Annotated in this window: 34 protein-coding genes, 1 tRNA gene and 1 riboswitch (1 of these 36 running past the window's edge); of the genes, 22 read left to right on the top strand and 13 right to left on the bottom strand. The window is 73.6% G+C overall.

Going from position 1 to position 41,133, the window contains the following annotated elements; all coding sequences use genetic code 11:
- Positions 1-160 precede the first annotated feature (160 nt).
- The 3 genes from DQ237_RS17630 to cobG form a co-directional block, all read right to left on the bottom strand.
- Positions 161-787 (bottom strand): precorrin-8X methylmutase, encoded by a 627-nt coding sequence (locus DQ237_RS17630; RefSeq protein ID WP_113801444.1) that lies wholly within the window; start codon positions 785-787, stop codon positions 161-163.
- Positions 788-845: 58 nt separating this feature from the next.
- Entirely contained in the window at positions 846-2,096 is a 1,251-nt protein-coding gene (locus DQ237_RS17625) for a DUF222 domain-containing protein (RefSeq protein WP_369832233.1), read from the bottom strand.
- Positions 2,097-2,331: 235 nt separating this feature from the next.
- A complete protein-coding gene (cobG, locus tag DQ237_RS17620) occupies positions 2,332-3,492 on the bottom strand; it encodes a precorrin-3B synthase (RefSeq protein WP_113801443.1) in 1,161 nt (386 codons plus the stop codon).
- A 64-nt stretch (positions 3,493-3,556) separates the two neighbouring features.
- Positions 3,557-3,626: riboswitch (cobalamin riboswitch) on the top strand.
- Between the two features lie 52 nt (positions 3,627-3,678).
- Here cobG and cobN point away from each other — a divergent pair.
- Positions 3,679-7,308 carry a cobaltochelatase subunit CobN gene (cobN, locus tag DQ237_RS17615; RefSeq protein ID WP_113801442.1) on the top strand — a complete coding sequence of 1,210 codons (3,630 nt, stop codon included), beginning with the start codon at positions 3,679-3,681 and terminating at the stop codon, positions 7,306-7,308.
- Between the two features lie 227 nt (positions 7,309-7,535).
- Positions 7,536-8,966, top strand: a complete 1,431-nt coding sequence (locus tag DQ237_RS17610) for an MFS transporter (protein ID WP_113801441.1) — start codon at positions 7,536-7,538, stop codon at positions 8,964-8,966.
- Between the two features lie 243 nt (positions 8,967-9,209).
- Here DQ237_RS17610 and DQ237_RS17605 read toward each other — a convergent pair whose 3' ends face one another.
- On the bottom strand, positions 9,210-10,307 hold the full coding sequence (locus DQ237_RS17605) for an NAD(P)/FAD-dependent oxidoreductase (RefSeq protein ID WP_113801440.1): 1,098 nt from the start codon (positions 10,305-10,307) through the stop codon (positions 9,210-9,212).
- Positions 10,308-10,432: 125 nt separating this feature from the next.
- Here DQ237_RS17605 and DQ237_RS17600 point away from each other — a divergent pair, with 125 nt between their 5' ends.
- The 5 genes from DQ237_RS17600 to DQ237_RS17580 all read left to right on the top strand — a co-directional run bounded on the left by DQ237_RS17600 (position 10,433) and on the right by DQ237_RS17580 (position 14,960).
- The gene (locus tag DQ237_RS17600; RefSeq protein WP_304557976.1) at positions 10,433-10,639 is read left to right on the top strand and encodes a heavy-metal-associated domain-containing protein; all 207 of its coding nucleotides are present in this window, start codon (positions 10,433-10,435) and stop codon (positions 10,637-10,639) included.
- Positions 10,640-10,722: 83 nt separating this feature from the next.
- Positions 10,723-11,004 (top strand): metal-sensitive transcriptional regulator, encoded by a 282-nt coding sequence (locus tag DQ237_RS17595; protein WP_113801439.1) that lies wholly within the window; start codon positions 10,723-10,725, stop codon positions 11,002-11,004.
- Between the two features lie 54 nt (positions 11,005-11,058).
- A complete protein-coding gene (locus tag DQ237_RS17590; protein ID WP_113801438.1) occupies positions 11,059-12,045 on the top strand; it encodes a hypothetical protein in 987 nt (328 codons plus the stop codon).
- Positions 12,046-12,086: 41 nt separating this feature from the next.
- Entirely contained in the window at positions 12,087-14,450 is a 2,364-nt protein-coding gene (locus DQ237_RS17585; RefSeq protein ID WP_113801437.1) for a cation-translocating P-type ATPase, read from the top strand.
- Between the two features lie 102 nt (positions 14,451-14,552).
- Positions 14,553-14,960: a co-chaperone YbbN gene (locus DQ237_RS17580; RefSeq protein ID WP_166509667.1), complete on the top strand. Its 408-nt coding sequence runs from the start codon at positions 14,553-14,555 to the stop codon at positions 14,958-14,960.
- 99 nt (positions 14,961-15,059) lie between these two features.
- Here the strand turns inward: DQ237_RS17580 and DQ237_RS17570 are convergent, their stop codons facing one another.
- On the bottom strand, positions 15,060-15,467 hold the full coding sequence (locus tag DQ237_RS17570; RefSeq protein WP_113801435.1) for a four-helix bundle copper-binding protein: 408 nt from the start codon (positions 15,465-15,467) through the stop codon (positions 15,060-15,062).
- A gap of 197 nt (positions 15,468-15,664) precedes the next feature.
- On the opposite strand from DQ237_RS17570, the gene DQ237_RS20310 reads away from it, so the two are divergent.
- Positions 15,665-18,121, top strand: coding sequence for a molybdopterin oxidoreductase family protein (locus DQ237_RS20310; RefSeq protein ID WP_113801434.1), 2,457 nt, complete (start codon positions 15,665-15,667; stop codon positions 18,119-18,121).
- The gene (locus DQ237_RS17560; protein ID WP_113801433.1) at positions 18,118-18,600 is read left to right on the top strand and encodes a hypothetical protein; all 483 of its coding nucleotides are present in this window, start codon (positions 18,118-18,120) and stop codon (positions 18,598-18,600) included. The genes DQ237_RS20310 and DQ237_RS17560 overlap by 4 nt, the downstream gene beginning before the upstream one ends.
- Here the strand turns inward: DQ237_RS17560 and DQ237_RS17555 are convergent.
- The 4 genes from DQ237_RS17555 to DQ237_RS17540 are packed head-to-tail and all read right to left on the bottom strand — an operon-like array spanning position 18,503 to position 22,462.
- Entirely contained in the window at positions 18,503-19,810 is a 1,308-nt protein-coding gene (locus tag DQ237_RS17555; RefSeq protein ID WP_166509666.1) for a DUF2254 domain-containing protein, read from the bottom strand. The genes DQ237_RS17560 and DQ237_RS17555 overlap by 98 nt on opposite strands.
- Positions 19,811-19,857: 47 nt before the next feature.
- Positions 19,858-20,403, bottom strand: coding sequence for a GerMN domain-containing protein (locus DQ237_RS17550; protein WP_113801432.1), 546 nt, complete (start codon positions 20,401-20,403; stop codon positions 19,858-19,860).
- Positions 20,391-21,788, bottom strand: coding sequence for a HAMP domain-containing sensor histidine kinase (locus DQ237_RS17545; protein ID WP_113801431.1), 1,398 nt, complete (start codon positions 21,786-21,788; stop codon positions 20,391-20,393). The genes DQ237_RS17550 and DQ237_RS17545 overlap by 13 nt, the downstream gene beginning before the upstream one ends.
- A complete protein-coding gene (locus DQ237_RS17540) occupies positions 21,785-22,462 on the bottom strand; it encodes a response regulator transcription factor (RefSeq protein WP_255411556.1) in 678 nt (225 codons plus the stop codon). Before DQ237_RS17540 ends, DQ237_RS17545 begins: the two co-directional genes overlap by 4 nt.
- Before the next feature lie 180 nt (positions 22,463-22,642).
- Here DQ237_RS17540 and DQ237_RS17535 point away from each other — a divergent pair, with 180 nt between their 5' ends.
- From DQ237_RS17535 to DQ237_RS17505, 7 genes are all read left to right on the top strand, one after another.
- Positions 22,643-23,416 (top strand): hypothetical protein, encoded by a 774-nt coding sequence (locus DQ237_RS17535; protein ID WP_113801429.1) that lies wholly within the window; start codon positions 22,643-22,645, stop codon positions 23,414-23,416.
- Between the two features lies 1 nt (position 23,417).
- Positions 23,418-24,416: a potassium channel family protein gene (locus DQ237_RS17530; RefSeq protein WP_113801428.1), complete on the top strand. Its 999-nt coding sequence runs from the start codon at positions 23,418-23,420 to the stop codon at positions 24,414-24,416.
- 333 nt (positions 24,417-24,749) lie between these two features.
- On the top strand, positions 24,750-25,280 hold the full coding sequence (locus DQ237_RS17525) for a copper chaperone PCu(A)C (RefSeq protein ID WP_113801427.1): 531 nt from the start codon (positions 24,750-24,752) through the stop codon (positions 25,278-25,280).
- Between the two features lie 98 nt (positions 25,281-25,378).
- Positions 25,379-25,759 carry a CBS domain-containing protein gene (locus DQ237_RS17520; RefSeq protein ID WP_255411557.1) on the top strand — a complete coding sequence of 127 codons (381 nt, stop codon included), beginning with the start codon at positions 25,379-25,381 and terminating at the stop codon, positions 25,757-25,759.
- A 148-nt stretch (positions 25,760-25,907) separates the two neighbouring features.
- Positions 25,908-26,960 carry a glucose 1-dehydrogenase gene (locus tag DQ237_RS17515; RefSeq protein WP_113801425.1) on the top strand — a complete coding sequence of 351 codons (1,053 nt, stop codon included), beginning with the start codon at positions 25,908-25,910 and terminating at the stop codon, positions 26,958-26,960.
- An 18-nt stretch (positions 26,961-26,978) separates the two neighbouring features.
- Positions 26,979-28,844 carry a glycoside hydrolase family 15 protein gene (locus DQ237_RS17510; RefSeq protein WP_113801424.1) on the top strand — a complete coding sequence of 622 codons (1,866 nt, stop codon included), beginning with the start codon at positions 26,979-26,981 and terminating at the stop codon, positions 28,842-28,844.
- 76 nt (positions 28,845-28,920) lie between these two features.
- On the top strand, positions 28,921-29,922 hold the full coding sequence (locus tag DQ237_RS17505; RefSeq protein WP_113801423.1) for an SDR family oxidoreductase: 1,002 nt from the start codon (positions 28,921-28,923) through the stop codon (positions 29,920-29,922).
- A gap of 64 nt (positions 29,923-29,986) precedes the next feature.
- Here DQ237_RS17505 and DQ237_RS17500 read toward each other — a convergent pair whose 3' ends face one another.
- A complete protein-coding gene (locus DQ237_RS17500) occupies positions 29,987-30,676 on the bottom strand; it encodes a ZIP family metal transporter (protein WP_113801422.1) in 690 nt (229 codons plus the stop codon).
- Between the two features lie 447 nt (positions 30,677-31,123).
- On the opposite strand from DQ237_RS17500, the gene DQ237_RS17490 reads away from it, so the two are divergent.
- A complete protein-coding gene (locus tag DQ237_RS17490) occupies positions 31,124-31,579 on the top strand; it encodes a MarR family winged helix-turn-helix transcriptional regulator (protein ID WP_113801420.1) in 456 nt (151 codons plus the stop codon).
- A 54-nt stretch (positions 31,580-31,633) separates the two neighbouring features.
- Here the strand turns inward: DQ237_RS17490 and DQ237_RS17485 are convergent.
- Together DQ237_RS17485 and orn are read right to left on the bottom strand one after the other, a co-directional pair.
- Positions 31,634-31,709 (bottom strand) — tRNA-His (locus DQ237_RS17485).
- Positions 31,710-31,798: 89 nt separating this feature from the next.
- Positions 31,799-32,446 (bottom strand): oligoribonuclease, encoded by a 648-nt coding sequence (gene orn, locus DQ237_RS17480; RefSeq protein ID WP_113801419.1) that lies wholly within the window; start codon positions 32,444-32,446, stop codon positions 31,799-31,801.
- A 157-nt stretch (positions 32,447-32,603) separates the two neighbouring features.
- Here orn and DQ237_RS17475 point away from each other — a divergent pair, with 157 nt between their 5' ends.
- The gene (locus tag DQ237_RS17475) at positions 32,604-33,788 is read left to right on the top strand and encodes a hypothetical protein (protein ID WP_113801418.1); all 1,185 of its coding nucleotides are present in this window, start codon (positions 32,604-32,606) and stop codon (positions 33,786-33,788) included.
- A gap of 154 nt (positions 33,789-33,942) precedes the next feature.
- On the top strand, positions 33,943-35,667 hold the full coding sequence (locus tag DQ237_RS17470; RefSeq protein ID WP_113801417.1) for a hypothetical protein: 1,725 nt from the start codon (positions 33,943-33,945) through the stop codon (positions 35,665-35,667).
- Positions 35,668-35,676: 9 nt separating this feature from the next.
- On the opposite strand, the gene DQ237_RS17465 is transcribed toward DQ237_RS17470, so the two are convergent.
- Complete coding sequence (locus DQ237_RS17465) at positions 35,677-36,273, bottom strand: TetR/AcrR family transcriptional regulator (protein ID WP_113801416.1); 597 nt, start codon at positions 36,271-36,273, stop codon at positions 35,677-35,679.
- An 88-nt stretch (positions 36,274-36,361) separates the two neighbouring features.
- Between DQ237_RS17465 and DQ237_RS17460 the strand changes: the two genes are divergently transcribed.
- The 3 genes in view from DQ237_RS17460 to DQ237_RS17450 are tightly spaced (at most 5 nt apart) and all read left to right on the top strand, a layout consistent with a single transcriptional unit that may run on beyond the window.
- Entirely contained in the window at positions 36,362-37,972 is a 1,611-nt protein-coding gene (locus tag DQ237_RS17460) for a carboxyl transferase domain-containing protein (protein WP_113801415.1), read from the top strand.
- A gap of 5 nt (positions 37,973-37,977) precedes the next feature.
- Positions 37,978-40,059 carry a biotin carboxylase N-terminal domain-containing protein gene (locus DQ237_RS17455; RefSeq protein WP_113801457.1) on the top strand — a complete coding sequence of 694 codons (2,082 nt, stop codon included), beginning with the start codon at positions 37,978-37,980 and terminating at the stop codon, positions 40,057-40,059.
- Positions 40,059-41,133 carry the 5' portion of an acyl-CoA dehydrogenase family protein gene (locus DQ237_RS17450; protein WP_113801414.1) on the top strand. The gene runs 77 nt beyond the window's last position, so the window shows 1,075 of its 1,152 coding nt (coding positions 1-1,075); its start codon is at positions 40,059-40,061; its stop codon lies off the right edge, out of view. Before DQ237_RS17455 ends, DQ237_RS17450 begins: the two co-directional genes overlap by 1 nt.

Below are 41,133 nucleotides of genomic sequence, written 5' to 3'. Positions count from 1 at the left end.
CCGCTCATTCCCCTTGATTCGCTCCCGCGGGGCGCTCCGCTCCTCGCTCGTTCCTCGCTGCGATGCTCACGCCCCTGTCCGCTCATTCCCCTTGATTCGCTCCCGCGGGGCGCTCCGCTCCTCGCTCGTTCCTCGCTGCGATGCTCACGCCCCTGTCCGCTCATTCGACGTCGCTCGCGATCGCGTTCACGGCGGCCGCGGTCATCGCGCTCCCGCCCCGCCGGCCGCGGACGACCAGGAAGTCCAGGTCCGAGGCAGCCAGCGCGTCCTTGGACTCGGCCGCGCCGATGAAGCCGACCGGGATGCCCAGCACGGCCGCCGGGCGGGGTCCGCCGGCCGCCACCATCTCCAGCAGGTGGAACAGGGCGGTGGGTGCGTTGCCGATGGCGACGACGGCGCCCTCGAGCCGGTCCCGCCACAGCTCCAGCGCGGCCGCGGTGCGGGTCGTGCCGAGCTCGGCGGCGAGCCCGGGGACGCGCGGGTCGTTGAGCGTGCAGACGACGTCGTTGTCCTTGGGCAGGCGGCGGCGGGTGACCCCGGAGGCGACCATCTGGACGTCGCACAGCACCGGTGCGCCCGCGTCCAGGGCCGCTCGGGCCCGCTGCACCACGGCTGCCGAGTACGCGATGTCCCCGACCAGGTCGACCTGCCCGCAGGCGTGGATCATCCGCACCGCGACCCTCGCGACGTCGTCGGGCAGCGCGTCCAGCGCTGCCTCGGCACGGATCGTCGCGAACGACTGCCGGTAGATCTCGGCGCCGTCCTTCTCGTACTCGTAGACCACCATCGGGCGCAGACGGTACGTCCCGGTGACCGGGACTGGCCGTGTGGCCCGGCGCGGACCGTCAGCCGGCGCGCGCCTCGGCGGGCCGACCTGCTGGGTCGTCGGTGAGGCGGGGGAGGAGCAGGATCTCGGTGCCGTCGGGGCGGTAGGTGCGCCATCGGCCCGCGGGATCTCGTTCGATGCGGAACCCGTGGTGGACCTTGGTGTGGTGCCGTTCGCAGAGCAGCCCGGAGTTCTCCAGCGAGGTGTCCCCGCCGTCGGCCCAGTGGATGATGTGGTGGACGTCGCACCAGTGGGTGGGGGCGTCGCAGCCGGCGAAGACGCAGTGCCCGTCGCGGGCCTCGACTGCGCGGCGCAGGTGGTGCGGGACGACGCGGTGGCTACGACCCAGGTCCAGGGGCTGGCCTTCGGGGCCGATGACGATGCGGGTCACGTTGCCGTCGCAGGCCAGCCAGCGGGCGCGGGCGGCTGAGATGGTGGCGCCGAACCCGAGCTTCGCCGCCCCCGGGCCGGTGTCGGGGTCGATCAGGTCCTCGATCGGAACCGTGACCACGACATGAGGCTTCTGGCTGCGCAGGACCGGCAGGGTGCCGGCGGCGAGCTGGTTGTCGCACAGCTGGACGAAGGCGTCGGCCTGCTGCTGCGCGCGGGTCCTCAGATCACCGGCGGGCCGGTCGGCCTGGACGACCGACTCGAGTGCCGCCTGCGCCCTCTCACCACCGACCGCGTCCAGCTCGAAGCGGCCGCTGACCGAGCCGTCGGGGTGCTTGACGAGGGTGAAGGAGCGCTGCTCGGTGGGGTCCGGTTCGGTTCCGTCGGGGTCCAGGCGGTCCAGGTAGTGGGCGACGGCCTGCCGGAGCACCGGGTGGAACTGGTTCCGCGCGACCTCGGTGAGCGCCTGGTCGATGCCGGCCAGGTCCACACCCAGGTCGGCGGCCGCGGCCACGTTCTTCGGCGCGGTGACCGGCGCGATCGCACCGACCGCCTCGGCCGACACCTCACCGGCGGCGAACGCTGCGGCGAGCGTCGGCAGCTGCTCCAGCGCCCGCCCGTTGCGCACCAGGCCCGCCGCCGCACCGTGCGACATCCGTCGGTGCCCCCGGAGCCACGCGGTCATCGACGCCTTGCCGTCGAACTCCGCGGCGTCGGCCAGCTCGCACTGACGCACGGTGCGGGCGACCTCGGCGGCGATCCGGTTCTGCAGCGTCAGCAACGGGGTCAGCCGCTCCAGCAGCTGCGGGCCGAACATGCCCTCCAACCGCTCGGACGACAGCTCGTCGAGCAGCGACCCCAGTGATTCCAGCTGCTGCACGACACCTCCCGGGCGACTCGAACGTATGTACGAATCCTATCCGCGATGGCCGACATCCGCACCGCGAATCTGCAGGCCAGCGGCCTGTCCACCGATGACGGAGGGGGCTTGACAATGCCGGCGGTCGGCGGCGCCGGCGATGGGGATCGCCGCCGCGATAGCCAGGAGGGGGGCGGTGGCTGCTGCGGGACACCGGCCAGTCAGGCGCCCGTGCCGGGCATGTCCCTGCGCGGGGTCAGCCCGGAGCGCCGACGCGGTAGCCCGAGCCGGTGGCGACCACGTCGACGACCGACCCGCGGGGCCGGCCGCAGCGTCGCTCGCAGCCGACCCAGTGCTGCCGCGCACCGCCCGCCGGGAGCGCCCCCGTGGTCACCGCCGCCACGACGTCGCCCCGCACGTCGGCCAGCGACTTCGCACAACCCGGCCGTCCGGCGCACGCGGTGACCGACAGCCACGCGCTGCTGGGGTCCAGCACGAGCCCGGCGGCCGCGAGCGCTCCTGACGCCGACGCATCGGGCAGGTCCGGGACGACCACGCTGCGCCACGGCGTCAGCTGCAGGTCAGCCGGACCGGTGGCGGCGAGCAGCTCCGCCTGCCCCGCGGTCAGCCGCCCCAGCGGCACGACGGCGACCAGCGCAGTGCGGCCGTCGTCCTGGAGCAGCGCACCGGCAGGGCCGACGGCCGGTGCCGGGGGGACGGGCCGGCGTTCGGCGCGCGGAGCGCCGAGTGCGGCCGCGATGCGCTCGGGGCCGTCGGCCAGCTCGCCCACCCGCCAGGCGGTGCCGCCGTCCGCGGCGCGCACGTCGAGGAACGCACGGGTCGCGGCCAGCGCGAGCGCGACCGCCTCGCCCGGAGCCACCCGCAGCCCGCTGTCGGCGCCGGCCAGCAGCAGCGCCACCGTGCCGTCGTCGAGAGCGAGGAGCCCGACGTCGGCACCCGACCCGGCGACGTCGCCGCGGCCGTCGTCGAAGGCGGCGAGGAAGCGCCCGGGCAGCTCCGCCAGCCGCGGGTCAGCGCACAGCCCCGCGTCGAAGGCCGGCACCCAGGCGCGGACGTCGAGCAGCCCGCCCGCCCGGCCGCTCAGCACGCTGGCCAGGAGGTTGCGGGCCGTCTCGTGGGTGGCGCTGGGCAGCAGCCCGGCCGCGGCCAGGCGGTCGCCGAGCTCCACCTCCGCGCCCGCCGGCAGGCCGCGGAGCTGCACGTTTCCCCGGCTGGTCAGCTCCAGCGCGCCGTCGCCGAGCTCGCGGGCGGCGGTGGCGAGCACGCGCAGCTGCGCGCCGGTCAGCGCACCGCCGGGTACCCGGACCCGGGCCAGCCGGCCGTCGGCGGCGGCGTGCGTCTGCAACGCGCCGGGGCAGGCGTCCGCGCGGTCGCGGGGTGTCGAGGCAGCGGTCATGGCGGTGGCGAGGCTACGTCGCACCCGCGCGCCGGGTACGGTCCCCGTCATCACGGCAGTCAGCGAGGAAGTCGGTGCAACTCCGACGCGGTCCCGCCACTGTGAGCCCGGGAGACCGGGTGAGCCAGACACTCCGGCTGCCGTGCCCGACGACCCGGGGCGCGGACCCCGAGTGAGGAACGCGCCGTGGGCGACCCCGCCTTCACCCTGCTGTCCACCAGCGACACCGATCTGCTGTCGGCCCGCGCCTCGGGTGCCGGCTGGCGCCTGGGCAACCCCGCGCGGCTCGACGAGGCCGGCATCTCCGCGCTGGCCGAGGGCAGCGCGCTGGTCGTCGTCCGCATCCTGGGCGTGCGGCGGCAGTACGAGGAGCTGCTCGGCCCGCTGCTGGCCGGGCCGGCGCCGGTCGTCGTCCTCGGCGGGGAGCAGGTGCCCGACGCCGAGCTGATGGAGCTCTCGACCGTGCCCATGGGCGTGGCCACCGAGGCGCACGGCTACCTCGCGCAGGGCGGCCCGGACAACCTCACCCAGCTGCACCGGTTCCTGTCCGACACCGTGCTGCTGACCGGCGAGGGGTTCGAGCCGCCGACCGTGGCGCCGGACTGGGGCGTCCTCGAACGCGAGAGCCGGGGCGCCGGCCCGACGGTCGCCGTCCTCTACTACCGCGCGCACCACCTGGCCGGGAACACCGCCTTCGTCGAGGCCCTCTGCACCGCCGTGGAGGTCGCCGGTGGCCGCGCGCTGCCGGTCTTCGTGAGCTCGCTGCGCTCGGTGCCGCCCGAGCTCCTCGACGTCCTCCGTACCGCCGACGCCCTGGTGGTCACCGTGCTGGCGGCCGGCGGCTCCCGGCCGGCCACGGCCCAGGCCGGTGGGGACGACGGCGCCTGGGACGTCGGCGCGCTCGCCGAGCTGGACGTGCCGGTGATCCAGGGCCTGTGCCTCACCCGCTCCCGCGCCGACTGGCTCGCCGACGACGACGGCCTCTCGCCGCTCGACGTCGGCAACCAGGTGGCGATCCCGGAGTTCGACGGCCGGTTGATCAGCGTGCCGTTCTCGTTCAAGGAGACCGACGCCGACGGCCTGACGCACTACGTCGCGGACCCCGAGCGGGCCGCCCGCGTGGCCGGCACCGCCGTCGCGCACGCCCGGCTGCGGCACACCCCGCCGGCCGAGCGGCGCATCGTCGTGATGCTGAGCGCCTACCCGACCAAGCACGCCCGCATCGGCAACGCCGTCGGCCTGGACACCCCGGCGTCCGTGGTCCGCCTGCTGGCAGCGATGCAGGGCCAGGGGTACGACATCGGACCGTTCGACGGGCCCGCCGCGCTGCCCGGCGTCGCCGACCTCGACGGCGACGCCCTGTTCCACGCGCTCATCGCCGCGGGCGGGCAGGACGCCGACTGGCTCACCGAGGAGCAGCTGTCGGGCAACCCCGTCCGCATCTCGGCGGCCACGTACCGCGCCTTCTTCGACACCCTCCCGGACGACCTCCGCGAGCAGGTGGTCGAGCACTGGGGCGAGGCGCCGGGCTCGCTGTTCGTGGACGGGTCAGGGGACGACCAGGCCATCGTCTTCGCGGCCCTGCGCGCCGGCAACGTCGTCGTCATGGTGCAGCCGCCGCGCGGCTTCGGCGAGAACCCGATCGCGATCTACCACGATCCCGACCTGCCGCCGTCCCACCACTACCTGGCCGCCTACTGGTGGCTGCGGTCGGAGTTCGGGGCGCACGCGCTCGTGCACGTCGGCAAGCACGGGAACCTGGAGTGGCTGCCCGGCAAGACCGTCGGGCTGTCGGCCTCGTGCGGCCCGGACGCCGCGATCGGCGACCTGCCGCTGGTCTACCCGTTCCTGGTCAACGACCCGGGGGAGGGCTCGCAGGCCAAGCGCCGGGCGCACGCGACGCTGGTCGACCACATGGTGCCGCCGATGGCGCGCGCCGACTCCTACGGCGACATCGCCCGGCTCGAGCAGCTGCTCGACGAGCACGCCAACATCGCGGCGATGGACCCGGCGAAGCTGCCGGCGGTGCGGGCGCAGATCTGGACGCTGCTGCAGGCTGCCAAGCTCGATGCCGACCTGGGGCTCGACGAGCGCCCGGCCGACGAGCACTTCGACGAGATGATCCTGCACGTCGACGGGTGGCTCTGCGAGATCAAGGACAGCCAGATCCGCGACGGGCTGCACGTGCTCGGCTCACCGCCGAGCGGGCAGAACCGCGTCGACCTGGTGCTGGCGATGCTGCGCGCCCGGCAGATCTGGGCCGGCGCGGTGGCGCTGCCCGGGCTGCGCGAGGCGCTGGGCCTGACCGAGGACGGCTCCGCCGGTCTGCGCGAGACCGACCGGGTCGAGGCGCTCGCCGAGGCCCTGGTCTCCGGGATGGAGGCGCGCGGCTGGACGGCGGACGCGGTCGGCGAGGTCGTGCGCGAGGTGCTCGACCGGGACGACGACGCGGTGGCCGCCGTCCTCCGGTTCGCCGTCGCCGAGGTCGTGCCCCGGCTGGAGCGGACCACCGACGAGCTGGACGCGACCCTGCACGCCCTCGACGGCGGCTACGTCCCCGCCGGGCCGTCGGGCTCGCCGCTGCGCGGACTGGTCAACGTGCTGCCGACCGGTCGCAACTTCTACTCCGTGGACCCCCGCGCGGTGCCCTCGCGGCTCGCCTGGGAGACCGGGCAGGCGATGGCCGAGTCGCTGGTCGACCGCTACCGCGCGGACACCGGCGAGTATCCGCGGTCGGTCGGGCTCTCGGTGTGGGGGACCTCGGCCATGCGGACGTCGGGGGACGATGTCGCCGAGGTGCTGGCCCTCCTGGGTGTGCAGCCCGTGTGGGACGAGGCGTCCCGGCGGGTGACGGGGCTCGAACCGGTCCCGCTGGAGGAGCTCGGCCGCCCGCGGATCGACGTCACCGTACGGATCAGCGGCTTCTTCCGGGACGCCTTCCCGCACGTGGTGACCATGCTGGACGACGCGGTCACCCTGGTCGCGGGCCTCGACGAGCCGGCGGAGGAGAACTACGTCCGGGCCCACGTCGACGCCGACCTCGCCGAGCACGGCGACCGCCGCCGTGCGACCACCCGCGTGTTCGGCTCCAAGCCGGGGGCCTACGGCGCGGGGCTGCTCTCGCTGATCGACAGCCGGGACTGGCGCGGGGACGCCGACCTCGCCGAGGTGTACGCCGTGTGGGGTGGCTACGCCTACGGCCGCGACCTCGACGGCGTGCAGGCCCGGCCGGACATGGAGTCGGCCTACCGGCGGATCGCGGTGGCCGCCAAGAACGTGGACACCCGCGAGCACGACATCGCCGACTCCGACGACTACTTCCAGTACCACGGCGGGATGGTGGCCACGGTCCGTGCGCTGACCGGCCGGGCACCGGCGGCCTACATCGGCGACTCGACCCGCCCGGAGTCCGTGCGCACCCGCTCGCTCACCGAGGAGACAGCGCGGGTCTTCCGGGCGCGGGTGGTGAACCCCAAGTGGCTGGCCGCGATGCGCCGGCACGGCTACAAGGGCGCCTTCGAGCTGGCCGCCACGGTCGACTACCTGTTCGGCTACGACGCCACGACCGGCGTCGTCGCCGACTGGATGTACGAGAAGCTCGCCCAGACCTACGTGCTGGACCCCGAGAACCGCGAGTTCATGGAGAAGAGCAACCCGTGGGCGCTGCACGGCATCGCCGAGCGGCTGCTCGAGGCCGTCGACCGGAAGATGTGGGCCGAGCCGGACCCGGCACTGCTGGCCGAGCTCCAGCAGGCCTACCTCGACACCGAGGGCGACCTCGAGGGCGGGGAGTCCCCGGCTCGGATCGGTCACTGAACCCACCCGCACGAGCCGAGAGGCCCCGGTCGGATGCCTGACCGGGGCCTCTCCGCGTCGGGTGGGTAGCGCGCCGGACCCGCGGAGAGAAGTCGGTCCGCAGCGCTGTGGGCGCACGCCCGGATGCATACCCCACGGGGGTACTTGACCATGGCACGCCGAGCAGCGTACACATACCCCCCGCCGGTATCGACGACGATGCCGGGACGTGGAGAGGACTGAGTGCGATGCACACGGAACGACGACGGTGGGCTGCGCTGGGTGTGATCGCCCTGGCGCAGTTCGTCGTGATCATGGACACCTCGATCATCGGGGTGGCCCTGCCGCAGATGGCGGCCGACCTGGGCTTCAGCGCGTCCGGCCTGCAGTGGGTGTTCAACGCCTACGTGGTCGCCTTCGCCGGCCTGCTCCTGCTCGGCGGGCGGCTGTCGGACCTCTTCGGCGCGCGACGGGTGTTCGCCGCCGGGTGGGGCCTGCTGCTGGCCGGTTCCGTCGTGTCGGCGGTCGCGACCGGCGCAGGCGTGGAGCTGGCCGGCCGTGCGGTGCAGGGCGCGGGGTCGGCGCTGATCGCGCCGGCGGCGCTGACGCTGCTGATGACGCTCTTCGGCGGCACGCCGGCACTGCCGCGGGCACTGGCGCTCTACGGCGCGGCGGCGCCGGCCGGCGGTACCGCCGGGGTGTTCCTCGGGGGCGTGATCACCGAGTGGCTGTCGCGGCCGTGGATCTTCTGGCTGTACGTGCCGATCGCCCTGGCTGCGCTGGCGGTCACGCCGGCGCTGATGCCGGACGTGCCCGGCCGTCGCGGTGGGGTGGACGTCCTCGGCGCGGCCACCGTGACCGGTGGTCTGGCGCTGGCGGTCCTGGGTGTCGTGCGGGCGCCGGAGGTCGGCTGGAGCTCGGGGACGACGCTGGGCACCCTGGCCGGCGCGGTGCTGCTCTTGATCGCGTTCGTCGGGATCCAGGCGCGGCTGCGTACGCCGCTGGTCCGCCTGGGCATCTTCCGCACCCCGCTGCTGGGCACTGCCAACCTCGCGCAGCTGCTGCTGGGCGCGGCGTGGGTGCCGATGTGGTTCTTCCTGAACCTGTACCTGCAGCAGGTGCTCGGCTACGGGGCCTTCGCCTCCGGTGCGGCGCTGCTGCCGATGACGATCCTGATCATGGTTCTGATGGTCGGGGTCGCTCCGCGGCTGATCGCCCGCTTCGGCACCAAGCCGCTCATCGTCGGAGGTCTGCTGGCGCTGGCCGCAGGGCTGGTCTGGATGGCGCAGGCCCGCGCCACCGGCACCTTCGTCGTTGACGTCCTGCCGGCATCACTGGTCGCCGCGCTCGGGCAGGCGCTGGCGTTCATCCCCTCGCTCGGCACCGCCTTGTCGGCGGCCCGGCCGGAGGAGGGTGGGTTGGCGGCCGGCATCGTCAACACCTCCTACCAGGTCGGATCGGCGTTGGGTCTGGCCGCGATGACCGCGGTCGCCGCCTCCTACGGCGCCACCGCGGTCGGGGACCCCGTGCAGCTGACCGCCGGGTATGCCGCAGCGTTCTACGGCGCGGCCGGCATCGCCGTCGCCGGCGCGGGGTTGCTGGCGGCCACGTTCCGGCCGAAGGCCGCACTGCCCCCGGGCGTGGACACGGCGCCCAGCGAGCCGGCGCCGGTGCGCTGACCGGGGCGCCGGTCGGCGCCGCCGGTGAGGGGAGGAGCCGTTCGCTCTGCCCCTCACCGGCGTCCGGGCTGATGTGCGACCAGGCAGGGACTCAGCGCCCGGCGTGGCTACCGGCACCGCCGAGGCGCCGGCTGCGACAGGCGCGGGCGCAGGTGCGCACTGCCTCGACCGCGACGGTCACCACCACGCTCCAGGGCCCCACCCGGCGGGTCAGCCGCGCGTCGGCCCGGGCTGTCGCCCGGGTCACCGGGTCGCCGCCCGGAGCGCCGCCAGCTCGTCCACCGACGCCCGACGCTGGAGGAGGTCCTTGATCCGGTTGACCGCCCGGGCGCCACCGACGCCCACTGCTCCCACCAGGCGCTCGTGCCGGTCGTGCAGTGCGATGGCGAACCGGTCGTCCCCCGGCGTGCCGAGCAGCGCCACGTCCTGGGTGGCCGACTGCGGCCAGCCCAGGATCGTCAGCTTCGTGTCGTGCACGTAGGTGCTGTAGCTGGGGAGCTCGACCGCCGGCAGAGGTCCCTCCGGCCCGCCCGTGCCCAGGTCGGCCAGCACCGCGCGGGCTGCGGCCCTGCCCTGCGCGAGCGCTGCTCCCCAGTGCTCGACGCGTACCGGTCGCCCGTCCGGGCCGGGGACGGCTGCCGCGTCACCGGCGGCGTAGAGGCCCGGCCGGCCGAGGACCCGCTGCTGGCCGTCCACGGCGACGGCTCCGGTGGGGGCGTCGCCCAGCACGCCGCTGTCGGCGAGCCAGTCGGTGTCCGGGGAGACGCCGAGGGCGGGCAGGACCACCGCGGCGGTCAGCTGTGCTGCGTCGGAGAGGGTGACGGACAGGCTGGTGTCGCTCCGCCGGTCCAGGCTCTGCACCGTCGTCCCGGTGCGGACGTCGACGCCGGCCGCGCGGTGCCGGCGCAGGATCCACTCCGCCACCGTGGGCCCGACCAGCGGCGCCATCGGGGTCGCGGCGGAATCGACGAGCACGACCGGGTGGCCGGCCCGGCGGAGCACGCCGCTGGTCTCGGTGCCGATGAGGCCGGCGCCGACGACGAGCACGGGCGCGTCCGGGGTCAGTCGCCGCCGCAGTCGGGCTGTGTCGTCCGCCGTCCGCAGGGCCGGCATCCGGTCGCCGCCCGGCGCCTCGACCGGCAGTCGGCGCGGCCGAGCGCCCACGGCGAGCACGACCGCCTCGGCCGAGACCTGGTCACCTCCGGCCAGGCGTACCGAACGGTTCGAGGGGTCCAGGTGCACGGCTCGTTCCCCCAGCCGCCACGTCACCCCGGGCAGGTCCATGCCGGGCAGGGCGATGTCCGCGTCATCGACCGCGCCGGACAGCAGTCCCTCCCGCACCCACCACCAGCACTCGTGTCTTCCCCATCACCGGTCCTCTTCTTGCGTCGGATGCAGTACCCCCGTACGGTACTGAGACAGACATACCACCCGGGGGTACCTGGGGTAGCGAGAGGAGAGCTTCCGTGAGCAGCAACTACACCGTCCGGGGCATGACCTGTGACCACTGCGCCGGATCGGTGACCGCCGAGATCACCAAGATCCCCGGCGTCACCGGGGTCACGGTCGACGTGGCCGCCGGTCGGGTGACCGTCGACTCGGCGCAGCCGGTGTCCGCCGACGCGATCTCCGAGGCGGTCGAAGAGGCCGGCTACGAGGTCGTCGCGGTCTGACCCCTGGACCGGGGTGGGCGTCGTCCCCGGCCGGCGCCCACCCCGCCATCCCTGCACCCGACCCGGTCCACGAGGAGGACGAGATGGCCGGCTACACCCACGACAAGGACGAGCACGTCACGCGGCTCCGCAAGATCGAGGGCCAGATCCGCGGACTGTCACGCATGGTCGAGGACGACGAGTACTGCATCGACATCTTGACCCAGGTGTCGGCGGCGACCCGCGCTCTGCAGTCGTTCTCGCTGGGACTGCTCGACGAGCACCTGGGCCACTGCGTGGTCCAGGCGGCGCAGGAGGGCGGCCCCGAGGCCGGGCAGAAGGTCCGCGAGGCCTCCGACGCGGTCGCGCGCCTCGTCCGCTCCTGACCCACTCACCCTGCCGGCGCCGGAAGCGGCGCCGACTCCCGGAAGGCAGTTCGGATGAACACCCCCACGAAGCTCGGGACGTACGCGCTCGGCCTGGTCGTCGTCTTCGGCGCGGCAGCCGGTATCGGCAACGCCGTCGGCCCGGTGGGCCCGGCCTCGACCGCGCACGACACCGACACCCACCACAGCCCGGATCCGGAGTCCCCGATGGACATGACCCAGCAGTCCTCCGCCGTCGGCGGTGCACACGTGCCCGGCGGCCTGCAGATCTCCGAGAACGGCTACACCCTGGACCTGGCCGACTCCCTCCCCGCCGGCGCGGCCACTCCCGTGTCGTTCCGGATCATCGGCCCCGACAACCGGCCGCTGGCCTCCTACGACACCGCCCACGACGAGGACCTGCACCTGATCGCCGTGCGCCGGGACCTGTCCGGCTACCAGCACGTCCACCCGCAGCTGGCGCCCGGCGGCACCTGGTCGATCCCGCTGGACCTGACCCCGGGGACGTGGCGGCTGTTCGCCGACTTCGATCCCGCCGGCGACGACGCCGCGCTCGTCCTGGGAGCCGACGTCGCCGTCGCGGGCGACTACATCCCGGTGCCGTTGCCCGAGGCGTCGACGAGGGCCGAGGTCGACGGGTACACGGTCACCCTCGACGGGAACCTGGTGCCCGGACAGCAGTCGGAGCTGACCCTGTCGGTCACCCGGGACGGGGAGCCGGTCACCGACCTGCAGCCCTACCTGGCCGCCTTCGGGCACCTGGTCGCGCTGCGCGACGGCGACCTGGCCTACCTGCACGTGCACCCGGCCGGCGAGCCCGGCGACGGCTCCACGCGGCCCGGCCCGGACATCACGTTCTACGCGACCGCGCCCTCGGCCGGGGACTACCGGCTGTTCCTGGACTTCAAGCACGGCGACGTCGTGCGCACCGCCGAGTTCACCGTCGCCGCCGGTGCCCCCGCCCCCGCCGGGTCCGACGGCGACGAACCGGCCACCGACGGCGCCGGCGGGCACGACGACGGCGGCCACGCCCACGGCTGACCCGCCGCTCCACCCATCGCGAGCACGTTCGAAGGAAGACGATGATGAGCTCCACACCCGACACCGCAGGACCGGCGGCGGCCGGCAACCAGATCGAACTGGCGATCGGTGGGATGACCTGCGCCTCGTGCGCGGCGCGCATCGAGAAGAAACTGAACAAGCTCGATGGCGTGACCGCCACGGTCAACTACTCGACCGAGAAGGCGAAGGTCACCTTCACCGGTGACATCACCCCCGCGGATCTGGTCGCGACGGTGGAGCAGACGGGCTACAGCGCCCGACTGCCCCAGACCCCGCGGACCGGTCCCGTGGATCCCCCCGAGCCTGGGACGGGTGAGGAGGACCGGGTTCTCTCGCTGCGCCGGCGGCTGGTCGTCTCCGCGATCCTGACCGCCCCGGTCATCGCGATGGCCATGATCCCGGCGCTGCAGTTCCAGTACTGGCAGTGGCTGTCGCTCACCCTGGCCGCGCCCGTGGTCGTCTGGGGCGCCGCGCCGTTCCACAAGGCGGCGTGGACCAACCTGCGTCACGGTGCCTCCACGATGGACACCCTCATCTCGATGGGCACCGTCGCCGCCCTCGCCTGGTCGCTGTACGCGCTCTTCTGGGGCACCGCCGGAGTCCCGGGCATGAGGCACCCGTTCGAGCTGACCATCGCCCGGAGCGACGGGTCGGGCAACATCTACCTCGAGGCAGCCGCCGGGGTGACCACGTTCATCCTCGCCGGCCGGTACTTCGAGGCCCGCTCGAAGCGTCGTGCCGGGGCCGCGCTGCGCGCCCTGCTCGAGCTCGGCGCGAAGGAGGTGTCGGTGCTGCGCGGCGGTGCCGAGCAGCGGATCCCGGCCGACCAGCTCGCCGTCGACGACCTGTTCGTCGTCCGGCCGGGCGAGAAGATCGCCACCGACGGCACCATCGTCGAGGGCTCCTCGGCCGTGGACGCCTCGATGCTCACCGGGGAGTCCGTGCCGGTCGAGGTGGGCCCCGGCGACCCCGTCGTCGGCGCCACCGTCAACGCCGGTGGTCGACTGGTCGTCCGCGCCACCCGGGTCGGCGGCGACACTCAGCTGGCGCAGATGGCGCGGCTGGTCGAGGACGCCCAGAACGGCAAGGCCCAGGTGCAGCGCCTGGCCGACCAGATCTCGGGCATCTTCGTGCCGATCGTCATCGCCCTGGCCCTCGGCACGCTCGGCTTCTGGGTGGGCACGGGGAGCGGCCTGGCTGCCGCGTTCACCGCCGCGGTCGCCGTGCTGATCATCGCCTGCCCCTGCGCCCTGGGACTGGCCACGCCGACCGCGCTCATGGTCGGCACGGGGCGCGGCGCCCAGCTGGGCATCCTCATCAAGGGGCCGGAGGTCCTGGAGAGCACCCGCGAGGTCGACACCGTCGTCCTCGACAAGACCGGCACCGTCACCACCGGGCGGATGACTCTGCTCGACGTCGTCGTCGCTCCCGGCGAGGACCGCGCGCAGCTGCTCAGGCTGGCGGGCGCCTTGGAGGACGCCTCCGAGCACCCCATCGCGCAGGCCATCGCCAAGGGCGCCACCGAGGCCGTCGGCACCCTGCCGCCGGTGGAGGGCTTCACCAACGTCGAGGGCCTCGGCGTGCAGGGCGTCGTGGACGGGCACGCGGTGCTCGTCGGGCGCGCCCGGCTGCTGGCCGAGTGGTCGCTCCACCTGGACCCCCGGCTGGAGCAGGCCATGGCCGCCGCCGAGGCCGAGGGCAGGACCGCGGTCGCGGTCGGCTGGGACGGCGCCGCGCGCGGTGTCCTGGTCGTCGCCGACGCCATCAAGGAGACCTCCGCCGAGGCGATCCGTCAGCTGCGCGGCCTGGGGCTGACGCCGGTGCTGCTGACCGGTGACAACGAGACCGTCGCCCGCTCGGTGGCCGCCGCCGTCGGCATCGACGAGGTCATCGCGGAGGTGCTGCCCGCCGACAAGGTCGCCGTGGTCGAGCGGCTGCAGGGCCAGGGCAAGGTTGTGGCCATGGTCGGCGACGGCGTCAACGACGCTGCCGCTCTCGCCCAGGCCGACCTCGGCCTGGCCATGGGAACCGGCACCGACGTGGCCATCGAGGCCGGCGATCTGACCCTGGTGCGCGGGGACCTGAGGGCCGCCGCCGACGCCATCCAGCTGTCGCGGAAGACGCTGGCCACGATCAAGGGCAATCTGTTCTGGGCGTTCGCCTACAACGTCGCCGCCCTCCCGCTGGCCGCCGCCGGGCTGCTCAACCCGATGCTCGCCGGCGCGGCGATGGCGTTCAGCTCGGTGTTCGTGGTGTCCAACAGCCTGCGGCTGCGCCGCTTCCAGCCGTTGGCCTCCTCGGGGGCCGACGGTGGCGCCGGGTCCGGCCGGCTGCCGGGCGAGCGGCCGGCCGAGGGTGCGCTGAGCGGCAGCGCCACGCGGTGACACCGATCCACCTCTGCCCCTGCGGCGGGACGGGGCAGCCGGCGGCGGCCGAGGAGAGCCGCGTTCCCCTTCCCGGTGGCCACGACGGAGAGAGGGGACGACGTGATCGAGTGGTCCGAGATCCTCGACCAGGACGCCTTCGACCGGCGGGTCCTGCAGGCGCCGGTCCCCGTGATCGTCGCTTTCGAGACCGATGACTGCGAGCACTGCCGTCAGCAACGCAGCCTCCTGGCCCTCGCGTGGCGGCAGCTGGGCTGGACCGCGACCACCCTGCGGGTGAACGCCGTACGGCTGCCGCAGCCCGCCGAGGCGTACCGCATCGCCGGCTACCCGACCATCGCCGTCTTCGACGCGGGTCGGCTGGTCGAGCGCTTCCCCGGCCGTCGCGACCCGGCCGCTCTCACCCGCCGGCTCACCGACCTGCTGGGTTCGGGGCCGGCTCGCCCCTCCGGTCACGCGCCCGGTGCCGCGGGGGCCGACCCTGTCGGGCTCGCTCGCCCTGGCGGCTGACGCCGCCCATGCCGGCACCGACGTCGCCGGCCTCGCCATCGCCCTGCTCGCGGGGTCGAGGGGTGGCGGAGCGGGAGTGGCGACGCACGCAGACGTTGGTCAGCCCAGTGAGGCGAGGAGTTCCCGGCAGGCCCGCTCGCAGCGGCGGCACGCCTCCGCGCAGACGCGGCAGTGCTCGTGCATCGACGCGTGCTGCCCGCACTCGTCGCCGCAGGCCTTGCACGCGACCGCGCATGCTTCGAGTACCGCGCGGGTCAGGTTCGCGTCGTACCCGGTGTGGCGGGAGAGCACCCGACCGGTGGCGTCGCAGACGTCGGCGCAGTCGAGGTCGGTGCGGATGCAGGTCCTCAGGTCGGCGACCGCGTCCTCCGACAGGCAGGCGTCGGCGCAGGCGGTGCAGGCCTGTGCGCACTCGACGCACGCCTCGATGCACTCCCGCAGCTTCTCGCGATCCACTCCTCCCAGGTCCTTCGGATAGGTCTCGAGCATCTTGCTGGCAACGGTCATGTCGTCCCCTCCGGGCACCGGCGGTAGGCATCCTCTCGACGCCAGCGGCTTCCGCCGACCACCGCCCGCCTACCCCGGCTGCCGGGCGCACTGCACCGATGTCACACATCTGTCATCTGCCGGGACTAGCGGAGAGGCAGGCAGGGGTAGGGGTCGGGCGGCTCTACCGGGCCGTCCGTGGAGCGGAGGAGGACTTGATGGGGCGCATCGACCGGATCGCCGCACCGTGGGGGACGCGCACGCCGTACGGGCCGGGGGAGACCTGGCCGACGCGGGTGGACTCCTACCTGGCCGACGGGCTGAGCGAGGACGACGTCGACCGCTGGGTGCAGTCGGCGACCATCCTGCACTCCAACGGCGATGGCCTGGACATCGCGGTGAAGGACAACCGCATCGTCGGTGTTCGCGGCCGCGCCGTCGACCGGGTCAACCACGGCCGGCTCGGCCCCAAGGACCTCTACGGCTGGCAGGCCAACAACTCCCCGGAGCGGTTGACCAGGCCGCTCATCCGGCGCAACGGCGAGCTGGTGGAGACCGACTGGGACACCGCCATGGACGCCGTCGCCGGGCGCTGCCGCGAGCTGCTCGACGAGCAGGGCCCGAGCGCCGTCGCCTTCTACACGACCGGGCAGCTGTTCCTGGAGGAGTACTACACCCTCGGGTTGATCGCGCACGGCGGCATCGGCACCAACCACGTCGACGGCAACACCCGGCTGTGCACCGCCACCGCGGCGGCGGCGCTCAAGGAGACGTTCGCCTCCGACGGCCAGCCGGGCAGCTACACCGACATCGACTCCGCCGACGTCATCTGCCTCTACGGGCACAACATGGCCGAGACCCAGACCGTGCTGTGGACCCGCATCCTCGACCGGCTCGCCGGGCCGAACCCGCCGCAGATCGTCTGCGTCGACCCCCGCCAGACGCCGGTCGCGCGCGCCGCCACCGTGCACCTGGCCCCGCGGCCGGGCACGAACGTGATGCTGATGAACGCGCTGCTGCACGAGATCATCGGCAACGGCTGGATCGACCGCGACTACGTCGAGGCGCACACCGTGGGCTTCGACGAGCTCGAGAAGCGGGTGCAGGACTACCCGCCCGAGCTCGCCGCCGAGGTGTGCGACGTCCCGGTCGAGGACATCCGGGAGGCCGCCCGGATCATCGGGCACGCCGAACGGCTGTTCTCCACGGTGCTGCAGGGCTTCTACCAGTCCCACCAGGCCACGGCGGCCGCAGTGCAGGTCAACAACGTCAACGTCGTGCGCGGCATGCTCGGCAAGCCGGGCTGCGGGATCCTCCAGATGAACGGTCAGCCGACCGCGCAGAACACCCGCGAGGCCGGCGCCGACGGCGACCTGCCCGCGTTCCGCAACTGGTCCAACGACAGCCACATCGCCGACCTCGCGCGGGTCTGGAACGTCGATCCGCTCGACATCCCGCACTACTCGCCGCCCACGCACGCCATGCAGATGTTCCGCTACGCGGAGGAGGGGTCGATCCGCTTCCTCTACGTCACCGCGACCAACCCGGCGGTCTCCCTGCCCGAGCTGGCGCGCATCCGGAGCATCCTCGCCCAGGAACGGCTCTTCCTCGTGGTGCAGGACATCTTCCTGTCCGAGACCGCGCAGCTCGCCGACGTCGTCCTGCCCGCGGCCACGTGGGGCGAGAAGACCGGGACCTTCACCAACGTCGACCGCACCGTGCACCTGTCGGAGAAGGCCGTCGACCCGCCGGGGGAGGCGCGGGCGGACCTCGACATCCTCATCGACTTCGCCCGCCGCCTGGACCTGCGGGACAAGGACGGCGCCCCGCTGGTGAAGTGGACCGACCCCGAGGGCGCCTTCGAGGGGTGGAAGGAGTGCTCCAAGGGCCGCCCGTGCGACTACAGCGGGCTGTCCTACGACAAGCTCCGCGGCGGCAGCGGCATCCAGTGGCCGGTCACCGAGGACGCCCCCGACGGGACCGAGCACATCTACGTGGACGGGCAGTTCTGGGCGCAGCCCGACTACTGCGAGAGCTACGGCCGCGACCTGGTCACCGGCGCCGCGCTGGACGAGACCGAGTACCGGGCCCTGAACCCGTCCGGCCGGGCGGTGCTCAAGGCCGCCGAGTACCTGCCGCCGCACGAACTGCCCGGCCAGGACTTCCCGTTCCAGCTCATCACCGGCCGCACGCTGTACCACTTCCACACCCGCACCAAGACCGCCCGCGCCCCGCAGCTGCAGGCCGCCGCCCCCGAGGTGTGGGTGGAGATGTCGGCCTCCGACGCCGCCGACCGCGGCTGGACCGAGGGCGACCTGCTGGAGGTGCGGACGCCACGCGGGCGCGTGGAGGCGAAGGTGCGGATCAGCGGCATCCGGCCGGGTGTGTTGTTCCTGCCGTTCCACTACGGCTACTGGGACGAGCCCGGCGGGCACGAGCCGGACGGCTCCGGCCGGGCGGCCAACGAGCTCACCCTCACCGACTGGGACCCCTGCTCCAAGCAGCCGATCTTCAAGACGGCCGCGGCCGCCGTCACCCGGCTGGCCACCGGCGACGGCCCGTCGTCGGCGCCCACCACCACCGGCTCCCGGCCGGTCACCGGCGACGTGCCGCCGACGCGGGGCGGCCCTGCGGCCGAGGCCCTCGAGGAGCTCGCCACGGGAGGCGCACGGTGAAGCTCGGCCTGGCCATCGAGGAGCTGCACCGATCGGAGAACCACCTGGCGCGCGTGCTGCTGGCCGTCTCCGACCGGCACAAGGCCGACCACGAGGTGTTCTACGTCGCGCGGGACATCGCCGGCTGGTCGCAGCGGCACGTGCAGGAGCTGGCCCGCATCGGGGCCGACTTCGGCGTCGACCTCGACCCCGAACCGGAGGGCGAGCCGGGGATCCTGGAGAAGGTCCAGCAGGCGACCTCGGACCTCCTCGGCCGCCGGCCCGAGCCCGGCCTCCTGCTGCTCGCCGACCTGCGGCACGTGCACCGGGAGGCGGCCGGGGTGTCGCTGGACTGGGAGCTGCTGGCCCAGGCCGCGCAGGGCGCGCGGAAGAGAGAGCTGCTCAACCTGGCCGAGCGGTGCCACCCGGACACGCTGCGGCAGATGCGGTGGGCCAACGCCAAGCTGAAGGAGTCCGCGACCCAGGCGCTGGTGAGCTGATGACCGAGCCCGTGGGCACCCGCGTCGTCCTCCGCCCGCTCGCCACCCCACTTCCCCTGGGGTTCCTCGCGCTGGCCGTGTCGACCGTGATGTTTAGCGCGGGGCGACGCAGGACGGCGGGCTGTCCCTCCGCGAAATGCACCGGCTCCTCGAGGCCCAGCTGGACGAGAGCCGACAGGTCCCACTGGGGCAGCAGGAGGCGCAGGACGCCATCGTCGTCGTACAAGGGCGTCGTCCGAGGCGGGCGGGTGAGGACCTCGCCGAGCAGGGCGGAGACGTGCGAGAGGGCGTGCACGGCTGTCGTCGGGTCGTTGGTACCCGGGGAGAGCGCCCGGACGGCGATGTCGACCGTCTTGCGGAGGCTGTAGGCGATGTCGTGGTCGGGGACGCGCTCGAAGCGCAGGTGGACGTTCTCGTCCAGCGACCGCTTCACCGCATCGGTGTCGGCTTCCGCTCCCGGGTGTGAGGGCCAGACGTGTGCAAGAGGGGTACCGGCGACGACCGAGTCCCCGATGCGGTGGGCGAGGAGCACCGTGGCCCCGGCGGACTCGGCTACGTCCGCGATGCGGAGCCCGTCCACATCGGTGATGAACCCGCTGGCCGACGCCGTGACGATTGCCGGGGTGCCGGGCGGAAGGACATAGCCCGCCGCATCGTCGTCGTCGCTCGGAAGTTCGCGGGCGAAGGTGGCCTGGGCCTCGTCGGAGACGTCCCGCAGCATGGTCTCGACGCGGAGCGAGCGCGCCAGGTGGCCGAGGAATAGGACCAGGGCCACGACGCTGATGACCGTCAGCGCGAACGCGGCGGTGACGGACAGCCGGGGAACGAACCCCGGGCTGGCCGACTCCTCGGTCCGCACCGTCCGCAGCACCGTGAGGGCGTAGACGAAGGTGCCGACGAGGACGGCGAGTGTGGCCTGGACGACGCGGTCCGTCACGAATGTCTGCAGCAGACGCGGTGAGTGCTGGCTGCTGCTCAGCTGGAGGGCGACGACGGTGAAGGAGAACGTCAGGCCGGTCACCGAGATCAGGGATCCGGCGATGGCGGCGAGGACGTCACGCGCCGCGGAGGGTCCGCCTCCGAACACGAAGGTGAGCGGATGCCCCCCGCTGGGTTCCTCGAGAACCTGGTCCACCGCCGGCAGGCCGATGCCGAGCCCGATGGCCAGTGCGATGGCGAGGACCGGGAGCGGCCACAGGGAGCTGCGCAACCGGCTCCACACCCAGCTCCCGGCGCCCGGGCGTGCGCGATCCGCCCTCACCGGGGAGCCACCGACCCGTAGTCGTCCCGATCGACCGGCTGATCGGTGAGCCCGTCGTCGGTGGGCACTTCCAGCGGACGGCCGTCGACGCTGAACCGGACCTCCTCCACTCCGGGGAACTCGGTGACCGTCCAGACGATCTGGGCGACGGCGAGCTGCTGGTTCGCACCGACGAGGCCGGTGAACTCGCGGGTGACCGCCAGCGTCACCACGGGGTCGTCCGGCGTCGGACCAGTGTGCCGCAGGGTCTGGGGAGCGAGGGCCGTCCGCAACCCGGCCGCGACCTCGTCCGGGGTCAGCCCGGCGGCGAGGAGGTCCAGGGTGGCGTGCACGTCGGCCGGGCCCACCGGCCTGGACACCGCTTCCAGCTGACGCCCGCGGACGAACCACAGCCGCACGGCGCCGTCGTCCACGGTGGGCTCGGTGGCGGGCGCGGGCTCCGGGGCCTCGACGGCGAGCGGTTCCGGCGCCGTCTGCTCCGGTACGCCGCATCCGGCGAGAGCCGTCAGCGCGACGAGGCACCACACCGTCAGTCGTCGCACGGTTCCTCCTGGCGGGGCAGGGTGACGGTCAGACGCGCCCCGCCCTCGGGACTGTCCGTGAGCGAGACGCTGCCCCCCATCGCTGCCACGTGCCGGGCCACCAGGGACAGTCCCAGCCCGGCACCGTCGGACCGGGCGCGGTAGGTGTCGCGGCCGCGCGCGAACCGCTCGAAGACCTGGGACCGCTCGTCCTCGGGCACGCCGGGGCCCGCGTCGTCCACCAGCACGCGGGCATCGGTGACGTCTGCCTCGATCCGGACCGCTGTGACACCGCCGGCGTGCTTCTCCGCGTTCTCCACCAGGTTGCCCAGGACTCGTTCCAGGCGGCGCTTGTCGGCGCGCACCACGGCCGTGCGCGCGTCGGGTGCGACGACCAGGGGGACGGCGTGCCCGCCGCTGGCCTGCCGTCGGGACAGGGACTCGGTGACCAGGTCGGCCAGGCGGACGTCCTCCAGCACCGCGTCCTCGGCGCCGGCGTCGGCGCGGGAGATCTCCAGGAGATCCGCGACCAGCCGCTCGAACCGGGAGACCTCCGCGCGGAGCAGCGCGAGGCCTTCCCGTCCGTCCGCGGGCAGGTGGTCCTCGTAGGCCTCCAGCAGCGCCAGCGACCCGAGGATCGTGGTGAGGGGGCTGCGGAGCTCGTGACTCACGTCGGCGGCGAACCTGGCGTCGCTGAGCACCCGTTGCTCCAGCGCTTCCACGGTGGCGTTGAACGACCGCGCGATCGGCGCGAGGGCTGGATCGTCCTGGGGATCGATGCGCGCGGTGAGGTCGCCGGCCGCGATCGCGGCCGCTGCGCCGGCCACGCGGTCCAGCGGGCGGAGCGTCGGGCGGGTGGCCCAGCTCCCGATCAGCAGTGACGTGGGGACCACCGCGACGACGGCGCCGGCGAGCACGCCGGAGAGCACCCGGTAGGTGTGGTCCAGCTCGTCGAGCGGGAACACCTCGAAGTACCCGCCGCCGGGCGCGCCGAGCGGGAGGCCGATGCCCAGGACCGGCTGACCGTCGACGTCGAACCGCTGGCGGGCGGGGGTGCCGTCGAGGACCAGTTCCCGCAGCCCCTGGGGCAGGTCCTCGCGGCCGATGCCCAAGGACGTGGTGATCCACCGGTCGCCGTCGGCCAGCAGCGATGTCGATCCGGTCTCCCGGGGGAGCTGGGACAGCAACTGCTCGGGGGAGAGGCCGGCGGCACCGGACGCACGCTCGACCTGTCCGGCGTTCGCCGTCGTCTGCGCCAGCGTGGCCCGTTCCCGGCCGAGGAGCAGGTAGCGCGAGACGCCGAGCCAGACCCCGACGGCGAGGACGACGCTCAGCACGACGGCCACGGTCGTGAACGCCAGGGTGGCCCGGCCGCGCAGGGTGCCGGGCCACCGGCCGGCTCTCATGCCGGCACTCGGTAGCCCAGGCCCCGCACCGTCGTGACCACCTGCGGTCGGGCCGGGTCGGACTCGACCTTCTTGCGCAGCCGGCGGACGTGGACGTCGACGAGCCGGGAGTCGCCGAAGTAGTCGTAGCCCCACACCCGCTGGAGGAGCTCCTCACGGCTCAGGACCCGGCCACGGTCGGCGACGAGTTCCACGAAGAGGCGGAGCTCGGTCTTGGTCAGCTCGATGGGGACACCGTCGCGGGTGACGGTGCCGGCGAGCGGCGACACCTCGATGCCCTGGACGACGATCGTCGGTGGCTCACCTGCACCTCGGGTGCGCCGGGCGACGGCGCGGACCCGCGCGACGATCTCCTTCGGGACGAACGGCTTGGTGACGTAGTCGTCCGCGCCCGCCTCGAGCCCGGCCACGACGTCGTCGCTGTCCGACCGGGCGGTCAGCATGATGACCGGTGTCGTGCTGGTCTTCCGGATCTCGCGGCACACCTGGAAGCCGTCGATGCCGGGCAGCCTCAGGTCCAGCAGCACGACGTCGAAGGGCCGTCCGCCCAGTCGTGCCAGACCCTCCTCCCCGGAGGCCGCCTCGCTCACCTCGAACCCCTCGCGCTGCAGGGTCATCTCGACCACGCGGCGGATGCGGGCGTCGTCCTCGATCACCAGAACCGACTGCGGCACATCGGGAAGTGTGCCCGCGAGCGCAGAGCCTGAACGGTCCACGTCCGAACTGTGCACCCGCCTCCCCGCGGGGCCGCGGCGCCTCCGCCGATCGTCATGCATCTGTCATGACCCGCCGGTCTACGTCGCGGTGACGTGGGAACGCCAGCTGGTCGGCGGTCGACGGCAGGAGGGCACGGGGTGGACGGGGATCTCACGACGACGAGCTCGGTGGTGGGTGCGCTGGTCATCAGCGTGCTGCTGGTCGCGTTGCACCTGGCAGCCCCGCGCATCCGGCGGCTGCCGTTCGTCCCCGAACGGGTGACCGGCTCCTTCGCCGGCGGGCTGGCGGTCGCCTACGTCTTCCTGCACCTGCTGCCCGAGCTGGCGGAGGGCAACGAGGCGTTCGGCGAGGCGCTCCGGGACGTGTTCCGACCGACGCCGCTGCTGGACCTGGGGATCTTCCTCGTCGCGCTCGTCGGGTTCGCGGCGTTCTACGGGCTGGAGCGCCTGGCCAGGGCCCGGTCGGCCACCGGGGGAGCGGCCCGCGAGCCGGCAGGGGTCTACTGGCTGCACCTGGGGTCCTTCATGGTCTACAACGCGCTGATCACCTACACGATGGCCCTGCGACTGCGCACCGGTGTGGCGTTCGCGGTCCTGTTCGCCATCGCGATGGGCCTGCACTTCGTGCTCACCGACCGCTCGCTGGAGGAGCACTACCCGCACCGCTTCCCCCGTAGCGGGCGGGCTCTGCTCGCGACCGGACTGCTGCTCGGCTGGGCGCTGGACGCCCTGTTCGCGCCCACGAGCACGGTGGTCGTCGCGCTGCTCACCGCGTTGCTCGGCGGGTCGATCCTGCTCAACGTGTTCAAGGAGGAGCTGCCCTCGACAGGACGGTCCAGCTTCGGCTGGTTCCTCACCGGGCTCGTCGTGTACGCGTCGCTGCTCACCGCGGTGACGGCGCTGGGGGAGTGAGGTGGTCCGGGCAGCCGAGATCGGTCTGGGCGTCCTGCTGGTCCTCGCGGTGCTCGTCGACGTCCTGGCGACGACGCTGACCCTCGGCGAGGGGGCGGGGCCGATCACCCGCCGCGTCCTGCGCGTCCTGTGGCGGCGGTCGTTGCGGCTCCGCCCGCGCGGGAGCCGCTCGGTGCTGCTCGCCGACGTCGGGCCGGCCCTGCTGGTGCTGACCGTGCTGCTCTGGGTGGCCGCCACGTGGATCGGATGGTGGCTGGTCTTCCTGGGGAGCGGTGCGGTGGAGAACGCCGGGACCGGCGCGGCAGCGGGTGCCGGCGACGTCTTCTACTACGCGGGATACGCCGTCTTCACCCTCGGAGTCGGCGACTTCGTCGCCGACTCCCCGGGCTGGCGCATCCTGACGGCGGCGGCGAGCTTCGGCGGGCTGGTGCTGGTGACCCTGGCCATCACCTATCTGCTCTCGGTGGTCTCGGCGGTCGTCTCGCGGCGGGCGCTGGCCGCCCAGATCCATGCGCTGGGGGCCACCGCAGGGGAGGTGGTGGCCGGTGCGTGGACCGGCGGCCGGTTCGGTCCGGCCTTCGTCCAGCAGCTGCTCGGTCTGAGCGGTCCGCTCGCCACCGTCGCGCAGCAGCACTTCGCCTACCCCGTCCTGCACTACTTCCGCAGCCGGGCACCGGAGGAATCCGCCCCCGTGGCGATCGCCGTGCTCGACGACGCCCTGCTCCTGCTCGAGGCCGCGGTGGAGCCGTCGGTGGCGCCCGACCCGCTGGCCGTCCGGCAGGTGCGCCGGCTCGTCGCCCGTTACGTGCAGACCGTGAGCGGCACCTCGGCCCCGGGGCAGGGGGAACGACCTCCGCCGTCGCCGTCGGTGGCGCCGCTTCGGGCGGTGGGCATCCCACTGGGCCCGCCCGCCCGACTGGACGATCGACTGGTCGCCGAGGCCGGACGCCGGAGCGACCTCCAGTGGCTCGTCCACGGAGCGGGCTGGTCCTGGCCGTGACCGCGCTCGGCCACGGCGGTGCATCCCATGTCGTTCCCGATGCCACCCCCGCGGATGGCCGTCGTACCCGCATGTCAGTTCCGTGACAGAAGGCGGCGGCGCCGTTATCGACCGCGGGGCCGGGGCAGGTTCTCACCACGCCGGCAGTCGGGAAGGAGCCAGCGACGTGGCCGCGAACCCCTGCCCGGACCCGCGGGGCACGCCCGCCCGACGGTGCGTCACCGCCGCGTCCGACACGCGCCGGGCGAGGACCCGCCGGCCGCGGTGGCGCTGCACGACGACGGCCCGACACGCCCCTCCGGCCGACGGTCCACCGAGTGAAGGGAACCCGACATGAGAACCCAGCGACGGTCGCTGGTCGTCCTCGCTGCTGCTCTTCTGGTCACCGCCTGCGGCGCGGAGACCCCGGAGGTCGACGACAGCGGCGCGGTCGGTCCGGACGAGGCCGTCACCGCCGACCTGAAGCTGTTGCAGGTGCAGCTGGCCTACCCGGCCGACGGCGTCTACGAGCAGGGTGAGGACGTTCCCCTGTACGCGGGCATCTCGAACACCGGCACGACCGACGACGACCTGGTGGCCGTCCGCGGGCCAGACTTCGCCGACGGCGCCCTCCTGGTCGACGGCGAACCGGGGAGCATCCCCGTCCCGGCGAACGACAACGTCTACGTGGGCGCGGAGGGAGCGCCGTCCGTCGTGCTGGAGGACCTGAGCACCACGCTCCGGTCCTCGGCGTCGATACCGGTGACGTTCGTCTTCGAGAAGGCGGGGGAGGTCACCATCGATGCGATGGTCGCGGCCGAGGGGCAGGACTCCGGGCAGCCGTACGACTTCCCGGACCCCGCTGACGATCCCACCGACGCGTGAGCGGGAGTCCTGGCCGCCCGGCGTTCCGGGGTCCGAGGGGGCCGGGTGCGGCCCGGAACCGTGCGGGGCGCGCGTCCGCGCGGTCGGTGGCGGACGTGATGGTCACCGGGCCGAAGGTCCTGGGGGTCGACGTCGTGGTCGGCGAGGTCCGTCGTCAGTTCCAGGACGACCACGTCGTGATGGTGCTGCTGGCCGACGAGGGCTCGTTGCGCGGCGCGCTGCTGCGGGAGGACGTGCCCGACGCCGCGCCGGCGTCGTCACCGGCGCTGCCGTGGTCCACCGTGGTCGGCCGGACCGTGCGTCCCACCGACTCGGCCGCGGCTGTGCACCGCCGTCTGGTGGAGCGCGGGGAGCGGCGGCTGGCCGTGGTCGACGACGCCGGCCGGCTCGTGGGCCTGGTGTGCCTGAAACGCAGTCGTACCGGCTTCTGCAGCGATGCCGGCGTGCGCGCGAGAGCAGCCGCGAGGCTTCCGGGGTGAGCGGATCGATCTGCGGGAGCCGCCCTTCCGGACCCCCCCGCGCGACGGCTCCGAGATGCCTTCCGGCGAGTACTGTTGTCATATAGCAAGTGAGCGGGCGAGTCCTCCTCGGGGCTGCCCGTCCGGACATGCGACGGAAGGGGGCACGGTGCGTGCGCTCACGGTCCGACCCGGTACGGCGGCCTCTGCATCCATCGACGACCTGCCAGACCCTGGCCGCGGTGACGACGAGTTGCTCGTCGACGGCCTCGCGATCGGGATCTGCGGCACGGACAGGGAGATCGTCGCCGGCGGGTACGGATGGGCTCCGGCGGGGGCGCAACGGCTGGTGCTCGGTCACGAATCGCTGGGCCGGGTGCGTGAAGCCCCACCCGGCTCGCCGTTCACCACCGGAGACCTCGTCGTCGGCGTCGTCCGGCGACCCGACCCGGTTCCCTGCGGCGCCTGCGCCCACGGACAGTTCGACATGTGCCGCAACGGCCGGTACACCGAACGGGGGATCAAGTCCCTCGACGGCTACGGCAGCGACGTGTGGACCGTCGAGCAGGACTACGCCGTACGCCTGGATCCGAGCCTCCACGAGGTGGGGGTGCTGCTCGAACCGGCGAGCGTCGTGGCGAAGGCCTGGGACCAGATCGAACGGGTCGGTGCGCGGTCCTGGTTCTCGCCGGAGCGGGTGCTCGTCACCGGCGCCGGGCCGATCGGACTGCTCGCTGCGCTCCTCGGTGTGCAGCGAGGGCTGGACGTGCACGTCCTGGACAGAGTCCGTAGCGGACCCAAGCCCGAGCTCGTCGAGGACCTCGGCGCGACGTACCACTGCGACGGCTTCGCGAGCGCGGTCGCGGGTGCGCTGCCGGACATCGTGGTCGAGGCGACCGGGGCCGCGCCGCTGGTCATCGACGCGATGGCGTCGACCGGTGGGTACGGCATCACGTGTCTCACGGGGGTCTCCGCAGCCGGCCGGCGCACCGAGCTGGATGCCGGCCGGCTGAACCGCGACATGGTGCTGCAGAACGACGTCGTCCTCGGGTCGGTGAACGCCAACCTGGACCACTACCGGCTGGCAGCGGACGCGCTCGGCGCCGCCGATGCCGAGTGGCTGGGCCGGCTGATCACCCGACGCCTGCCGCTGGAGGACTTCGCCAGCGCCCTGGAGCCGCACGACGACGACATCAAGGTCGTCCTCCGGCTCGACGCCTGATCGCCGAGGAGGGCAACCATGGTCGGCCGGATCGAGGACTACGGACTGATCGGTGACCTGCAGACGGCCGCCCTCGTCGGCCGCGACGGGTCCATCGACTGGCTGTGCCTGCCCCGATTCGACTCGCCCGCATGTTTCGCGGCGTTGCTGGACGACGAGCGGGCCGGCCGCTGGCTGCTGGCACCGGTGTCGGGTGGTACCTGCACGCGCCGGTCCTACCGGGGCGACACCCTCGTGCTCGACACGGAGTGGGAGACGGACTCGGGAACCGTGCGCGTCACCGACTTCATGCCGCCCCGCGGTGAGGCGGCCGACGTCGTCCGGGTGGTCGAGGGGGTCAGCGGCCACGTGCCGATGCGCACGGAGCTGCTGCTCCGGTTCGACTACGGGCACGTCGTGCCCTGGGTGCGCACGATCGATGGTCAGGTCGCCGCTGTGGCCGGGCCGGACGCGGTGTGGGTGAACGCGCCGGTCGCACTGGGGCACGTCGCTCCCGGGCCGGGCCGGAGACCCCACATCGCCGCCGAGTTCGTGGTCGCGGCTGGTGACCGCATTCCCTTCGTGCTCACCTACGCCCCCTCCCACCTGCCCGTTCCTCGGCAGGCCGAGGCCGGCACGGCCCTGGAGGAGACGCTGGAGTTCTGGTCGGGGTGGATGGACCACTGCGACTACGCGGGGCGGTGGCCGGAGGCGGTCCGGCGTGCCCTCCTCACGCTGAAGGCGCTGACCTATGCGCCGACCGGCGGGATCCTGGCCGCGGCGACGACGTCCCTCCCCGAGCAGCTCGGCGGTCCGCGGAACTGGGACTACCGGTTCTGCTGGCTCCGGGATGCGACCTTCACGCTCCAGGCCCTGCTGGGCACCGGGTACCTCGCGGAGGCGCGGGCGTGGCGGGACTGGCTGCTGCGCGCGGTCGCGGGCGATCCGGCGGACCTGCGGATCATGTACGCCCTCGACGGATCGCGCCGGATGCCGGAGGTCGAGATCGGGTGGCTGGCCGGGTACGAGGGGTCGGCCCCCGTGCGCGTGGGGAACGCTGCGGCGGCGCAGTTCCAGCTGGACGTGTGGGGCGAGGTCCTCGACGGTCTGCACCTGGCGAGGACGTCCGGACTGCAGGGGTCGGACGACGCGTGGGACCTGCAGCGTGCGTTGCTCGACTTCCTCGAAGGTTCCTGGGACCAACCGGACAACAGCCTGTGGGAGGTGCGCGGTCCTCGCCGCCAGTTCGTCCACTCGAAGGTGATGGCGTGGGCGGGGGTGGATCGCGCGGTGCAGGCCGTCGAGCGATTCGGTGTGGAGGGCCCGGTCGACCGGTGGCGCCGGCTGCGCGCGGACATCCACGAGGACGTCTGCGCCCACGGCTTCGACGCCGAGCGGGGAACGTTCACCCAGTTCTACGGCTCTCGTGGCGTGGATGCGGCGTTGCTGCTGATCCCTCGTGTCGGGTTCCTCGACTGGGCGGACCCGCGGGTCGTGGGCACCGTCGAGGTGGTGCAACGCGAACTGACGGAGAACGGGTTCCTGCTGCGCTACCGGCCGGACGCCGACGGCCGCGTGGACGGGCTGCCCGGGATCGAGGGCGCGTTGCTGGCCTGCAGCTTCTGGCTGGCCGACGCACTGGCGGGCATCGGCCGGAGAGCAGAGGCCGAGCAGCTGTTCACCCGGCTGCTCGGTCTCCGCAACGACGTGGGCCTGCTCGCCGAGGAGTACGACCCCCGTTCCGGCCGGCAGCTCGGGAACACCCCGCAGGCCTTCAGCCTGGTGGGGCTGGTCAACACGGCACGCCACCTGAGCGGGACCCGCGCCGCACACGACACCCAGGCATCCCCGCGGTCCACCGGCCGATCGCCGGCTGACGCCGGCGGCACCCAGGTCGTGCAGTGACCGCCGCCTTCCCGGCGCCCGTCGGGCGGCGGTGGACTGCAGCTGCTCACCCGTTCCACGCGAAGGAGAACCGCTGATGGACGCACAGGTCGTGGTCGTCACCGGCGCCAGCGCCGGGATCGGCCGTGCGGTGGCCCACCGCTTCGCCGCCCGCGGTGCCACGGTGGGGCTGATCGCCCGCGGCGAGGAAGGGCTGCGGGGCGTGGCCGAGGAGGTCGAACGAGCCGGCGGACGTCCGGTCGTGCTGCCCCTCGATGTCGCCGACCCGGACGCCGTCCGCACTGCCGTCGGCGTCATGGAGGACCTCGCGGGCCCGATCGACGTCTGGGTGAACGTCGCGTTCACGTCGGTGTTCGCGCCGTTCGACCGGATCTCGCCCGAGGAGTTCCGTCGCACGACGGAGGTCACCTACCTCGGGTACGTCTACGCCACCCAGGCCGTGCTCCCGCGGATGAAGGCCCGGAACGCGGGGACGATCGTGCACGTCGGGTCGGCGCTGGCCTACCGCGGCATTCCGCTGCAGACCGCCTACTGCGGCGCCAAGCACGCGATCCAGGGATTCCACGAGGCGCTTCGGTGCGAGCTGCTGCACGAGCGGAGCGACGTGCGCGTGACCATGGTGCAGATGCCCGCGGTCGACACGCCGCAGTTCTCGTGGGTGCTGTCCCGGCTGCCGCGGATGCCCCAGCCCGTGCCGCCCATCTACTCGCCGGAGATGGTCGCGCGCATGGTCGTCCACGCCGCAGACCACCCTCGACGGCGGGAGTACTGGGTCGGCTCGAGCACGGCGGCGACGCTCGCGGCCAACGCGGTCCCGCCCGGGCTGCTCGACCGCTACCTGGCCCGCACCGGATTCGCCGCCCAGCAGACCGACGAGCCCCGGGGCGCCGACACCCCGGCGAACCTGTTCGCCCCGGCGGACGGGCCCGGCGGCCGCGACTTCGGGACCTCCGGTCGCTTCAGCGCGCGCACCGTCTCCTGGGATCCGCAACTGTGGGCGTCGCGGCACCACGGGACTGTCGCCACGGCCGTCGCGCTCATCGGCTGTCTGGTGCTGGGGCGACGGGCCGGCCGCTGACCCGTTACCAGCGCGGCGGATCCGGGGGCGCCTGCCCGCATGCACTCTGACCGGGGCTACCGCGTCAGTGCCCCAGGGTGAAGTCGGCGATGAAGCCCGCGGCGCTGGCCAGGGCAATGAGGGGACCGCCCTCGCGGAAGGCCTCCGGGGCGAGGGCGTCGACGACCGATGCCAGCACGGCACCGCCGGCGAAGGCCAGCGGAACCGCGACGGCGCCCGTGCCCAGGGGTGCCAGGAGCCAGCGCCCGGCGACGACCGCCGCGGCCAGGGCGACGGTCGCGACCGCCCAGATGATCAGCACCGACCGCCTGCTGCGTCCGTGCTGCCGCATCTGCACCGCGCCACCGAGGGACTCCGGGAAGTTGGAGATGAAGATCGCCGCGAGCAGAGCGATGCTGCCTCCCTCGGTCAAGGTCACCCCGAGCGCAGCGTTCTCCGGCAGGCCGTCCATCGTGGTGCCCGCGAGAAGGGCGAAGCCCACTCCGCCGCTGGCACGGTTCCAGTGGTCGATGAGGGTGTCGGCGAGCACGAACGTGGCCGCGCCCCCCGCGAAGCCCACCGCCGCGCCGAGGGTGCCGGTCATCGACTGGCTCTCGAGGAACAGTTCGTAGGCAACGGCACTCAGCAGGGCCCCGGTCGCGAATACCATCAGGATGCCGAGCAGCTTGCGGGGTGGGGACCACACGACGCCGAGCGCCGCACCCAGGAACAGGGGCAGCGACGCGCCGACCGCGAAGAGCAGGATCCGGAGCATCAGGTCCCACCGACCCGAGGCCGCTCCGCGCCGGATGTGGCTGCGGAGGAGGGGGCGGTCCCCCCTCGTCGGAGGACGCAGGCGACGTCGGATCGTTCGCGTGCGAACACGTCGTCCGCGAGCAGCAGCCTGCCGGTGCAGGGCCGGGAGGTCGTCACCGGGACGAGGGCCACCTGCGGCACGGGATCGAGCCCGGCGACGGATGTGCCGAGCACGGGGGCGTCACCGCAGAGCGGCCCCCGGAGGCGGGTGGTGAGCCGGATCGGCACTGCAACTCCTCGGCACAGTTGTCGTAGGACAAGAATTGCATGCCGAGGGTCGGCCCGCCTCTCCGCGGTCGCTCGGTCCGATGCTGCCCCGGCACGGTTGCCGTATGACAAGATCGAGACACCGTCGAGGGTGTGCGCAGGGGACACCCGGCGGGGCCAGGAGCCGGGAGGGCGCCCGATGACGGAGCAGGGGGCCCAGTCGCGGGCGCCGTCGGACCAGGTGCTGCTCGGCGCTCTGCGTCTCGCGATGGGGGTGTCCATGGAGGCCGCCGACGAGATCGGCACGGTCTCCGCCGTCCAGCTCCGGGCGGTGACGCTGCTCCACCAGCAGCCCGGGGTCAACCTCGGTGAACTCGCCCGTGGCATGGGCGTCTCGGTCTCGGTCACCAGTCGGCTCGTCGACCGCCTCGTGGCAGCCGGCCTCGTCGACAAGCGGACCTCCACGACGAGCGGCCGAGAGCTCAGCCTGTGGCTGAGCGACCTGGGCGAGGCGACGCTGGACCGGTACGACGACCTGCGCCTGTCGCGCATCAGGTCCGTGATCGCGAACCTGCCTGCCGAGCGCGCGGACGCGGTGGCGTCCGCGCTCGAGGCCTTCGTCCCCGGCCCGAGCGGTGGCGCTGACGCCACCTGATCCGGGCTGGAACGGACGGAGGCCCCGGTCGGCGAACCGACCAGGGCCTCCACGTGGGGTGAGTGACGGGGCTCGAACCCGCGACACCCAGGATCACAACCTGGTGCTCTACCAGCTGAGCTACACCCACCGCGTCTCCACCCGGGCGCGAGCGCCCGGAGGGAACGGAGCAACGATACCGGAGGCCGGTCGGCGCCCCGCCGAGGGGACCGGGAGGGGTCAGGCGGAGCCGGGGTCGCCGTCGGTCAGCAACGCGCCGAACGAGCCCACGACCTGCTCCGCGGCGCTCTTCGCCTGATCGCTGTTCGGGCCGGGCGCCGGCACGAACAGGGTCTTGCGGTAGTAGGCCAGCTCCCGCACCGACTCGATGATGTCGGCCAGCGCGCGGTGGGCGAGCCCCTTCGCCGGCTGGGCGAAGTACACGCGGGGGAACCAGCGCCGCGCCAGCTCCTTGACCGAGGAGACGTCGACCATCCGGTAGTGCAGGTGGTCGTCGAGCTCGGGCATGTCGCGGGCGAGGAAGCCGCGGTCGGTGCCGATCGAGTTGCCGCACAGCGGCGCCGTCCGGCGCTCGGGGACGAAGCGCTTCACGTAGGCGAGGATCTGCTGCTCAGCCTCGGCGACGGTGAGCGTCGCGGCGCGGACCTCGTCGGTGAGCCCGGACTTGGCGTGCATCTCCTTGACGAAGTCGGTCATGCCGTCGAGGTCGGCGTCGTCGGCGGAGATGATCAGGTCCAGCCCCGCGTCCAGGACGTTGAGCTCGGAGTCGGTGATCAGCACCGCGACCTCGATGAGCTTGTCCTTGGTGAGGTCCAGGCCGGTCATCTCGCAGTCGATCCAGACCAGGTGTCCCGCGCTCTCCGCCACGTCGGCTCACAGTACGCACCGCGTGTTGCTCCTGCCCCGCTCACCCCACGTGTCCGCGCGCTGGCGCATCGCACCCCGCGACGCGGGCCGAAGGCCTCGGCAATGACCGGGATCACGGCTAGGGTCGCCGGAACGACCCACGTCAGGAAGCATTCCCGTGTCGACTGCACCCGCGCCCGCCGCGACCTCCGTCCCCCAGGCCCCGGGCACGCTCCGCGCCGGTCTGGCCCACCCGGTGGCCCTGCTCCGCTGGCTCTGGGCGGCGTACATGACGCCGGGTCGCCCCGGGCGTCCCACCGACCAGACGGAGCTGCGGTGGATCTACACCGCCTGGCTCGGCGCCTTCCTGCTCAAGATGCTGGGCTCGTCGTGGGACGTCTCGTGGCACTTCAAGTGGTTGCGTGACGACCTGGCGCCCCCGCACCTGCTCAACACCGTGGGCACCGCCGTCGTCGTCGTGCTGGTGCTCTTCCACAGCTACAGCGGGTACGGCGTCGACCGCCGGGCGCTGCGGCTGATGCAGGTCGGCATCGGGACCTTCCTCGTCGCGATCCCGGTCGACATCGTCAACCACCGCATCAACGGCCTGGACATCACCAGCTGGAGTCCCAGCCACGCGCTGCTGTACCTGGGCACGGCGATCATGCTGGCCGGCGCGCTGCGCGGCTGGTGGCTGTACGCCGCGCCCGGCCGGCTCCGCGACCTGGTCTCGCTGGGCCTGTGGCTGTTCTTCGTGGAGAACGTCGTCTTCCCCAACCAGCACCAGGAGTACGGGGTGCTGTCCCTGGAGGCCTACCGGGCGGGGCGCACGACGGCCGAGCCCTCGCTGCTGGACTTCGCCGCCTCGCAGGGGCAGACCCCGACCATGTTCATGCTGCCGGTGCCGTCATGGGTGCACCCGACCTGGCTGGTGTGCGCCGGGCTGCTCTCGCTGCTGGTCGCCCGCAAGGTCGTCGGCCTGCGCTGGACGGCGACGACGATCGCGGTCGTGTACCTCGGCTACCGCGGCGTGATGTGGCTCGGCCTGGTCGCCATGGGCTTCCCGCCCTCGGTGCTGCCGGTCGTGCTGATCCTCGGTGCGGTGCTCGTCGACCTCGCCGTCACCCGGGAGGTCCCGGGCTGGGCCGCCGGGCTGGTGGTGACCGGCGCGGTCTACGGGGCGGCCTTCCCGCTGGAGTCCCTCGGTCTCCTGCCGCCGTGGAACTGGTGGTCCGGGCTGCCCGTCGCCGTCGGCTTCGCCCTGGCGTGGACGGTGGTCGACCTGCTGGCGCGCAGCGCCTGGCTGACCCGGTGGCGGGTCGCCGACGAGTCGGTGGCCCGGCCGGAGCGCGCTTCCGTCTGACCCGCCGCGCCCGGCGCGGAACGCCGGAGAGCCGTCCCCGATGACGTAGCGTCGAACCCGGCTGCGTCACGGGGGGCGCCCACCGGATCGGCTTCCACGCCCCTCCGGACGGGCGTCGGCCTGCGACCGCGTACCCGATCGCCCGGAGGACGTCGTGCTGGTCCTGACCCCCGAGCCGCTGCAGACGGCGGGGGAGCGCGCCTTCTTCGGCGAGCTCTCGCGGTGGGACACCGGTGCCTCGGTGCGCGCGGCCGTCGTCGCGTCCGTGCCCCTCGTGGACGGCCCGCTCGGACGACGTCAGTCCGATGCCGTGCTGATGGTCCCGGAAGGGATCGCCGTCATCCGCGTCGTGGAGGTCCTCCGCCAGTCCGGCGTCGTGACCGCCACGCCGGAGGGCTCGTGGAGCATCGGCCCCGAGGGCGGCCCCACCCAGGTGCTGCAGCTGGCCGGCGGTGGATCCAGCCCGCTGGACGGCCTGATGCGCGCCGGCATGGACACCGCGATGAAGCTGCGCCGCGCCGGGCTCGAGCCCGGCCGGATCGCCCGGTTGACCGTCCTGGTCGGCGAGGTCACCGGCCTGGTCCCCGCCGACGGCGACCTGGGTGAGGGCGACCACGTCGCCACCCTCGACCCCCGGTCGCTGCTGCTGGCCATCGCCCGCGCCAGCCGGCACGCCGGGGTCGACAACCCCCGGCTCTGGACGACGGCCGACGTCCGCGCGGCCCTCCTGGCCCTGGAGCTGCCCGGCCGCGGACCCACCGTGGAGGAGCTCAACGGGGAGTCCTTCCCCTACTCGCCCTACGTGCTGCGGCGACCGCAGCTGCTCACGCCGGCCGCCATGGCCGCCTCACCGCTGCTGGCCGACCCCTCGGCCCCCTCGACACCCGACGGGGAGCCGGTCCAGGACGGCGCCGACCCGCTCAGCGCCACGGCCGTCGCCCGAGCCGTGGCGGCGTCGGTCGCCTCGGCCAACGCCGCCGCGGTCTCCGCCGCGGCGCCCCCGACCCAGGCGGCGCACCTGACCGGCCAACGGGACACCGTGGCGGTCGACGGCCCGGCGTCGCCGCCGGGTGCGGACGCGGGGATCGGCGGCCTGTTCGGCGCCGCGCCTGCCGATCCCGCGCCGCCGGCCGCCGCCCCCGCTCCGGTGCGGACCGCGGTGCAGCCGGTCGTCGCGCCCCCGGCCGAGCCCCCGCAGCGACCGCCGCTCTCCCCGGCGTGGGGTCCGATGCCCTCGGGACGGGGCGAGGAACCGGGTGACCGGGGCCCGACCGATCGACGGCGGTGGGCGCTCGTGGCCGCCGCCGTCGCCGCGGTGGTCCTCGTCTGCGTGCTCGGGGCCTGGCTCGCGTTCTCCGGCGACGGCCGGGGTGGTCCCGACGGCGGCGACGCCACGGCCGGTCCCACGACGCCGGCCGGGCCCGTGCCCGGCGACGTGGCGGTGGCCGGGGGCACCCGGTTCACCGTCGAGCGGGTGCAGACCGACGACACCTGCGCCGGGCACGCCTACGGCGAGGTGGCCGCCTTCCTGGAGACCACCGACTGCGTCGGTCTCTCCCGGGCGCTGTACTCGGCCAGCGTGGAGGGCGCTCCGGTGGTGGTCTCCGTGTCACGGGTGACGATGGCCGATCCGGCGACCGCGCGGCGCCTGCGCGCGCTGGCCGACAGCAACGGCAGCGGCAACGTCAGCGACCTGCTGCGCGAGGGCATCACCTACGACGGCGCTCCGGACAGGCTGACGTCGGCCGAGTACGCCAGTGCGATCTCGGGGCCGACGGTCACCATCGTCGAGAGCTCCTGGTCGGACCCGGCGCGAGCGGGGGACGCCGCGGCCGTCGATGCCGTCGCCACCGCGGCGCTGGCCCTGCCCGTTCCCTGACGGCGCCGCTCAGGCGGTCGCGGCGGCCCAGGCCATGCTGGTCAGCAGCGCGGCCATGGCCGCGCGGTCGAGCCGCCCCGCGCTGTGCGGCGTGGAGTTGATCAGCCCGAAGACGGCATGCGCGCGCGCCCGGCAGGCCGCGGCCTCGGCCCCGGGGTGCAGGCGGGCGAGCACGGCCACCCAGACCTCCACGTAACGGCGCTGCAGCCGGCGGACCTGGCCGGCCTCGTTCTCCGGCAGCGAGGCCAGGTCGCGGTCGTGGACGACGATCAGCGCGGGGTTGTCCAGCGCGAACTGCACCTGGAAGTCCACGAGCGCGCGCAACTGGGCCCGGGGGTCGGCGCCCGCCGCGGCGACCCGCTCCCGCCCGCCGTCGAGCAATCGCTCGCTGATGAGCAGCAGCATCTCGGCCAGCATCGCGTCCTTGCTCGCGAAGTGGCGGTAGATCGCCGGACCGGTCACCCCCACCGCGGCGCCGACGTCGTCGACGCCGACCGAGCGCGAGCCGCGCTCGGCGAACAGCTGCGCCGCGGCCTGCAGGATCTGCTCCCGCCGCGACGGGCGGTCGACGTCGGCGTGCAGGGCCGCGTCCCGCGTCGAGGTCATGCCGGGATGCTAGCCCGGGCGTGAACACCGGTTAACCCCTCGGCGGGGGGAGTGGACCGCGGGCGTGAACCGCCGTTAACATCCGACCGTGGACGCACCGGTGCTACCCCGTGCCCAGGCCCCCGCGGATGCGGCCGCCCGGAACGCAGCGGCGCACGCCGAGCTGGTGGCCGACCTGGCCGGTCAGCTGCGGCGGGTGTCGCTCGGCGGGGGTGAGCGCGCCCGCGAGCGGCACACCGCCCGCGGCAAGCTGCTGCCGCGCGAGCGCGTCGACGCGCTGCTCGACCCGGGCAGCCCGTTCCTCGAGCTCTCCGCCCTGGCCGCTCACGGCATGTACGACGGCGAGGCGCCGGCCGCCGGGATCATCAGCGGCATCGGGCGGGTGAGCGGCCGGGAGTGCGTGATCGTGGCCAACGACGCCACCGTCAAGGGCGGCACCTACTACCCGATGACGGTGAAGAAGCACCTGCGCGCGCAGGAGGTGGCGCTGCACAACCGGCTGCCCTGCATCTACCTGGTCGACTCCGGCGGGGCGTTCCTGCCGATGCAGGACGAGGTCTTCCCCGACCGCGAGCACTTCGGCCGGATCTTCTTCAACCAGGCGAACCTCTCCAAGGCCGGGATCCCGCAGATCGCGGCGGTGATGGGCTCGTGCACGGCGGGTGGCGCGTACGTGCCGGCGATGGCCGACGAGTGCGTCATCGTGCGCGACCAGGGCACGATCTTCCTGGGTGGGCCACCGCTGGTGAAGGCGGCCACTGGTGAGGTGGTGACCGCCGAGGACCTGGGCGGGGGAGACCTGCACAGCCGGGTCAGCGGGGTCACCGACCACCTGGCCGACGACGACGCGCACGCGCTCCAGATCGTCCGGCAGATCGTGTCGACCCTCGGCCCGCGGGAGCCCCGGCCGTGGGAGGTCGAGCCGGTCGAGGAGCCCGCCTACGACCCGGGGTCGGTGACCGAGGTCGTGCCGCCGGACCCGCGCACGCCCTACGACGTCCGCGAGGTCATCGCGCGGCTGGTCGACGGCAGCCGCTTCGCCGAGTTCAAGCCGCTCTACGGGCAGACGCTGGTCACCGGTTTCGCCCGGCTGCACGGCCACCCGGTCGGGATCATCGCCAACAACGGCGTGCTGTTCGCGGAGTCCGCGCTCAAGGGCGCGCACTTCATCGAGCTGTGCGACCGGCGCAGGATCCCGCTGCTCTTCCTGCAGAACATCACCGGTTTCATGGTCGGGCGCGACTACGAGGCCGGCGGCATCGCCAAGCACGGCGCCAAGATGGTCACCGCCGTCGCCTGCGCGCGGGTGCCCAAGCTGACCGTCGTGATCGGTGGCTCGTTCGGCGCCGGCAACTACTCGATGTGCGGCCGCGCGTACTCGCCCCGGTTCCTGTTCACCTGGCCCAACGCCCGCATCTCGGTGATGGGCGGGGAGCAGGCCGCCTCGGTGCTGGCGACCGTCCGCCGCGACGGCATCGAGGCCCGCGGGGAGGAGTGGCCGGCCGAGGAGGAAGAGGCGTTCAAGGCGCCGATCCGCGAGCAGTACGAGCACCAGGGTCACCCGTACTACGCCACCGCCCGGCTCTGGGACGACGGCGTCATCGCCCCTGCCGACACCCGCACCGTGCTCGGCCTCGCCCTGTCCGCCTGCGCCAACGCGCCCTTGGAGGACGTCGGCTACGGCGTCTTCCGGATGTGAGCGACATGTTCCAGACAGTCCTGGTGGCCAACCGCGGCGAGATCGCCGTCCGGGTGATCCGCACGTTGCGCGAGATGGGCATCCGCTCGGTCGCGGTGTACAGCGACGCCGACGCCGGGGCGCTGCACACCCGCCTGGCCGACGTCGCCGTCCGGATCGGCCCGGCACCGGCGGCGCAGAGCTACCTCTCGATCGAGCGGGTGCTGGAGGCCGCCGCGGCAACCGGGGCGCAGGCGATCCACCCCGGCTACGGCTTCCTGTCGGAGAACGTCGACTTCGCCCGGGCCTGCGAGCAGGCCGGCGTGGTCTTCATCGGTCCGCCGGTGGCCGCGATCGAGGCGATGGCCGACAAGATCCGCGCCAAGCAGACCGTGACGGCGGCCGGCGTGCCGGTGGTCCCGGGGCGGACCGAACCGGGGATGGACGACGACGAGGTCGCCGCGGCCGCGGTCGAGGTGGGCTTCCCGGTGCTGCTCAAGCCCAGCGCCGGTGGTGGTGGCAAGGGCATGCGTGTCGTGCGTTCGGCCGGCGAGCTGCCCGAGGCGATCGCCGCGGCCCGCCGGGAGGCCAGCGGCTCCTTCGGCGACGACACGCTGCTGGTCGAGCGGTACGTCGGCAACTCCCGGCACATCGAGGTGCAGGTGCTCGGCGACGCGCACGGCACCGTCGTCCACCTCGGCGAGCGGGAGTGCAGCCTCCAGCGCCGGCACCAGAAGGTGATCGAGGAGGCACCGTCGCCACTGCTGGACACGGCGATGCGCGCCTCGATGGGCCGCGCTGCCGTGGAGGCGGCGAAGGCCGTGGGCTACACGGGCGCCGGGACGGTCGAGTTCATCGTCGACGCCGACCGTCCGCGGGACTTCTTCTTCCTGGAGATGAACACCCGGCTCCAGGTCGAGCACCCGGTCACGGAGATGATCACCGGGCTCGATCTCGTGGAGCAGCAGATCCGGGTCGCGGCGGGGGAGCGGCTGCCGGTCGAGCAGAGCGACGTCTCACTCGACGGGCACGCGATCGAGGCCCGGCTCTACGCGGAGGACCCGGCGCGCGGTTTCCTGCCGCAGGCCGGCACCGTGCTCGGCCTGGTGGAGCCCTCCGGCGCCGGGGTCCGGGTGGACAGCTCGCTGGCGGTCGGGTCGGTCGTCGGGACCGACTACGACCCCATGCTGGCCAAGATCATCGCCTGGGCGCCCGATCGCGAGACGGCCCGCGCCCGGCTGGTCGGCGCGCTGGGGCGGACGGCGGTCCTCGGGGTGACGACGAACGCGGCCTTCCTGAGCGCGCTGCTCACCGACGACGACGTCGTGGCCGGACGGCTGGACACCGGGCTCATCGAGCGGCGCGGCGACGAGCTGACGACGGCGCAGCCGCCCTCCGACCACGTGCCCGCCGCGGCCGGACGGCTGGACACCGGGCTCATCGAGCGGCGCGGCGACGAGCTGACGACGGCGCAGCCGCCCTCCGACCACGTGCCCGCCGCGGCCGCGCTGGCGCTCCTTGTCGAGGCGGAGCCGACCGGTCCGGTGGTCGACCGCTGGGACGTGCCCGACGGGTGGCGGCTCGGGGAGCCGGCGTGGACGGTGCGCCGCCTGCAGATCGCCGGGGGAGAGGCGGTCACCGTGCGGGTGCGCGGGCGGTCGGCGGCCGCCGAGGTGGCCGTGGGCGAGGGGCGCCCGCTGGCGGCCGGCGCCCGGCGCGACGGCGACCGGCTGACGGTGACCGTCGACGGGTCCACCACCACCTACGCGCTCGTGCACGCGGGCGGCACGGTGTGGCTGGCCGCCGACGGGCACGTGACGGCCGTGCGCGAGCAGGAGCGCCTGGCGTCGTCGGCCGGTGCGGCCGCGGGCGACGGCGTCGTCACCTCACCGATGCCGGGCACGGTGACGGTGGTGCGGGCCGAGGTGGGCGACCAGGTGGAGGCGGGGACCCCGCTGCTGGTCGTCGAGGCGATGAAGATGGAGCACGTGCTCACCGCCCCCGTCGCGGGGACGGTGACCGAGCTCGGAGTGACGGCGGGCCAGACGGTCGCGCTGGACGAGCGGCTGGCCGTGGTGACGCCCCGGGCTCCCGAGGAGGAGAACTGATGTTGGACTACCGGCTCAGCGACGAGACCGAGGCGCTGCGGAAGACCGTCCAGGAGTTCGCCCGGGAGGTCATCGCCCCGCAGATCGGGGAGTTCTACGAGCGCGACGAGTTCCCGACGCAGATCGTGCGGCAGATGGGCGAGCTCGGGCTGTTCGGGCTGCCGTTCCCCGAGGAGTACGGCGGCGGCGGTGGCACCTACTTCGACCTGTGCGTGGTGCTCGAGGAGCTGGCCCGGGTCGACTCCTCGATGGCGATCACGGTGGAGGCCGGCGTCTCGCTGGGCGCGATGCCGATCTACCGGTTCGGCAGCGAGGAGCAGAAGCAGGAGTGGCTGCCCCGGCTCTGCTCGGGGGAGATCCTGGGCGCCTTCGGGCTGACCGAGCCCGGTGGTGGGTCGGACGCGGGCGCCACCCGCACCACCGCGCGGCTGGAGGACGGCCACTGGGTGATCAACGGCTCGAAGGCGTTCATCACCAACTCCGGCACCGACCTGACCGGGCTGGTCACGGTCACCGCCGTCACCGGCACGCGGCCCGACGGCGGCAAGGAGATCTCGGCGATCATCGTGCCGTCGGGGACGCCCGGCTTCACCGTGGGGCAGCGGTACTCGAAGGTCGGCTGGAACGCCTCGGACACCCGTGAGCTGTCGTTCGACGACTGCCGGGTGCCCGAGGAGAACCTGGGCGCGCGTGGCCGGGGTTACGCGCAGTTCCTCTCCATCCTCGACGAGGGGCGCATCGCGATCTCGGCGCTCTCGGTGGGCCTGGCGCAGGGCTGCGTGGACGAGTCGGTGAAGTACGCGGCGCAGCGCGAGGCGTTCGGGCAGCCGATCGGCCGCAACCAGGCCGTGCAGTTCATGATCGCCGACATGGAGGTGCGGGCCTCCACCGCGCGGCTGGCCTACTACCGGGCGGCGGAGAAGATGCTGCGCGGGGAGCCGTTCAAGCGCGAGGCCTCGATCGCCAAGCTCTACAGCTCCGAGGTCGCGATGGACAACGCCCGCTACGCCACCCAGGTGCACGGCGGGTACGGGTTCATGAACGAGTTCCCGGTCGGCCGCTTCTACCGCGACG

The sequence above is a fragment of the Blastococcus sp. TF02-8 genome, assembly GCF_003319175.1.
Lineage (GTDB): Bacteria > Actinomycetota > Actinomycetes > Mycobacteriales > Geodermatophilaceae > Blastococcus.
This window is presented reverse-complemented; position numbering and strand designations above follow the sequence as displayed.

Coding starts and splice junctions, on each gene's coding strand:
- DQ237_RS17630 (WP_113801444.1), bottom strand. CDS start 787: ATGGTGGTCTACGAGTACGAGAAGGACGGCGCCGAGATCTACCGGCAG.
- cobG (WP_113801443.1), bottom strand. CDS start 3,492: ATGACCGCTGCCTCGACACCCCGCGACCGCGCGGACGCCTGCCCCGGC.
- DQ237_RS17610 (WP_113801441.1), top strand. CDS start 7,536: ATGCACACGGAACGACGACGGTGGGCTGCGCTGGGTGTGATCGCCCTG.
- DQ237_RS17595 (WP_113801439.1), top strand. CDS start 10,723: ATGGCCGGCTACACCCACGACAAGGACGAGCACGTCACGCGGCTCCGC.
- DQ237_RS17590 (WP_113801438.1), top strand. CDS start 11,059: ATGAACACCCCCACGAAGCTCGGGACGTACGCGCTCGGCCTGGTCGTC.
- DQ237_RS17585 (WP_113801437.1), top strand. CDS start 12,087: ATGATGAGCTCCACACCCGACACCGCAGGACCGGCGGCGGCCGGCAAC.
- DQ237_RS17570 (WP_113801435.1), bottom strand. CDS start 15,467: ATGACCGTTGCCAGCAAGATGCTCGAGACCTATCCGAAGGACCTGGGA.
- DQ237_RS20310 (WP_113801434.1), top strand. CDS start 15,665: ATGGGGCGCATCGACCGGATCGCCGCACCGTGGGGGACGCGCACGCCG.
- DQ237_RS17545 (WP_113801431.1), bottom strand. CDS start 21,788: ATGAGAGCCGGCCGGTGGCCCGGCACCCTGCGCGGCCGGGCCACCCTG.
- DQ237_RS17525 (WP_113801427.1), top strand. CDS start 24,750: ATGAGAACCCAGCGACGGTCGCTGGTCGTCCTCGCTGCTGCTCTTCTG.
- DQ237_RS17520 (WP_255411557.1), top strand. CDS start 25,379: ATGGTCACCGGGCCGAAGGTCCTGGGGGTCGACGTCGTGGTCGGCGAG.
- DQ237_RS17510 (WP_113801424.1), top strand. CDS start 26,979: ATGGTCGGCCGGATCGAGGACTACGGACTGATCGGTGACCTGCAGACG.
- DQ237_RS17505 (WP_113801423.1), top strand. CDS start 28,921: ATGGACGCACAGGTCGTGGTCGTCACCGGCGCCAGCGCCGGGATCGGC.
- DQ237_RS17500 (WP_113801422.1), bottom strand. CDS start 30,676: ATGCTCCGGATCCTGCTCTTCGCGGTCGGCGCGTCGCTGCCCCTGTTC.
- DQ237_RS17490 (WP_113801420.1), top strand. CDS start 31,124: ATGACGGAGCAGGGGGCCCAGTCGCGGGCGCCGTCGGACCAGGTGCTG.
- DQ237_RS17465 (WP_113801416.1), bottom strand. CDS start 36,273: ATGACCTCGACGCGGGACGCGGCCCTGCACGCCGACGTCGACCGCCCG.
- DQ237_RS17455 (WP_113801457.1), top strand. CDS start 37,978: ATGTTCCAGACAGTCCTGGTGGCCAACCGCGGCGAGATCGCCGTCCGG.